The organism is Streptomyces sp. NPDC058872 (genome assembly GCF_042743065.1).
GTDB lineage: Bacteria > Actinomycetota > Actinomycetes > Streptomycetales > Streptomycetaceae > Streptomyces.
Map to the genome: position 1 here is coordinate 1 of NZ_JBHYMK010000009.1, position 53,991 is coordinate 53,991.

The following is a 53,991-nucleotide window of genomic DNA, read 5'->3' on the forward strand; positions in this document are numbered from 1 at the left end:
CCGGTGCCCCCGCGACGGGGGCACCGGGCCTCGGTGCCAGCTACTGGCGCCTCAGTGGGAGTGGCCGTGACCGTGGCCGTGGCCCGCGTCCGCCGGCTCCTCCTCCTTCTTCTCCACCACGAGGGTCTCGGTGGTGAGGAGCAGGGAGGCGATCGAGGCGGCGTTCTCCAGGGCGGAGCGCGTCACCTTCACCGGGTCGATGACGCCGGCCTTGATCAGGTCGCCGTACTCGCCGGTGGCGGCGTTGAAGCCGTTGCCCTTGTCGAGCTCCGCCACCTTGGAGGTGATGACGTAGCCCTCCAGGCCGGCGTTCTCGGCGATCCAGCGCAGCGGCTCGACCGCGGCGCGGCGGACGACCGCGACACCGGTGGCCTCGTCACCGGTCTTGTCGAGGTTGCCCTCCAGGACCTTGACGGCGTGGACGAGCGCGGAGCCACCACCGGAGACGATGCCCTCCTCGACCGCGGCGCGGGTCGCGGAGATGGCGTCCTCCAGACGGTGCTTCTTCTCCTTCAGCTCCACCTCGGTGGCGGCGCCGACCTTGATCACGCACACGCCGCCGGCGAGCTTCGCGAGGCGCTCCTGGAGCTTCTCCCGGTCCCAGTCGGAGTCCGTGGACTCGATCTCGGCCTTGATCTGGTTGACGCGACCCGCGACGTCCTCGGAGTTGCCCCCGCCGTCGACGATGGTGGTGTCGTCCTTGGTGACGGTCACGCGGCGGGCGGTGCCGAGCACGTCGAGACCGGCCTGGTCGAGCTTGAGGCCGACCTCCTCGGCGATGACGGTGGCGCCGGTGAGCGTCGCCATGTCGCCGAGCATCGCCTTGCGGCGGTCACCGAAGCCGGGGGCCTTGACGGCCACGGCGTTGAAGGTGCCACGGATCTTGTTGACGACGAGGGTGGAGAGGGCCTCGCCCTCGACGTCCTCGGCGATGATCAGCAGCGGCTTGCTGGCGCCGGCCTGGATGACCTTCTCCAGGATGGGCAGCAGGTCCTGGATGGAGGAGATCTTGCCCTGGTGGATCAGGATGTAGGGGTCGTCGAGGACGGCCTCCATGCGCTCCTGGTCGGTCACCATGTAGGGGGACAGGTAGCCCTTGTCGAAGGCCATGCCCTCGGTGAAGTCGAGCTCCAGGCCGAAGGTGTTGGACTCCTCGACGGTGATGACGCCGTCCTTGCCGACCTTGTCCATCGCCTCGGCGATGAGCTCGCCGACCTGCTGGTCCTGCGCGGAGAGCGCGGCGACGGCGGCGATGTCGGACTTGTCCTCGATCGGGCGCGCGGTGGCGAGGAGGTCCTCGGAGACGGCCTTGACGGCGGCGTCGATGCCCTTCTTCAGGGCGGCCGGGGAAGCACCGGCGGCGACGTTGCGCAGACCCTCGCGGACCAGGGCCTGGGCGAGCACGGTGGCGGTGGTGGTGCCGTCACCCGCGATGTCGTTGGTCTTGGTCGCCACCTCCTTCACCAGCTGGGCGCCGAGGTTCTCGTACGGGTCCTCGATCTCGACCTCGCGGGCGATCGTGACACCGTCGTTGGTGATGGTGGGGGCGCCGAACTTCTTGTCGATGACGACGTTGCGGCCCTTGGGGCCGATCGTCACCTTGACCGTGTCGGCAAGCTTGTTGACGCCGCGCTCAAGGGCGCGACGGGCGTCCTCGTCGAACTTCAGGATCTTCGCCATGGGAGCGGTTCAGCCCTCTCGGATTCGGGTGGAACGAACCGCGCCCCGGGGCGCCTGGGAAGGGGCCTCGGGGCGCAGCTCAAAGCATCTGCTTCAGGTACTTCGGTACTTCGGAGAATTACTTCTCGACGATCGCGAGGACGTCGCGAGCCGAGAGGACGAGGTACTCCTCGCCGTTGTACTTCACCTCGGTGCCGCCGTACTTGCTGTACAGCACGATGTCGCCGGTCTTGACGTCGAGCGGCAGACGCTCGCCGTTCTCGAAGCGGCCCGGGCCCACGGCCAGGACGACGCCCTCCTGGGGCTTCTCCTTCGCCGTGTCCGGAATGACCAGGCCAGAGGCGGTGGTCTGCTCGGCGTCGAGCGGCTGGACCACGATGCGGTCCTCGAGCGGCTTGATGGCAACCTTGGAGCTGGTGGTCGTCACGATCCGACCTCCCCCTTCGGAGATCTCACGGGGTTAACTGTCTGAGGTGGCGACCAGGTGGATCCGTCGTCGCGGGTGCCGGACCTGCCCGTCGCTGTGTTGGCACTCTCCAGTGGGGAGTGCCAGAGCCGAGACTATGACCGCGATTAGCACTCGGTCAAGCGGAGTGCCAATTCATCGCCCTGTGGCGTGATCGGGGTCCGCTCCCGCAGCCCCCCGCACTCCTTCGCGTCCACCGCCGCCCGCACCTCCCGGGCGGGCGTGGGACGGGTCGTGACCCGCTCCGCCGCCTTCCGGCCGAGCCGCTCGATCGGGTCCACCGAGGAGGCGCAGGCCGGGAGGGCGAAGAGCGCGCCGGTCGCGGCGACTGCGGCGACCCAGCGCCGTCCCCGCGTCCTCACACGTAGTCCTCGAGCTTCGCGACGGCGTAGCCCTTGGCCGTGATCACGTTCATCACCCGACGGATCATGTCCGGCATGCTGCCCTTCCAGTCCTCCTTGCCGCGGAAATGGGTGAGGACGATGTCGCCGGGGTGCAGGTCCCGGTCCCACTCGCGCCATTCCATGTGGTCGGGGAAGGCTTCGGCGGCCCACAGCGGGACCGCCTTGACGCCACAGGACTGCGCGGCGCGGAGGGTGTCCTCGTTGTAGTTGCCGTACGGCGGCCGGAAGAGCGGGGGCCGCGTGCCGAAGCGCTTCTGGATGACGTCCTGCATGCCGCAGATCTCGCGCTTCTGCTCGCTGTACGAGAGGCCGGGCAGATAGCGGTGGTTGAGGGTGTGGTTGTGCAGCGAGACCCCGGCCTCCTGCGACTTCTGCATCTTCGCGAAGTAGGGGTAGTCGTCCTTGACCAGGTAGTTGCTCAGGAAGGCGCTGTAGGGGATGTGCAGTTCGCTCATCATCCGCAGCAGCTGGGGGTCCTTCTCCGCACCGTCGTCGATGGTCAGGAAGACCACCTTCTGCCGGGTCGGCACGGTGGTGAAGACGGGCGGCAGGCCCTTGCCGTCCGTCTCGAAGCCCTTGCGGGTGGTGATCTTCGGCTTGGTCACGGGCGGGGCGGGGGCGTCCAGCGGGGTCGCCGCGAGGCCCCACTTCTTGGCGGCGAGCGCGCGGGCGGCCCGCTGGGCGCGGACCTTCTCGACGTAGGCGGCGAGGGCGCCCGCCGACCCCTGGGCCTGCTGACCGGCGGCGGGGGCGGGGGCGTCGCGCTCGGGTTCGGCGCCCCCGGAGCAGGCCGTGGCGGCCACGGCGAGGGCGGCGACGGCGAGCGCCGCCCCGAGCGTCCGGCGGGGGCGGTGCGCACCATATGTCATCGCGTGGTCCTTTTGTCGTACGAGCTGTATGGCGCCGCATCCTGTCAGCGCACGAGCCCCTTCGAGCCGCGACACCGCCGTACCGCGCCGTTCGTCCCCCGCCCGGCCCACAGCGGCCCAGGGCCCACAATGGGACGGGTGACCGACCTCGCCTCCTTCTCCGCCCTGCTCGCCCCCGAGGGGCAGACGCTCCTCGCCGCCCTGCGCGACTACGACCCCGCCCAGGAGCTGGCGGTCGCCTCCCGGTTGCGCCGCGACCATCCCGCCGAGCTGGTGAGCGCGGCGCTCGGACAGGCCCGGCTGCGACAGCGGGCGGTGGCGAAGTTCGGGGCCGAGGACGCGCACCGGATGTACTTCACGCCCCACGGGGTCGAGCAGTCGACCCGCGCCTCGGTCGGCGCGTACCGGGCCCGCCGGATGCGGGCGCTGGGCGTCGACGGCGTCGCGGACCTGTGCTCCGGCATCGGCGGCGACGCGATCGCCCTCGCCCGCGCCGGCGTCTCCGTCCTCGCCGTCGACCGCGATCCGCTGACCGCCGCGGTGGTCCGGGCCAACGCCGAGGCGCTGGGACTCGACGGGCTGATCGAGGTCCGGTGCGCGGACGTGACCGAGATCGACACGAGCCCGTACGACGCGGTCTTCGTCGACCCGGCGCGACGCGGCGGCCGGGGGCGGATCTTCGACCCCGAGGCGTACTCCCCGCCGCTGTCCTGGGCGATCGGGGCGGCCCGCCGGGCCCCGCGGGCCGCCCTCAAGGTCGCCCCGGGGATTCCCCACGAGGCGGTGCCCGAGGAGGCCGAGGCCGAGTGGATCTCGGACGGCGGGGACGTGAAGGAGGCCGTGCTCTGGTTCGGCACGGAGCCCGGCGCCCGCCGCGCCACCCTGTTGCCGTCCGGCGTCGGGCTCACCGGCCGGGGGCTCCCCGATCCGGAGGTCCGGCCGGTCGGCCGCTACCTCTACGAACCGGACGGCGCCGTCATCCGGGCGCACCTGGTCGCCGAGGTGGCCGAGGAGTTGGGCGGGGGCCTGATCGACGGGACGATCGCCTACGTCACGGCGGACGCGCTCACCCCCACCCCGTACGCCACCGCCTACGAGATCACCGATGTGCTGCCCTTCAACCTCAAGAAGCTGAAGGCCCTGTTGCGGGAGCGCGAGGTCGGCACGCTCACCGTGAAGAAGCGCGGCTCGGCGGTCGAGCCCGAGGAGATCCGGCGCCGGGTGAAGCCGAAGGGGCCCGGGGCGGCGACCGTGCTGCTCACCCGGGTCGCGGGCGCCCCGACGATGCTGATCGGCCGGCCGGCGGACAAGCCGTAGCCCCCTGCCCCGCGGGCCGCCCCGGGAGCGGCTATACGTAGTCCTCCAGCCGGGCGACCGTGAAGCCCTGTTCCTGGATGCGGCGCAGCAGCGTCGCCGTCATCTCGGTCATCGTGCGGCCCTTGAGCTCGGAAGGCCCCCGGAAGTGGGCGAGGATGATGTCACCGGGGCGGAGCTTCCGGTCGGCCCGCTGGTACTGCATGTCCTTGATCTGCATGGACTCGCGCCAGAGCACGATCGCGTCGACCCCGCACTCCCCCGCCGCTGCGCGGGTGGCCTCGTTCCAGTTGCCGTAGGGCGGTCGGAAGAGGCGCGGGGCCGTGCCGTACCGCTCCTTCAGCCCGGTCTGTTGGCCGCATATCTCCCGGCGCTGGGCCTGCGCGGAGAGGGTGCGCAGGTTGGGGTGGGTGAGGGTGTGGTTGGCGAGGCCGTGGCCCTGGGCGACCAGCGGCTCGAAGTACGCGTAGTCGGCGCGGATCGCCGCGTCGGTGAGGAACATCGTGACGGGGACCTTGAGGTCCTCCATCATCCGGACGAAGGCGGGGTCCTTCTCGGCCCCGTCGTCGATCGTGATGAAGACGACCTTCTCGCGGGTGGGGATCTCGCTGATGACCGGCACCGGCCCGCCGGGCTCGCGGACCACCGGCTTGACGGAGGGCGGGGCGGGTGGGGCCGGAAGGGGCTTCAGGCCCCACTTCCGGTACGCGGCGACGGCGGCGGCCCCGCTCCCGGCCCGCCCCGCCTCCCCGTCCGCCGCAGGCTTCCCGGTGGCCACGGGCTTCCCGGTGGCCGCGGCGGACGGGGAGGCGGGCGCGGGGGTCCGGGGGCCCGCGGCGGAGGCCCCTTCCGTCGCACAGCCGGCCAACGCGAGGGCGACGGCGGTCAGGGCGGTCCACAGCGCGAGCTTCTTCTTCACGCGCTGTGGGATGCACGATCACCCCGAAAGGTTGCCCGACCCTCGAACCCCTGCGCCTATTCGACCGATTCGAAGCGCCACCGGTGCACCGGACGGGTGATCAGCTCCGCGTCCGGTTCGGGCAGTTCGGGCAGCTCGGTGTCGAAGGCCTCCGCGTCCCACCAGGTCAGCACGAGGACCCGGTCCTGGGGTGCGCGGAAGACCTCCCGGCGGACCGGCTCACGGGCGAGCACCTGCGCCCGCGCCCACTCCAGGAGCTCGGCACCCCGGCCCCGGGAGGCCCGGGCCTCCCACATGAGCGTGAGCCTCACGAGTACAGGTTCTCCTTGCTGACCTCGTGCACGTGGTCGTGGGAGTGGCCGGGGACGTGCGGGTCGGTCACCGGCAGCGAGGAGTCCGCCGACAGCTCCAGGTCGGAGGCCGGCCGGTTGCGGGCGACCATCTCGGAACCGAGGGCGGCGACCATCGCGCCGTTGTCCGTGCACAGGCCCGGGCGGGGCACCCGCAGCCGGATCCCGGCCCGCTCGCAGCGCTCCTCGGCGAGGGCCCGGAGCCGCGAGTTGGCGGCGACGCCGCCACCGATCATCAGGTGGTCGACGCCTTCGTCCTTGCAGGCCCGGACGGCCTTGCGGGTGAGCACGTCGACGACCGCCTCCTGGAAGGACGCGGCGACGTCCCGCACCGGGACCTCCTCGCCGGCCGCCCGCTTGGCCTCGATCCAGCGGGCCACGGCCGTCTTGAGGCCGGAGAAGGAGAAGTCGTACGCGGGGTCCTTGGCACCGCTCAGACCGCGCGGGAAGGCGATCGCCGCCGGGTCCCCCTCCCTGGCGAGCCGGTCGATGACCGGTCCGCCGGGGAAGCCGAGGTCGAGGACGCGGGCGATCTTGTCGAAGGCCTCACCGGCCGCGTCGTCGATGGTGGCGCCCATCGGCCGCACGTCGGAGGTGATGTCACTGGAGAGCAGCAGCGAGGAGTGCCCGCCGGAGACGAGCAGGGCCATCGTGGGCTCGGGCAGCTTGCCGTGCTCCAGCTGGTCGACGCAGATGTGCGAGGCGAGGTGGTTGACGCCGTACAGCGGCTTGCCGAGGGCGTAGGCGTACGCCTTGGCGGCCGAGACGCCGACGAGGAGCGCACCCGCGAGGCCGGGGCCCGCGGTGACGGCGATGCCGTCGAGGTCCTTCGCGGAGATCCCGGCCGTCTTCAGCGCGCGCTCGATCGTCGGGACCATGGCCTCCAGATGGGCGCGGGAGGCGATCTCGGGCACGACGCCGCCGAAGCGGGCGTGGGTGTCGACGCTGGAGGCGACGGCGTCGGCGAGGAGGGTGGTCCCGTGGACGATGCCGACGCCGGTCTCGTCGCAGGAGGTCTCGATTCCGAGTACCAGCGGTTCGTCAGCAGCCATCAGATCTCAGTCCCAGTTCCTTGAACGGTCAGTCGCATCACGAGCGCGTCCACGTTTCCGGGCTGGTAGTAGCCGCGCCGGAAACCGATGGGCTCGAAGCCGAAGCGCTCGTAGAGCTTCTGGGCCCGGGTGTTGTCCACGCGCACTTCGAGGAGCACTTCGTCGCACTCGAAGGCGGTGGCGTGCTGGAGCAGTTCGGTGAGGAGCCGGGCACCGAGGCCGGTGCCCCACTGGTCGCGGGCGACGGCGATCGTCTGCACGTCGCCGAGCCCGCCGGCCGCGGCGAGCCCGGCGTACCCGACGACCCGGCCGTCGGACGGGTCCTCCGCCACGACGTAGCGGCGGGTGGCCCGCGGGCCCCTGGCATGGGCGAGCTCGGACCAGAACATCCCCGCCGACCAGGCGTCCTCGGGGAACAGGTCGGCTTCGAGGGCGAGCACCGGCTCGATGTCCCACCAGCGCATCTCGCGCAGCACCGCCCCGGTCACGGAGGCGCTCACGTGGGAGTGACCACCTTGTAGTTCTTCGGCACCTGGGCGTCGGGGCGGCGCAGGTACATCGGCAGCGGGTCGAGGAAGCCGTCGCCGCCGGCGGCGAGCCGCTCCGCGGCGAGCCCGGCGAGCGCGGCGGCCGACTGGTGCTCGGGGTCGCGGGCGTCCGGGAAGGCCTCGGGGTACAGCCGGGCGCCGGCACCGACGACGGGAAGCCCGGCGAGCGCGTCGGCGATGTCTGCGGGCCGGTCGACGGACGCGTCGGTCACCCGGGTGCGGGAGTCCTGGTACCGCGCCCAGTAGACCTCCTTGCGGCGGGCGTCCGTCGCGACGGCGAAGGGCCCCTCGATCCCGGAGGCGTACGCGAGGCCGTCGAGGGTGCACAGGCCGTGCACCGGTACGCCGAGCACCGACGAGAAGGTCGCGGCCGTGACGAGGCCGACCCGGAGGCCGGTGTAGGGACCGGGGCCGACGCCGACGACGACGCCGGTGACGGCGTCGAGCGTGAGCCCCGCCTCGGTGAGGACCCGGTCGACGGCGGGCAGCAGCAGCTCCCCGTGGCGACGGGCGTCGACCTGGCTCGACGAGGCGACGACGGCCTCGCCGTCGTGGAGGGCGACGGTGACGGCGGGAGTGGCGGTATCCATGGCGAGCAACAGCACGCGAACAGCCTACGGCTCCCGGGCACGCTGCCCCGACCCTCGGGCGGGCTGCTGCTACCGTCACCCTTCGACACGTACGTACGAGAGGTGGGCACGGTGGCAAGGAGCAGCTCGGGATTCGTGGCCGGGCTCACCGCGGCGGCCGTCGTCGTGGTCGGCGTCCTGGCCTACCAGGCTTCGGCGAACGCACCCGCCGATCTGTCGGTGAAGCCGCGGACTCCGGGCGCGGCCGTTCCCTCGACCTCGCCGAGCGGCGTGCCCCAACCGGTCAAGGACCCCCTGGCCGTCCCGGTGGATTCGGGCAGCGGCGAGCGGGTGGTGTACGCGCTCGCCGACCGCCGGGTGTGGATCGTGGACGGGAAGGGCAAGGCGACCCGCACGTTCACGGTGTGGCCGAGCACGGTCGACCCGCTGCCGGGGGCGTACCGGGTGACCTCGCGCTCGGGCTCGGTGCGCGGTTCGGACGGGGTGCAGATCGAGCACGTGGTGCGGTTCACGACGGCCGAGGACGTGACGGTCGGCTTCAGTGCGGCGGTGGACGGCTCGACGCCCTCCCCGGACCCGGCCCGGAAGACCGGCGGCATTCGCATGAAGCGGGCCGACGGCGACGCGATGTGGCTGTTCGCGGTGATCGGCGCGAAGGTCGTCGTCGTCGCCTGAGGCCTCCCGGAAGGGGGACCCCGCCCCCGGCGGCCCGGTTCCAGACGTACGTCTTCCGGGGGACGGCCCACGGCGAACGCCCTCCCCCGCACGGCCCGCCCGACCGTCGCCCCCGTCCTCGGACCCGGGCTCAGGCCGCTTCGTCCCGCACCGCTTCCTCGTCCTCCTGCGCCCGCTCCGCCTGCTCGGGCGGCGGGGTCGAGAGGGCTCGGGCAGCCGCGCAGGAAGCCAACAGCTCGCTCATCGAGACGTGGCCCCCGCCGGGTTCCGCGCGTTCTGGCGTCGCCATGCATGCCTCCCGTAGGTTAGGTACACCTAACCAGCTCGTGCCTCCATGTGACCACGGCTCGCGGGACCCACGCAACACCTTCCCGACACGTTGTCGGAACCTACGGACCGCCGTCCTAGAGCGCGGCCAGGTCCTCGTCCGCCCAGCGGGTTCCGATCCCGCGCAGCACGACCGTGCGCCGGTCGTCGTCGGTGTCGCCGGTCACCCGGTGGATCAGGAGGTGCAGCCGGTCGTCCGTCAGCTCCTCGACCTTTCCGTCGCCCCATTCGACGACGACCACGGACTCGGGCAGCGAGACGTCCAGGTCGAGGTCCTCCATCTCGTCGAGTCCGCCGCCGAGGCGGTACGCGTCGACGTGCACCAGGGCCGGACCGCCGACCAGGGACGGGTGGACGCGGGCGATGACGAAGGTCGGGGAGGTGACGGCGCCCCGCACGCCGAGCCCCTCGCCGAGGCCGCGGGTCAGGGTGGTCTTCCCGGCACCGAGCTCACCGGTGAGCATGACGAGGTCGCCGGGGCGGAGGATCTTCGCGAGCCGGCGGCCGAGCTCCTGCATCTGCTGCGGGGAGTCGACGGAGAGGGTGGCGCCGGAGACGGGCGGGTGGGCTGCTTCCATACCCGCAAACTTAGTCCCTGTGCAGGGTCCCCCCGGCCGGCACGGCACCGGCCCGCACCAGCAGGTCGGCCAGCCGGTCGGTGACCGCCTCCGGGTGCTCCAGCATCACCAGGTGGCCGGCGTCCGGGACGATGACCAGCTCCGCGTCCGGGAGGAGGCCGGCGATGGCCTCGGTGTGCGAGCTGGGGGTGACCAGGTCGTTGTCCCCGGCGAGCGCGAGCACCGGCAGTTCCTCGAAGGCGGCGAGGGCGGCGGCCTTGTCGTGCTCGGCGAAGGCCGGGTAGAAGGCGGCGACCACGTCGATCGGGGTCGACTCGATCATCCGCTCGGCGAAGCGGGCGACCGCCGGGTCGACGTCCTTCGACGCGAACGAGTACTTCTTGATCAGCCCGGCGAAGAGGTCGGCGGTCGCCCGTCGACCGCGCTCGACCAGCTCCGCCTGGGAGCCGAGCGCCCGCAGGACGCCCGGCAGGACCCGCCGGACGGCGTTGACGCCGGCGAGCGGCAGCCCGTACGACACCTCGCCCAGCTGCCCCGCCGACGTGCCGACGAGGGCGACGCCGACGACCCGGTCGCGGATCAGTTCGGGGTACTGGGCAGCGAGCGCCATCACCGTCATGCCCCCCATCGAGTGGCCGACGAGGACCAGCGGCCCCTCGGGCGCCGCCGCGTCGAGGACGGCCTTGAGGTCGCGGCCGAGTCCGTCGATGGAGACGGGCACCCCGTCGGGCCCCGTCTGGGAGGCGCCCTCCCCGGACCGGCCGTGGCTGCGCTGGTCCCAGTGGACGGTGCGGACGAGACCGCGCAGGGCGGCCCGCTGGAAGTGCCAGGAGTCCTGGTTGAGACAGTAGCCGTGGCTGAAGACGACGGTGACGGGGGCGGGTTCCTTCCGCCCGAACAACCGGCGGCGGCGACCGGCCGACGGCGCGTTCGGCTCGACCTCGTCCACCTCGTAGTACAGGACCGTGCCGTCCTCGGCGCGGGCCCGACCGGGGGCGCCGCGCAGACCGCCGTACGGACCGGCGGCGTCCAGGGCGAGCCGTGCCTTCTGCCGCACCGAACGGCCGACGGTGAGCCGCTCCACGGCGACCCCGGCGGCCGCACCGGCGGCCAGGACGCCTATCGCGGCCCCGGCGAACCCGGCGCGCCGCCAACTGCTCGACTCACCCACGCCGACTCCCCCTACTCGTCCAGGTAGACGCGCGGGACGCGCGCCCCGATCCGGGTGACGATCTCGTACGCGATGGTGTCGGCGGCCACCGCCCAGTCCTCGGCGGTCGGTTCGCCCCGGTCGCCGGGGCCGAAGAGCACGGCCTCGGTGCCCGGTTCCGGGGTGTCCCCGTCCAGGTCGACCACGAACTGGTCCATGGCGACCCGCCCGGCGACGGTGCGGACCCGGTCGCCGACCAGGACGGGGCCGCGCCCGGAGGCATGCCGGGGAACGCCGTCCGCGTACCCCAGCGGGACGAGCCCCAGGGTGGTCTCGTCCGCGGTGACGTAGTGGTGCCCGTAACTCACCCCGTGCCCGGCGGGAACCCGCTTGACCAGCGCGACGCTCGCCTTGAGCGACATGACGGGCCGCAGGCCGAGCTCCGCCGAGGTGCCGAGCTCGGGGCTGGGCGAGACGCCGTACATCGCGATGCCGGGCCGCACCAGGTCGAAGTGGGTCTCGGGCAGGGTCAGGGTGGCCGGCGAGTTCGCGATGTGCCGGACCTCGGGCCGGACGCCCGCCCGCTCGGCGTGGTCGAGCATCGCCCGGAAGACGTCGAGCTGGGCGGCGATCGAGGGGTGGTGCGGCTCGTCGGCGCAGGCGAGGTGCGACCAGAGTCCGGTCACCTTGACGTGGCCGTCGACCTCCGCCTTCAGCGCGGCCCCGACCAGTTCGGGCCAGTCGGCGGGCTGGCAGCCGTTGCGCCCGAGCCCGGTGTCGGCCTTCAGCTGGATGCGTGCGGTCCCCCCGGTCCGACGCGCCGCTTCGACGACCTCCTCCAGCGCCCACATGCCGCTCACCGCCATGTCGAGCCCGGCCTCGATGCCGCGGTCCCAGGGGTCGCCGGGGGTCCAGAGCCAGCACATGACCGGAACGTCCGCGATTCCGGCCGCACGCAGCGCGAGCGCCTCGTGCGGGGTGGCGGTGCCGAGCCAGTCCGCGCCCGCGTCCAGGGCGGCGCGGGCACAGCGCACGGCGCCGTGCCCGTACGCGTCGGCCTTGACCACGGCCATGATCCGGACATGGGGGCCGACGCGGGCGCGCAGCGTGCGGATGTTCGCACGCAGCGCGCCGAGGTCGATCTCGGCGCGTGCCCTGCGGGGCGGAGGTGTCTCAGTCATCGCGCCCAGTCTCTCAGGTGTCAGCTGCCGGGCCGCTTTCCCCAGATGTAGACCCGGTCACCCTTGCGGAGGACGCCCCAGAGCCGCCGTGCGTCACGGTGGCCGAGGTTGACGCAGCCACGGCTGCCGGTGATCGTGGCCAGCTGCCCCCGGACGGCGTGGAAGGCCTGACCGCCGCTGAAGAACTGGGCGTACGGCATGGGGGTGTCGTAGAGGGACGACCAGTGGTCCTCGTGGCGCCAGTAGACGGTGTGCCAGCCCGTCCTGGTCCGCTGCCCCGCCCTTCCGCTGCGGATGTTCACCACCCCGTAGACCACCTTCTTCCCCTTCTGCACCCACATCAGCTCGCGGTCGAGGTCGACGCAGGCCACGGGGTGGGAACGGACGGGGCACCTGCGGGCGGCGTTCGGGTCCCTGCGGGCGGCGAGGAGCTCGGCGCGGGCCCAGGTCACCGGGCCGGCGTGGCCGACGGCCGGCTTGATCTTCTCCCTGACCTGAAAGGCCCTGATGGCCCGGCAGTCGGCGGCGGACTGCCTCCCGTCGACCTTCAGACCCAGCAGCCGCTCCACCTGCCGCTGGTACGCCCCGGCCTTCGCGGTGCAGCTCGCCGCCGATCCGACGGCGCTGCGGGGCAGTTGCCCGACCGGCGCGCCGACCTCCCGCTCCGGATCGGGGACGTCGCCCTCCGGTGGACGCGGGGGCAGCACCCGGCCGGGCGGGGGCAGGGGGTACGGCGCCCGGCCCGCCGCGGCCGTCCCCGACGGGAGGAGGCCCCCGGCGGGCCCGGGCACATCGGCGGCGGCAGCGCCCCCGCCCAGCAGGACGGCCCCCAGGACCATCGACGACAAGGTGAAACGGCATCTCGATCTGATCACCCGCCCACCCAACCCCGACCCCGGGACGCCCACGCGCACCCGCGCACGCGCCGGCCGGCGGGTTCGCCCGAGTGGGGGCGGCGGGAGAAGGTGGAAGCATGACGGCAGGACCTGACGCATGGACGGCGGGGACGGCGTACGAGCAGTACATGGGCCGGTGGAGCCGACCGGCCGCGGACCGGTTCGTGAGGTGGCTGGACGGCCCGGACGGCCTGCGCTGGCTGGACCTGGGCTGCGGCACCGGAGCCCTCACCGCGGCGGTGTCCGCCCACCGGCACCCCGCGCTCGTCCTCGGCCTCGACCGCTCCCCCGCCTTCGTGGCCGACGCACGGGCCGCGGCGCCCGCCCCCGCGCGCTTCCTCGTGGGGGACGCCCAGGAACTGCCGGTACGGGACGGGGGGTGCGACGCGGTCGTCAGCGGACTCGCACTGAACTTCCTCCCCGATCCCGAGGCGGCCCTGGCCGAGGCGACCCGGGCGGTGCGGCCGGGCGGCCTCGTGGGCGCCTTCGTGTGGGACTACGCCGGGGGCATGGAGTTCCTGCGGCGCTTCTGGGACGCGGCGGTCGCGGTGGACCCGGCGGCCGGCGACCTGGACGAGGGCCGGCGCTTCCGCGTCTGCCGCCCGGAACCCCTGCGCGCCCTGTGGACGCGGGCGGGCCTGGTCGACGTGGTGCTCACCGCGATCGACGTCCCCACGGTCTTCGCGGACTTCGACGACCTGTGGACGCCCTTCCTGGGCGGCCAGGGCCCCGCCCCCACCTATGTCACCGGGCTCCCGCCCCGTGCCCGCGCGCGCCTGCGCACCGCCCTCCGGGCGGCCGTCCCCCCGGACGGGAACGGCACGATCCCCCTCACCGCCCGCGCCTGGGCGATCCGGGGCCGCGCCCCGACCCGGTGACCCCGGGCAGCGGGGCTACGGGGCCGTCACGTCCTGCCAGGCGGCCCGCACCGCACCCGCCACGTCCGTCGCGGTCACCGGGCCGCCCCCGCCCGCCACCCGCCGTGCCGCGAGCCCGTGCAGGTACGCCGCGCAGGACGCCGCGTCCACCGCGCGGAGCCCGGCGGCGAGCAGGGAGCCCGCCAGGCCCGAGAGGACGTCACCGCTGCCCGCCGTCGCCAGCCAGGACGTGCCCGTCGGGTTCACCCGCACGGGCCCGACGGGGTCGGCCACCACGGTCGTCGACCCCTTCAGGAGGACCGTCGCCCCGTACCGTGCCGCCAGTTCCCGCACCGCCGAGAGCCGCTCCGCCTCCACGGCCGCCCGCTCCCGCCCGAGGAGCGCCGCCGCCTCACCCGCGTGCGGGGTGAGCAGGGTCGGAGCCGTACGGGAGCGGACGGCATCCGGTGCGAGGCCCCGCAGCCCGTCCGCGTCGACGAGGACGGGCACGTCCGAGGCGAGGACCTCCGCGACGGCGACGGCCGTCCCGGGTCCCTCGCCGAGCCCCGGGCCGACCACCCAGGACTGGACCCGCCCGGCCTTGTCCGGGGGCCCGGGGTGCACCAGGGTCTCGGGATGCGCGGCCATCACGAGGTCGGCCGCATGCCCCACGTACCGCACCGCGCCGGCACCGCCCCGCAGCGCGCCCCCGACGGCGAGGACGGCGGCGCCCGGATAGCGCGCGGAGCCCGCGACCACGCCGACGACGCCCCGCCGGTACTTGTCGCTCTCGGCGCCCGGTGCGGGCAGCAGCCGCGCCACGTCCTCGTGCTGGAGCGCTTCCAGGTCGGGCACCGACGGCAGCACGGCGCCGAGGCCGATGTCGACGAGCCGGACCGCGCCCGCGTACTCCCGCGCGGGATCGACCAGCAGCCCCGGCTTGTAGGTCCCGAAGGTCACCGTCGCGTCGGCCCGCAGCGCCTCCCCCGTGACCTCGCCGGTGTCGGCGTCGACGCCGCTGGGCAGGTCGACGGCGACCACGGCCGCGTCGGAGCCGCGCGCCGCCCGGGCCACGGGGACCGCGTCGGGGCGCAGTCCACCGCGTCCGCCGATGCCGGTGATGCCGTCCAGCACGAGGTCGGCGGCGGCCAGCACGTCGTACGGATCGTCGACGACCCGGCCGCCGGCGGCCCGCAGCGCGGCGAGCCCGCCCTCGTGCGCACGGTGCGCGAGCAGCACCGCCGAGACCCCGGCGCCGCGCCGGGCCAGCCGCGCCCCCGCGTACAGGGCGTCGCCGCCGTTGTCCCCGCCGCCGACGAGGAGGACGACCCTCGCCCCGTACACCCGGCCCCGCCCGAGGAGGGAGCAGCAGGCGGCGGCGAGCCCGGCGGCGGCGCGCTGCATGAGCGCCCCCTCCGGCAGGCCGGCCATCAACGCGGCCTCGGCGGCCCGAACGGTCTCCACACGATGAGCGGTTCGCATGGGATCAACCCTCTGCGATCACCACCGCCGACGCCACTCCCGCGTCATGACTGAGCGAAACGTGCCAGTGCTTGACGCCCAGCTCCGCCGCCCGGGCCGCCACGGTCCCCCGCACCCGCAGCCGGGGCTGTCCGGTGCCCTCGACGTACACCTCGGCGTCCGTCCAGTGCAGCCCGCCGGGCGCACCCAGGGCCTTGGCCAGTGCTTCTTTCGCGGCGAACCGCACCGCGAGGGAGGCCGGTCCGCGCCGTTCACCGCTCGGGAGCAGGATCTCCCGTTCGACGAAGAGGCGCTGGAGCAGCCCCGGCGTCCGCTCGATGGACGCGGCGAAGCGGTCGATCTCCGCCACGTCGATCCCCACCCCAATGATCATTTCCCACTCACTCCACGGTCACGGATTTGGCCAGGTTGCGCGGCTGGTCGACCTCGTTGCCCCGCGCGGTGGCGAGCTCGCAGGCGAAGACCTGGAGCGGCACCGTGGCGACCAGCGGCTGGAGCAGCGTAGGCGTGGCGGGGATGCGGACGAGGTGGTCGGCGTACGGGACGACGGCCTCGTCGCCCTCCTCCGCGATCACGATGGTCCGGGCCCCGCGCGCCCGGATCTCCTGGATGTTGGAGACGATCTTGTCGTGGAGGACGGAGCGGCCCCGCGGCGAGGGCACGACCACGACGACCGGCAGGCCTTCCTCGACGAGCGCGATCGGCCCGTGCTTCAACTCGCCCGCGGCGAAGCCCTCGGCGTGCATGTACGCGAGCTCCTTGAGCTTGAGCGCGCCCTCCAGGGCCACCGGGTGGCCGACGTGCCGGCCCAGGAAGAGGACCGTGTCGTGGTCCGCCAGGGAGCGCGCGAGGGCGCGCACCGGCTCCATCGTCTCCAGGACCCGCTCGACCTCCTCGCCCATCCGGGCGAGCTCGCGGACGACCGCGTCGATCTCGTCGCCCCACTGGGTGCCGCGCACCTGGCCGAGGTAGAGGGCGAGCAGGTAACAGGCGACGAGTTGGGTGAGGAAGGCCTTGGTGGAGGCGACGGCGACCTCGGGCCCGGCGTGGGTGTAGAGGACGGCGTCGGACTCCCGCGGGATCGTCGAGCCGTTGGTGTTGCACACGGCGAGCACCTTGGCGCCCTGCTCCCGGGCGTGCCGGAGCGCCATGAGGGTGTCCATGGTCTCGCCGGACTGGGAGATGGCGATGACCAGGGTGCGCTGGTCGAGGATCGGGTCGCGGTAGCGGAACTCGCTGGCGAGCTCGACCTCGCAGGGGATCCGGGTCCAGTGTTCGATGGCGTACTTGGCGATGAGCCCGGCGTGGAAGGCGGTGCCGCAGGCGATGACGACGACCTTGTCGGCCTCGCGGAGCACGGCGTCGGGGATGCGGACCTCGTCGAGGGTGAGCCGTCCGGAGGCGTCGATCCGCCCGAGGAGGGTGTCGGCGACGGCCTTCGGCTGTTCGGCGATCTCCTTGAGCATGAAGGAGGCGTAGCCGCCCTTCTCGGCCGCGGAGGCGTCCCAGTCGACGCGGTAGGCCCGCACCTCGGCGGGCACCCCGTCGAAGTCGGTGACGGTGACGGCGTCCCTGCTCAGCTCGACGACCTGGTCCTGGCCCAGCTCGATCGCCGAGCGGGTGTGGGCGATGAAGGCGGACACGTCGGAGGCGAGGAAGTTCTCGCCCTCCCCGACGCCGACGACGAGCGGCGAGTTGCGGCGGGCCCCGACGACCACGTCCGGCTGGTCGGCGTGGACGGCCACGAGGGTGAAGGCCCCGTCGAGCCGTCGGCAGACCAGCCGCATGGCCTCCGCGAGGTCCCCGGCGGAGGAGAACTCCTCGGCGAGGAGGTGGGCCACGACCTCGGTGTCGGTCTCGGAGAGCAGCGCGTGGCCGCGCTCGGCCAGCTCCTCCCGGAGGGCGGCGAAGTTCTCGATGATCCCGTTGTGGACGACGGCGACGCGCCCGGCGTTGTCCAGGTGGGGGTGCGCATTGGCGTCGGTCGGCCCGCCGTGGGTGGCCCAGCGGGTGTGTCCGATGCCGACGGAACCGCTGGCCAGCGGCCGGTCGACGAGTTCCTTCTCCAGGTTGACGAGCTTGCCCGCCTTCTTCGCCGCGGCGAGCCCCCCGTCGGAGAGCACCGCGACACCGGCCGAGTCGTAGCCCCGGTATTCGAGCCGCTTGAGGCCCGCGACCACCACATCAAGCGCCGACTGACCGCCGACGTATCCCACGATTCCGCACATGACGGCAGGCTACGCCGGAACCCCTCCCACCGATCGGACCCGGACCGGAGACGGTGCCGCGTCGGTGCGCGTCCGCGTCAACCTCCCCAACGCGTGACCGACCCCACCCCCCACGCTCCCCGGCCACCCGGGACAATGGCGGGGTGATCACTTCGCCGCCGCAGGGCGCCCACGGGAACGGCACCGGCACCGCAGCCGGGAACGCAACCGGCAACGGCGCCGGGAACGGAACCGGAAACGGCCACCGCCGGCCGTCCGAGGCGACCCCCTACGTCGACCTCACCCGCGCCGAGTGGAGCGCCCTGCGCGACAAGACGCCGCTGCCGCTGAGCGCCGACGAGGTCGAGCGGCTCCGAGGCCTCGGGGACGTCATCGACCTCGACGAGGTGCGGGACATCTACCTCCCGCTGTCCCGGCTGCTCAACCTGTACGTGCAGGCCACCAGCGGTCTGCGGGGCGCCCTGAACACCTTCCTCGGCGAGAGCGCGGAGCAGCGCGGCACCCCCTTCGTCATAGGGGTCGCCGGTTCGGTGGCCGTCGGCAAGTCGACGGTCTCCCGGCTCCTGCAGGCGCTCCTCGCCCGCTGGCCGGAGCATCCCCGGGTGGAACTGGTGACCACGGACGCCTTCCTCTATCCGATGGAGGAGCTGAAGGCGCGCGGACTGATGTCCCGCAAGGGCTTCCCCGAGTCGTACGACCGCCGGGCCCTGACCCGCTTCGTCGCGGACATCAAGGCGGGCAAGGACGAGGTCACGGCGCCGGTCTACTCGCACCTGATCTACGACCGGGTACCCGGCGAGCGGCTCGTCGTCCGCCGCCCGGACATCCTCATCGTGGAGGGCCTCAACGTCCTCCAGCCCGCCCTCCCCGGCAAGGACGGCCGCACCCGCGTCGGCCTCGCCGACTACTTCGACTTCTCGGTGTACGTGGACGCCCGGCCCGAGGACATCGAGCGCTGGTACCTGAACCGTTTCCGGAAGCTGCGCGACACCGCGTTCCAGGACCCGTCCTCGTACTTCCGGCGCTACACCCAGGTCTCCGAGGAGGAGGCACTCGACTACGCCCGGACGGTGTGGCGGACCATCAACAAGGTGAACCTGCTGGAGAACGTGGCCCCGACCCGCGGCCGGGCGACCCTCGTCGTCCGCAAGGGCGCCGACCACAAGGTGCAGCGCCTCAGCCTCCGGAAGCTCTGAGCTCCGTACGCTCTCCCCATGCTGCACCTCCGGATCATCGTCCCGCCCGACCGCACCTCCGGGGTGGTCGACCTGATCGAGTCGACGGTGGGGACCGCTCATCTGGTGGTGCTGCCGGGGGCGGCGCGGGACCCCGCGGGCGATCTGGTGCTGTGCGACGTGGCCCGCGAGTCGGTGGACGAACTGCTGCACGGAATGCGCGGGCTGAGGATCGATCAGGACGGCTCGATCTGCGTCGAGGACATCGCCCTGTCGCTGTCGGCGCGGGCGGAGGCGGCCGAGGAGGAGGCGCCCGGCGAAGCCGCCGACGCGGTGATCTGGGAGCAGTTGACGGACGCGACCCACGAGGAGTCGTCGCTCTCCATCACGTTCAGCGCGTTCATGGTCCTGGCGACGATGATCGCCGCCTGCGGCGTCGTCCTGGACAACGCGATCCTGATCGTGGGTGCGATGGCGGTCGGCCCGGAGTTCGGTCCCCTCGCCGGCGTCTGTACGGCGACGGTGCGGCGCGCACCGAAGCTGGCGGCCCGGTCCGGGCTCGCGCTGCTCGTCGGCTTCGCCGCGGCGATCGCGGCGACGACCCTGTTCAGCCTGCTCATGACCGAGCTCGGCATGTTCAGTCAGGAGCAGTTGGACGCGCCCCGCCCGAACACCAGCTTCATCTGGCAGCCGGACCCGTTCTCCTTCGTCGTGGCGCTGCTCGCGGGCACGGCCGGCACCCTCTCCTTGACCTCGGCCAAGTCCGGGGCGCTGGTGGGAGTGGCGATCTCGGTCACCACCATCCCGGCGGCGGCGAACGCGGCGGTGGCCCTCAGCTACGGAGACGTCCGACAGATGGTCGGCTCGTCGATGCAGCTGCTGCTCAACCTCTGCGGCATCGCGCTGGCCGGGACGCTGACCCTGTACGGGCAGAAGATGCTGTGGCGCACCCAGCGCGGGCACTGGCGCCGCGGCCCCCGGCCCTGAGGCGGCGGAGCGACGAGCGAGGGCCTGCCGCCCCCATCGGGTGCGGCAGGCCCTCTCGTGCATGACGGTGCCTCAGGCAGGCTAGCCCAGAGCGGACTTCACGACATCCGCGAGGCGCTGGGCAACCGCACGGGCCTGCTCGATGTCCGCGGCCTCGACCATCACCCGGACCAGCGGCTCGGTGCCGGAGGGGCGCAGCAGGACGCGGCCGGTGGAGCCCAGTTCGCGCTCGGCCTCGGCGACGGCGGCGGCGAGCTCGCCGGAGGTGTGCACCCGCGACTTGTCGACGTCCTTGACGTTGACGAGGATCTGCGGGAGCCGCTGCATGACGCCGGCGAGGTCGGCGAGCGACTTGCCGGTGGCGGCGACGCGGGCGGCCAGCATCAGGCCGGTGAGGGTGCCGTCGCCGGTGGTGGCGTGGTCGAGCACGATGACGTGCCCCGACTGCTCGCCGCCGAGCGCGTAGCCGCTCTCCTTCATGGACTCCAGCACGTAGCGGTCGCCGACCGAGGTCTGGACGAGGTTCAGGCCCTCGCGCTCCATGGCCAGCTTGAAGCCCAGGTTGGACATGACCGTCGCGACGACGGTGTTCCCGCGCAGCGTGCCGGCCTCGCGCATGGCGAGGGAGAGCACGGCGAGGATCTGGTCGCCGTCGACCTCCTCGCCCGAGGCGTCCACGGCGAGGCAGCGGTCGGCGTCGCCGTCGTGGGCGATGCCGAGGTCGGCGCCGTGCTCGACGACGGCGGCCCGGAGCAGGTCGAGGTGGGTGGAGCCGCAGCCGTCGTTGATGTTGAGGCCGTCCGGCTCGGCGCCGATGGTGATGACCCGGGCGCCGGCGCGGGAGAAGGCCTCGGGCGAGACGCGGGCGGCGGCGCCGTGCGCCTCGTCGAGGACGATCGTGAGGCCGTCGAGACGGTTGGGGAGGACCGAGAGCAGGTGGGAGACGTAGGTCTCGAAGCCCTCGTCGTAGTCGCGGACGCGGCCGACGCCGGCACCGGTCGGACGCTGCCACGGGGCGCCGGTGCGGTGCTCCTCGTACACGGCCTCGATCTTGTCCTCCAGGTCGTCGGCGAGCTTGTGACCGCCGCGCGCGAAGAACTTGATGCCGTTGTCGGGCATGGCGTTGTGGCTCGCGGAGAGCATCACACCGAGGTCGGCACCGAGGACCCCGGTCAGGTGGGCCACGGCGGGGGTCGGAAGGACCCCGACCCGGAGCACGTCGACGCCGGCGCTGGCGAGGCCCGCGACGACGGCCGCCTCAAGGAACTCTCCGGAGGCGCGCGGGTCACGCCCGACGACGGCAGTGGGCCGATGGCCCTCGAAGGTGCCCGCCTCGGCGAGCACGTGCGCGGCAGCGACCGACAGGCCGAGCGCCAGCTCCGCCGTCAGGTCCGCGTTGGCCACGCCGCGCACGCCGTCCGTGCCGAAGAGTCGTCCCACAGCTGTCCTCCGAAAATATGTGCCCAAGCTGATGAAAGAAAAAAGGGGGGTTATGAAAAAACGTACGCCCCGACGGCACGGACAGTGCCGTCGGGGCGTACGGAAGCAGACCGAGCAGGCGATTAACGCTTGCTGTACTGCGGAGCCTTGCGGGCCTTCTTGAGACCGGCCTTCTTCCGCTCGACCGCACGGTCGTCACGGGAGAGGAAGCCGGCCTTCTTCAGCGCCGGGCGGTTGTTCTCGACGTCCGCCTCGTTCAGCGCACGGGCCACGCCGAGGCGCAGGGCACCGGCCTGACCGGAGACGCCGCCACCCGCGATGCGGGCGATGACGTCGTAGCGGTTGTCGAGCTCGAGCACCTTGAAGGGCTCGTTGACTTCCTGCTGGTGCACCTTGTTGGGGAAGTAGTCCTCAAGGGTGCGACCGTTGATCTTCCACTTGCCGGTGCCCGGAACGATCCGGACGCGGGCAATGGCGTTCTTGCGACGGCCCAGGCCGGCGGCCGGCTGCGGGTCGCCGAAGCGGGACGCGAGCGACTCGGAGGTGTAGTCACCCTCGACGAGCTCGGTCTCGGTGGTGTACTCCTCAACGCCCTCGAACTCGTCGACGGGGGTCTCGGGGGTGGTCTCGGCCACGATGCTCCTCAGATTCTTTTCGTCTTAGGGGGTGGCCGGACTTACTGCGCGACCTGGGTGATCTCGAACGGGACCGGCTGCTGGGCAGCGTGCGGGTGGTTCTCGCCCGCGTAGACCTTCAGCTTCGAGAGCATCTGACGGCCCAGGGAGTTCTTGGGGATCATGCCCTTGATGGCCTTCTCGACGGCCTTCTCGGGGTTCTTGTCGAGCAGCTCGTCGTAGCGGACGGAGCGCAGACCACCCGGGAAGCCAGAGTGACGGTAGGCCATCTTCTGGGTCTTCTTGTTGCCGGACAGGTGAACCTTGTCGGCGTTGATGATGATGACGAAGTCGCCCATGTCCATGTGGGGGGCGTAGACGGGCTTGTGCTTGCCTCGCAGGAGGTTCGCAGCCGTCGTCGCCAGACGGCCCAGGACGATGTCCTGCGCGTCGATGATGTGCCACTGGCGCGTGACATCGCCGGGCTTGGGGCTGTACGTACGCACGGTCGTAGCCTTCGCTTCTTCGGTATGGGGTCTCCCCGAGCCCAAGGGGCTCAGGAGAAGGTCCTGACAGGGCCACAGGGACGATGCACGACAGCCTTGGCCGTAGCGCGGGGACGCAACCCGTGTACATGCCGCTGGTCATCGGCCCGGTGGACCGGCGTAAGGGCCCCTCGCGTGAGAACGACCAAGCCAATACGCATAACAAACCAGAAGACTACCCGGCACCCCCGCGATGGGTCAAAACGCCGAGGAGATGCCTACCGGGCCCGCTCGACTCGGCGCTCGTCCCACACGGGCTCGTCGGTCTCCCGCACCACTCCGTCCGACCCGAAGACCAGGAAACGGTCGAAGGACTTCGCGAACCACCGGTCGTGGGTCACCGCGAGCACCGTCCCCTCGTACGACTCCAGACCGTCCTGGAGGGCCTCCGCCGACTCCAGGTCCAGGTTGTCCGTGGGCTCGTCGAGCAGCAGCGCGGTCGTCCCCGCGAGCTCCAGGAGCAGGATCTGGAAGCGCGCCTGCTGGCCGCCGGACAGCTTGTCGAAGGACTGGTCGCCCTGCCGCTCCAGCTCGTACCGCCGCAGCATCGACATCGCCGCGCCCCGGTCCTTGGCGTGCTCCGTCCACAAGATGTCCACGAGCGGGCGCCCGACCAGCTCCGGGTGCGCATGGGTCTGGGCGAAGTGCCCCGGCACGACCCGGGCCCCCAGCTTCCAGGTGCCCGTGTGCGCCACCGAACCGTCACCGGCCAGGAGCCGGAGGAAGTGCGACTTGCCGGAGCCGTTGGAGCCGAGGACACCGATCCGTTCGCCGTAGAAGATCTCCAGCGAGAACGGCTTCATCAATCCGGTCAGCTCAAGGTTCTCGCAGGTCAAGGCCCGCACCCCGGTCCGTCCGCCGCGCAAGCGCATCCGGATGTCCTGCTCCCGCGGCGGCTCCGGCGGCGGCCCCGCCTCCTCGAACTTCCGCAGCCGGGTCTGTGCCGCCGCGTACCGGGACGACATCTCGTGGCTGACCGCAGCCGCCTGTCGCAGGTTGACCACCAGCTTCTTCAGCTGGGCGTGCTTCTCCTCCCAGCGCCGCTTCAGCTCCTCGAAGCGGGCGAACCGCTCCCGCCGGGCCTCGTGGAAGGTGTCGAAGCCACCACCGTGCACCCACACGTCCGAGCCGGCCGGGCCGGGTTCGACCGCGACGATCTTCTGCGCGGCCCGGGAGAGCAGCTCCCGGTCGTGGGAGATGAAGAGCACGGTCTTGCGGGTCTCCCGCAGCCGTTCCTCCAGCCACCGCTTGCCGGGCACGTCCAGGTAGTTGTCGGGCTCGTCCAGGAGCAGCACCTCGTCGGGGCCGCGCAACAGCGACTCCAGGACCAGTCGCTTCTGCTCACCGCCGGAGAGCGTCCGGGCCTCCCGGAACTGCGCCTTCTCGTACGGGACGCCGAAGGCCGCCGTCGTGCAGATGTCCCAGAGGGTCTCCGCCTCGTACCCCTGCACCTCGGCCCAGTCGCTGAGGGCCTGCGCGTACGCCATCTGCGCGGCCTCGTCGTCCACCGTCATGATCAGGTGCTCGGCCTCGTCGACCGCCTTCGCGGCCTCCCTGATCCGGGGCTGGGCCACCGAGACCAGCAGGTCTCGGACGGTGGAGCCGTCCCGCACGGAACCGACGAACTGGGGCATCACCCCGAGACCGCCGCTGACCGTGACCGTGCCGCCGTGCGGCTGGAGCTCTCCGGCGATCATCCGGAGCAACGTGGTCTTGCCGGCGCCGTTGGCCCCGACGAGGGCGACGACCGCCCCCTCCCCGACCCGGAAGGAGGCGTCCCCGAGCAGGACCCTCCCGTCGGGGAGGTAGTACTCAAGATGTGCGGCCTCGACGTGTCCCATGGAATGCATTGTCACCGCCCGCATCGGCTCCGCCCAACCGGTTTAGGATGCGCGGCATGAGCTTTGGGGGACCGCAGTGGCCGCAGGAGCCGCAGCAGCAGGGGTACGGGCAGGGGGCGGGGCAGCAGGGGTACGGCCAACAGCCCGGCTACGGACCGCCGCCGGGACACGGACAGCAACCGGGGCAGCAGCCGCAGCCGTCCGGCTTCGAGCAGCAGCGGCCGAACCCGTTCCCGGGGGCACAGGACAGTGGTGCCACCCCGGACTGGGGCGCCCTGGCCGACGCCTCCGCCTCCCGGAACCGCCGCAAGCGCCTCCTGCTGGTCTCCGGCGGGGCCCTGGCCGCCGTGGCCGTCGGCGCGATCGTCGCGACCGCCGTCGTGGCCACCAACAAGAAGAACGACGAGGCCAAGAACGGCCCGCTCCCCACCGGAGCGGTCTCCCCCACCGACCTCCCCAGCCCCGAGCCGACCTTCTCCTCGGTGGCACCACCGCCCCCGCCGGACCCGAAGGACTACATCTCGGACCCGAAGAAGGACAAGGCCCCGCTCACCGCCGAGGGCCTCTTCCCCGGCAAGAAGCTGACCATGGACGACCGCCCCTACCAGAAGGGCGCGACCTCCTCGACGAGCAGCTGCACGGCCGTCACCCAGGGCGGCCTGGGCGGGGTCCTCCAGCAGAACGGCTGCCAGCGGGTGCTCCGCGCCACCTATGTGAAGGACGGCGTGGCGATCACCGTGGGCGTCGCCGTCTTCCCCTCCGAAGCCGCGGCCGGGAGGGCGAAGGACCAGGCCGTCGGCGGCATCGCACCGCTGACCGGCGCCGGCGTGGGTGACTTCTGCCACTCCACGGTCTGCCTGCGCCGCGCGAACGCGATCGGCCGGTACGCGTACTTCACCCAGGCCGGCTTCACCGACGGCACGAAGGTGACCAAGGCCGACACGGCGGTCTTCCGGGCCAGCGACGACCTCGGCACCTTCGCCTTCAACCAGATCTACGCCCGGGGCCGCGCCCAGGCTTCAGCAGCAGCCGGCGCTCCCGGGGAGTGACCTCTTGTTCCGGGCCTCCCGGCTCCGGGCGGCGAGCAGCTCGTCCGCCGGGTAGCCCACCTCTTCCAGGGTGAGGCCGTGCGGCCGGACGACGTGCACGGCCGAGTCCCGGACACCGGCGGCGAGCACCTTCCCGGGCCAGTCCACCGGCCGGTGGCCGTCGCCCACGAAGAGCAGGGCGCCGACGAGCGAGCGGACCATGTTGTGGCAGAAGGCGTCGGCCTTCACGGTCGCCTCCAGCACCCCGTCGTCCCGCCGCTCCCAGCGCAGCACCTGGAGCGTGCGGATGGTGGTGGCGCCCTCGCGCTTCTTGCAGTACGCGGCGAAGTCGTGCTCGCCGATGAGCGCGGTCGCCGCCTCGTTCATGGCGTCCGGGTCGAGGGGCCAGTCGTGCCACAGCACATGGCCCCGGAGCAGCGGGTCGACCCCGCCGGGGTCGTCGGTGACGCGATAGGCGTAGCGGCGCCAGATCGCGGAGAAGCGCGCGTTGAAGCCGGCCGGCGCCTCCGCCACCCGCCACACCCGGACGTCGTGCGGGAGCCGCCCCGCGAGCCGTCGGAGCAGCTTCTCCCGGTGCTCCTCCCACAGGCCCACGGGCAGGTCGACGTGGGCGACCTGGCCGCGTGCGTGGACCCCGGCATCGGTCCGACCCGCGACGGTCAGCTCGTGGGTCTCCTTGGACCGGGTCACGGTCCGCAGGGCGTCCTCGATCTCCCCCTGCACGGTCCGCTGCCCCTGGGCCTGCTTGGCCCAGCCGGAGAAGTCCCTGCCGTCGTAGGAAAGGTCGAGCCTGACCCGTACGAAACCGTCCTGCACCTCATCGCTCACGCGGAGATCCTCTCAAAGACACGGGAACGGGCCCGCACCCCAGGGGGTACGGGCCCGCACACGAGAAACGTCGGAAGAACGCTTACGCGTCCTTCGACTCCTCCTCGGTCGCCTCGACCGCGGCGGCCTCGTCGGCCTCCTTGACGGCGCGCTTGGTGGCGGCCTCGGCCTCGGCAACGGTCGCCTTCTTGGCGATCTCGCCCTCGACCAGCTCGATCACGGCCATCGGGGCGTTGTCGCCACGACGGTTGCCGATCTTGGTGATGCGGGTGTAACCGCCGGGACGCTCCGAGTAGCGCGGGGCGATCTCGGTGAAGAGGGTGTGGACGATGCCCTTGTCGGTGATCGTCTGCAGCACCAGGCGACGGTTGTGGATGTCGCCCTTCTTCGCCTTGGTGATCAGGCGCTCGGCGACCGGACGCAGGCGGCGGGCCTTGGCCTCGGTCGTCGTGATGCGGCCGTGCTCGAAGAGCGACTTCGCCAGGTTGGCGAGGAGCAGCTTCTCGTGCGCGGCGGAGCCGCCGAGGCGGGCGCCCTTGGTGGGACGCGGCATGGTGTTTCTCCTTGTGTTCTGCCCCGGCCGTACCAGGTACCGGGGTCAGTATCCGAGCAGGCGGTTACCTGTCGGAGACCCGCGCCCCGAAGGGGGCGCGGGGAACTGCGCGACCGGCCGGAGCCGGTCCGCAGCGAGAGGGGACCGTCGGGTCCGAGCTCAGTACTGCTCGGTCTCGACGAAGCCCGCGTCCGCGTCGTCGTCGGCGCCGAAGGCGTCCGCGGCGGCGGTCGGGTCGAATCCGGGCGGCGAGTCCTTCAGCGCGAGGCCCATACCGGCCAGCTTCGCCTTGACCTCGTCGATCGACTTCGCACCGAAGTTGCGGATGTCGAGCAGGTCGGCCTCGGAACGGGCGACGAGCTCACCCACGGAGTGGATGCCCTCGCGCTTGAGGCAGTTGTAGGAGCGGACCGTGAGCTCCAGCTCCTCGATCGGCAGCGCCAGGTCGGCGGCGAGGGCGGCGTCCGTCGGGGACGGGCCCATGTCGATGCCCTCGGCGTCGACGTTGAGCTCGCGCGCCAGACCGAACAGCTCGACCAGGGTCTTGCCGGCGGACGCCATGGCGTCGCGCGGGCGCATGGCCTGCTTGGTCTCGACGTCGACGATCAGCTTGTCGAAGTCGGTGCGCTGCTCGACTCGGGTCGCCTCGACCTTGTAGGTGACCTTGAGGACCGGCGAGTAGATGGAGTCGACCGGAATGCGGCCGATCTCCTGGCCCACCTGCTTGTTCTGGACGGCGGAGACGTAGCCGCGACCGCGCTCGACGGTCAGCTCCATCTCCAGCTTGCCCTTGGCGTTGAGGCTCGCCAGGACGAGGTCCGGGTTGTGCACCTCGACACCGGCCGGGGGCGCGATGTCGGCGGCGGTGACCAGACCCGGGCCCTGCTTGCGCAGGTACATCACGACCGGCTCGTCGTGCTCCGAGGAGACGACCAGCTGCTTGATGTTGAGGATGAGGTCGGTGACGTCCTCCTTGACGCCCGGCACGGTGGTGAACTCGTGCAGGACGCCGTCGATGCGGATGCTGGTGACGGCGGCACCCGGGATCGAGGAGAGGAGGGTACGGCGGAGCGAGTTGCCGAGGGTGTAGCCGAAGCCCGGCTCCAGCGGCTCGATGACGAACCGGGAGCGGAACTCGTCGACGACCTCTTCGGTCAGCGACGGACGCTGAGCGATAAGCATGTCTGTGTGTCCTTCAGTCGTGGACGCCCACTATTTGACGCCCGACGGAGTACTGCGTACTGCAAGGGTACGGGCGGTACGCCCCGAAAAGGGGGCGCACCGCCCGAAATCCCTGGTCAAGCAGCCGGTGCGTCAGACGCGGCGGCGCTTGGGGGGACGGCAGCCGTTGTGCGGCGTGGGGGTGACGTCCTGGATCGAGCCGACCTCGAGGCCGGTGGCCTGGAGGGAGCGGATCGCGGTCTCACGGCCGGAGCCGGGACCCTTGACGAAGACGTCGACCTTGCGCATGCCGTGCTCCTGCGCGCGGCGAGCGGCCGACTCGGCGGCCATCTGCGCGGCGAACGGGGTGGACTTGCGCGAGCCCTTGAAGCCGACGTGGCCGGCGGAGGCCCAGGAGATCACGTTGCCCGAGGGGTCCGTGATCGAGACGATCGTGTTGTTGAACGTGCTCTTGATGTGCGCGTGGCCGTGAGCGACGTTCTTCTTTTCCTTGCGGCGCACCTTCTTGGCAGCGCCCTGACGACCCTTGGGGGGCATCTCTTAACTCCTACGGGAGGTGGTCGGTCCTACAGCGAAGACCGCTTGGTCAAGCGTCCGCTGAGGACTACTTCTTGCCCGGCTTCTTCTTGCCGGCGATGGCGCGACGCGGGCCCTTGCGGGTACGAGCGTTCGTGCTGGTGCGCTGGCCGCGGACGGGCAGGCCACGACGGTGGCGCAGACCCTGGTAGCAGCCGATCTCGACCTTGCGGCGGATGTCGGCGGCGATCTCACGGCGGAGGTCACCCTCGGTCCGGAGGTTGGCGTCCACGTACTCGCGGATCTTGACAAGGTCTTCCTCGGCAAGGTCGCGGACGCGGGTGGACGGGTTCACGCCGGTCGCGGCGAGGATCTCCTCGGACCGGGTGCGCCCGATGCCGAAGACGTAGGTGAGTGCGACCACCACACGCTTTTCGCGAGGGATGTCAACACCGGAAACGCGTGCCATTCAATGGCTCCTGTGTTCTCGGGGGTCTGCTGCAGAACCGGTCCCGGCTGCCGTATGAGGTACAGGTCGGGTCCCCGGCCCCCGCCGGAGGTGCCGTCAGCCGTGGATCACGACCCGACGGGCTCTGCATGTGTACGTGTTGCTATGCGTCGCGCGAAGAACTGCGAAGTTGCAGGTCGGTCGGCGTGCGTCAGCCCTGGCGCTGCTTGTGGCGCAGGTTGTCGCAGATGACCATGACCCGGCCGTGACGGCGGATCACCTTGCACTTGTCGCAGATCTTCTTGACGCTCGGCTTGACCTTCATGGGATGTGAGGTTCTCCGGGTCAGTGCCACCACCCGCGCGAAATGGCGGGTGTGGGCAAGATCTACTTGTACCGGTAGACGATCCGGCCACGCGTCAGGTCGTACGGAGAGAGCTCCACGACGACCCGGTCGTCCGGGAGGATTCGGATGTAGTGCATCCGCATCTTGCCGGAGATGTGCGCGAGGACCTTGTGACCGTTCTGGAGCTCCACCTTGAACATGGCGTTCGGGAGGGACTCGATCACGGTGCCCTCGATTTCGATGGCACCTTGCTTCTTGGCCACGCTTCGCCCTTCGAATCGGCTACCTTGATCGACTCCGGCCGCCGCGTGCGGACACACGGGTACACGAGAGCCGACGCGTCAGTCTACGTCAGCCCCTGGGAAAAGACGAATCGGGGAATCTGCCCACCGTAGAAGATCATTACGCGAACTCCGAATCGGCTGCGTGTCCAGGGGCCGGCGCTGCACGCCGGTGGCTACGCCAGCGGGTCCGGCGCCGCCGTGACGCCCAGCTCCGCCAGCTTCGCCTTGCCGCCGTCCACCGCGGTCAGGACCAGGGGCCCCTCCTCGGTGAGGGCCACCGAGTGCTCCCAGTGGGAGGACCAGGTGCCGTCGGTGGTGACGACCGTCCAGTCGTCCTCCAGGACCTCCGTGCGGGGAGTGCCCAGCGACACCATCGGCTCGATGGCCAGGCAGAAGCCGGGGACGAGCTTCGGGCCCTTGCCCCGCTTGCGGGAGACGTAGTTCAGCAGGTGCGGGTCCATGTGCATCTCGGTGCCGATGCCGTGGCCGCCGTAGTCCTCGATGATCCCGTACCGGCCGAGGCTGTGGTCTCCGACCGCCGGCCGCGGCTGGCGCTTGATGTAGGACTCGATCGCCTTCGAGACGTCCACCAAGCGGTTGCCGAGCTTCATGGCCGCGATGCCGGCCCACATCGACTCCTCCGTCACCCGGGAGAGCTCCACCAGCTCCGGTGCGTGTCCGGTGCCCACGAAGGCCGTGTAGGCGGCGTCACCGTGCCAGCCGTCCACGATCGCGCCCGCGTCGATGGAGATGATGTCGCCGTCCTTGAGGACGGTCTTGTCGTCGGGGATGCCGTGGACGACGACCTCGTTCGCCGAGGTGCAGATCGTCGCGGGGAAACCGCCGTACCCGAGGAAGTTCGACTTCGCCCCGTGGTCGGCGATGACCTTCCGCGCCACCTCGTCGAGGTCCCGCGTCGTGGCGCCGGGCACGGCCGCCTCACGCGTCGCCGCGTGGATGGCGGCGACGACCAGCCCCGCCTCGCGCATCTTCGCGATCTGCTCGGGGGTCTTGATCTGCACCATCGTGGCCGCGGCCTTTCCATCGAGTACGGGGAACGGAACAACGATACGGCCGCGGCGCCCGTGAGGGGCACCGCGGCCGTATCGAACGAACCGGGGTTACTTCTTGAGCGCGGCCATCGCCTTGGCGGTGACCTCGTCCACCTTGCCGAGCGCCGAGATCGTCACGACCAGGTTCTGCGCCCGGTAGTAGTCGATGATCGGCTCGGTCTGCGTGTGGTAGACCTCCAGGCGCCGGCGGACCGTCTCCTCGGAGTCGTCGTCGCGCTGGTAGAGCTCGCCGCCGCAGACGTCACAGACGCCCGCGGTCTTCGGCGGGGTGTAGGTCACGTGGAAGACGTGCGCGCTGTCGTTGCGGCAGATGCGGCGACCCGCGATCCGCTTCACGACCTCGTCCTCGGGGACCTCCAGGTCCAGGACCGCGTCCAGCTGCATGTCCTCGGCCTTCAGGACCACGTCCAGGGCCTCGGCCTGCGCCACGTTCCGGGGGAAGCCGTCCAGCAGGAAGCCGTTGGCGGCGTCCGCCTGCTCCATGCGGTCCTTGGCCATCCCGATGGTCACCTCGTCGGGCACGAGGTCGCCGGCGTCCATGAACGCCTTGGCCTTGAGGCCCAGCTCGGTGCCCTGCGAGATGTTGGCACGGAACAGGTCACCCGTGGAGATGTGCGGGATGTCCAGGTTCCTGGCAAGGAACGCGGCCTGCGTACCCTTGCCGGCCCCGGGCGGTCCGACGAGGACGATTCGCATCAGCGGAGGAACCCTTCGTAATTGCGCTGCTGGAGCTGGCTCTCGATCTGCTTCACGGTCTCCAGCCCCACACCCACGATGATCAGGATGCTCGTCCCGCCGAAGGGGAAGTTGGCATTGGCGCCACCGAAGCCTGCCAACGCCATCGTCGGCACAAGAGCGATCAGACCCAAGTACAGCGAGCCCGGCCAAGTGATCCGGTTGAGCACGTAGCTCAGATACTCGGCAGTAGGTCGACCAGCCCGGATACCCGGGATGAAGCCACCATACTTCTTCATGTTGTCGGCGACTTCCTCGGGGTTGAACGAAATCGCCACGTAGAAGAAGGCGAAGAACACGATCAGGAGGAAGTACGCAGCGATGTAGTAGGGGTGGTCACCCTTGACGAAGTGGGCTTCGATCCAGGTCTTCCACCCTGCGGTGGAGTTCGAGAACTGCGCGATCAAGGCCGGGATGTAGAGCAGCGACGACGCGAAGATGACAGGAATCACACCCGCCTGGTTCACCTTCAGCGGGATGTAAGTGGACGTACCGCCGTACGACCTGCGGCCGATCATGCGCTTCGCGTACTGGACCGGGATGCGCCGCTGGGCCTGCTCGACGAAGACCACGAGGGCCACCATCACGAAGCCGATGAGGATGACGGTGCCGAACTCGATCCAGCCCTTGGCGAGCTTGCCGCTCTCCTTGATGGCCCACAGCGCGCCCGGGAAGCCGGCGGCGATCGAGATGAACATCAGGATCGACATGCCGTTGCCGATGCCGCGGTCGGTGATCAGCTCACCGAGCCACATGACGACACAGGTGCCCGCGGTCATCGTGATGACCATGGTGGCGATGGTGAAGATCGACTGGTCCGGCACGACCTGGTCGGCGACGATGCAGCCGCTGAAGAGCGCACCGCTCTTGGCGGTCGCCACCAGACCGGTGCCCTGGAGCACGGCAAGGGCAACCGTCAGGTACCGGGTGTACTGCGTGATCTTGGCGGTGCCCGACTGGCCCTCCTTCTTGAGGGCTTCGAGGCGCGGAATCACGACGGTCAGCAGCTGCAGGATGATGCTCGCCGTGATGTACGGCATGATGCCGAGCGCAAAGATGGTGATCTGCAGCAGCGCCCCGCCACTGAACATGTTGACCAGGCCGAACAAGCTGTTGTTGCCCTCGCTGGCCTGCTTGACACACTGCTGAACTGCCTCGTAGCTGACGCCCGGCACCGGGATGTGGGCCCCGAGGCGGTACAGCACGATGACGGCGAGCGTGAAGAGCAGCTTCTTGCGCAGGTCGGGCGTCTTGAACGCCCGGGCGAACGCGGTGAGCACGGTGCCTCCTGCGACCCCCGCGCTATGCGTCAAGGGTGACGGTCTTGAGGTTCGACGAATAGGTATCGGTCTTCAAATCCGTGCAGACATAGCGCACGGAGTCTAGACAGTGCACGCCACCTTACCGGCGAGCATGCCCCCCTAGGAACGACCAACCGGGGATGCCCCTTTTGAGAGGCATCCCCGGTCGGATGTTCAAGCCATCGAGTCGTCTCAGACGAGCTCGGTGACGCTGCCGCCCGCGGCGGCGATCTTCTCCTTGGCGGAGCCGGAGACGGCGTCAACCGTCACCTGCAGCGCCACGGAAACCTCGCCCTGGCCAAGGACCTTGACGAGCTGGTTGTTGCGAACCGCACCCTTGGCGACCAGGTCGGCCACCGTGACCTCGCCACCCTGCGGGTAGAGCGCGGCCAGCTTGTCCAGGTTCACGACCTGGTACTCGGTGCGGAAGGGGTTCTTGAAGCCCTTCAGCTTCGGGAGGCGCATGTGGAGGGGCATCTGGCCACCCTCGAAGCGCTCCGGAACCTGGTAACGGGCCTTGGTGCCCTTGGTACCACGACCGGCCGTCTTACCCTTCGACGCCTCACCACGACCCACACGGGTCTTGGCGGTCTTGGCGCCGGGGGCGGGACGGAGGTTGTGGGCCTTCAGCGGGTTGTTCTCCGCCATGTCAGTCAACCTCCTCGACCGTCACGAGGTGGCGGACGGTGTGCACCATGCCGCGGAACTCGGGGCGGTCCTCCTTGACAACCACGTCGTTGACCTTCTTGAGGCCGAGCGAACGCAGGGTGTCGCGGTGGTTCTGCTTGCTGCCGATGTACGACTTCGTCTGCGTGACCTTGAGGCGAGCCATTACGCACCCGCCCCAGCACGCGCACGAAGCAGAGCCGCGGGAGCGACGTCCTCGAGGGGCAGACCACGGCGGGCCGCGATCTCCTCGGGACGCTGCAGGCCCTTGAGGGCCTCCACGGTCGCGTGCACGATGTTGATCGCGTTGTCGGAGCCGAGCGACTTCGACAGGATGTCGTGAACGCCGGCGCACTCGAGGACGGCACGCACCGGGCCACCGGCGATAACACCGGTACCGGGGGAAGCCGGCTTGAGCAGGACGACGCCCGCGGCCTTCTCGCCCTGGATCGGGTGAGGGATGGTGCCCTGGATGCGGGGAACCTTGAAGAAGTTCTTCTTCGCTTCCTCGACGCCCTTGGCAATGGCCGCGGGAACTTCCTTGGCCTTGCCGTAACCGACACCTACGGTGCCGTCACCGTCGCCCACCACGACCAGCGCGGTGAAGCTGAAACGACGACCACCCTTGACAACCTTGGCGACGCGGTTGATCGCGACAACGCGCTCAACGTACGCGGTCTTCTCGGCGGCAGCGCCACCGTCGCGACCCTTCCGGTCCCGCCGCTCGCCGCCACCGGCACCGCTGCCGCGGCGCTGGGGTCCAGCCATTGGAATTACCTCTCTCTGTTACGTCCGTTAGTCCCGGAACCGGGGCTTAGAACTTCAGCCCGGCTTCGCGGGCGGCGTCAGCCAGAGCGGCAATGCGCCCGGCGTACCTGTTGCCACCACGGTCGAACACGACGGCCTCGACACCAGCGGCCTTGGCGCGCTCGGCAACCAGGGCGCCGACCTTCTTGGCCTGCGCGGACTTGTCACCCTCGCCACCGCGGATCGACGCGTCCAGGGTCGACGCCGACGCAAGGGTGTGACCCTTGAGGTCGTCGATGACCTGAGCGGTGATGCCGCGGTTGGAACGCGTCACGACGAGGCGCGGACGCTCCGCCGTACCCGACACGTTCTTGCGGATGCGGATGTGGCGGCGCTTCTTGGCGGCGCCCTTGTAGGCGTCGCCCTTGGCGATCTTCACACCGTATGCCATGGCTTACTTACCAGCCTTTCCGACCTTGCGGCGGATGACCTCGCCCGCGTACTTCACGCCCTTGGCCTTGTAGGGGTCGGGCTTGCGAAGCTTGCGGATGTTGGCGGCGACCTCGCCGACCTTCTGCTTGTCGATGCCCTCGACCGAGAACTTGGTCGGCGACTCGACCTTGAACGAGATGCCCTCGGGCGCCTCGACCAGGATCGGGTGGCTGTAGCCGAGCTGGAACTCCAGAGCGGAGCCCTTCGCGGCCACGCGGTAACCGACACCGCTGATCTCGAGCGCCTTGACGTACCCCTGGGTCACACCGGTGATCATGTTGGCCACCAGCGTGCGGGACAGGCCGTGCAGGGCCTTGTTCTGACGCTCGTCGTTCGGACGGGTGACGTTGAGCACGCCATCCTCGCCCTTAACGATCTCGATCGGTGCGGCGACGGTGTGGTTCAGGGTGCCCTTGGAACCCTTCACCGTGACCGTGCGGCCCTCGATGGTGACGTCCACGCCGGCGGGAACCTGGATAGGCAGCTTGCCAATACGCGACATTAGCTATTCCTCCGTTCCCGACTACCAGACGTAGGCGAGGACTTCCCCACCTACGCCCTTCTTGCCTGCCTGCTGGCCGGTCAGGAGACCGTGGGACGTGGAGATGATCGCCACGCCCAGGCCGCCGAGGACCTTCGGCAGGTTGGTGGACTTCGCGTAAACCCGGAGGCCCGGCTTCGAGATCCGCTTGATGCCCGCGATGGAGCGCTCACGGTTCGGACCGAACTTGAGCTCGAGGACGAGGTTCTTGCCGACCTCGGCGTCCTCGACCTTCCAGCCCGTGATGAAGCCCTCCTGCTGGAGGATTTCCGCGATGTGAGACTTGATCTTGCTGTGCGGCATCGTCACGGAGTCGTGGTATGCCGAGTTCGCGTTACGCAGACGAGTCAGCATGTCCGCGATCGGATCAGTCATGGTCATGAATTGGCCTTCGGCCTCTCTCGCCGGGGTTTCCTGTATGCGCCATCCCTCTCCCCACACAGGGGCGGGACGGGTGCGGCGCGGGGACCTACGGCGTAGTAAGTCGGTAGGGCGGCGGACGCCCAACCCCCCTAGCCTAAGCCATGGAGGGATGGGCATCCGTCAGCCCAATACTTACCGAGAGACTCCGGTCATCCCAAGTAGGGGATTACCAGGAGCTCTTGGTCACGCCCGGCAGCTCGCCACGGTGAGCCATCTCACGGAGGCACACGCGGCACAGGCCGAACTTGCGGTACACGGAGTGGGGACGACCACAGCGCTGGCAGCGCGTGTAGCCACGCACGCCGAACTTGGGCTTGCGGGCAGCCTTCGCGATGAGAGCCTTCTTCGCCATCTCGCTTACGCCTCCTTGAACGGGAAGCCGAGGTGACGCAGAAGGGCACGGCCCTCGTCGTCATTGGTCGCCGTGGTCACCACGGTGATGTCCATACCCCGGACACGGTCGATCTTGTCCTGGTCGATCTCGTGGAACATGACCTGCTCCGTGAGACCGAAGGTGTAGTTGCCACGGCCGTCGAACTGCTTGGGGGACAGGCCGCGGAAGTCGCGGATGCGCGGGAGCGCGAGCGACAGGGTGCGGTCCAGGAACTCCCACATGCGGTCGCCACGGAGGGTGACGTGCGCACCGATCGGCTGGCCCTCGCGCAGCTTGAACTGCGCGATGGACTTGCGGGCCTTGGTGACGGCCGGCTTCTGACCGGTGATCGTGGTGAGGTCGCGGATCGCACCGTCGATCAGCTTCGAGTCACGGGCGGCGTCGCCGACACCCATGTTGACCACGATCTTGACGAGGCCGGGAACCTGCATGACGTTCTCGTAGGAGAACTCCTCACGCAGCTTGCCCGCGATCTCCTCGCGGTACTTCGTCTTGAGACGCGGAGTGGTGGTAGCCATCAGATGTCCTCACCCGTCCGCTTGGCAACGCGGATCTTGTTGCCCTCGTCGTCGAAGCGGTAACCGACACGCGTGACGACCTTCTTGCCGTCCTTCTCCACGACCAGCTGGACGTTGGAGACGTGGACCGGAGCCTCGGTCGTGACGATGCCACCGGCCTGCGAGGGGCCGGCCTTGGTGTGCTTCTTGACCCGGTTGACACCCTCGACCAGGACGCGGTTCTCGCGGGGGAAGGCCGTGATGACCTTGCCCTGCTTGCCCTTGTCCTTACCGGTGATGACCTGGACCAGGTCGCCCTTCTTGATCTTCATGCTTACAGCACCTCCGGCGCGAGCGAGATGATCTTCATGAACTTCTTCTCGCGCAGCTCACGGCCGACCGGGCCGAAGATACGGGTGCCACGAGGGTCGCCGTCGTTCTTGAGAATGACAGCGGCGTTCTCGTCGAAGCGGATGTACGAGCCGTCCTGGCGGCGGCGCTCCTTGACGGTGCGAACGATGACCGCCTTGACGACGTCACCCTTCTTCACGTTGCCACCGGGGATCGCGTCCTTGACGGTGGCGACGATGACGTCACCGATGCCCGCGTAGCGGCGACCGGAGCCACCGAGAACACGGATGCAAAGGATCTCCTTGGCACCAGTGTTGTCGGCGACACGCAGTCGCGACTCCTGCTGGATCACGTCTATCTCCTGATTGTCTGCCGGTTCCCGGCCGGGGCTTCGGAGAAGCCCCGGCCGAGCCTGGCGGAACTGACCCGAGGGGCCCCCGGAACTAGTTTCCGGGGCCTCGGGTAATTACTTGGCCTTCTCGAGGATCTCGACGACGCGCCAGTGCTTCGTGGCGGACAGCTTCCGGGTCTCCATCAGGAGGACGCGGTCGCCGATGCCGGCAGCGTTCTGCTCGTCGTGAGCCTTGAGCTTGTTCGTACGGCGGATGACCTTGCCGTACAGCGCGTGCTTGACGCGGTCCTCGACAGCGACGACGACGGTCTTGTCCATCTTGTCGCTGACGACCAGGCCCTCGCGGACCTTGCGAGCGTTGCGCTCGGTCTTCTCAGTCACGTTGCTCTCGCTCATCAGGCGTTCTCCACCGTCTCGATGCCCAGCTCACGCTCACGCATCAGGGTGTAGATCCGGGCGATGTCCTTACGGACGGACTTGAGCCGACCGTGGTTCTCGAGCTGACCGGTCGCCGCCTGGAAGCGGAGGTTGAACAGCTCTTCCTTGGCCTCGCGGAGCTTGTTGAGAAGCTCCTCGTTGCCCAGCTCGCGCAGCTCGGACGCCTTGGTACCGGCCGACATCACAGCTCACCTGCTTCGCGCTTCACGATCTTGCACTTCATCGGCAGCTTGTGGGCCGCACGGGTCAGGGCCTCGCGCGCGATCTTCTCGTTCGGGTAGGACAGTTCGAACATCACCCGACCCGGCTTGACGTTCGCGATCCACCACTCCGGAGAACCCTTACCGGAACCCATGCGGGTCTCGGCGGGCTTCTTCGTCAGCGGACGGTCCGGGTAGATGTTGATCCAGACCTTGCCGCCACGCTTGATGTGGCGGGTCATCGCGATACGAGCCGCCTCGATCTGGCGGTTGGTCACGTACGCCGGCGTGAGGGCCTGAATGCCGTACTCGCCGAACGCAACCTGCGTGCCACCCTTGCTCGCGCCCGAGCGCTTGGGGTGGTGCTGCTTGCGGTGCTTGACCCTACGGGGGATCAGCATGTCGGTCAGGCCTCCGTTCCGGTGCTCTCAGCCGGAGCGGCAGCGGCGGCGGGAGCCTCGGCCTTGGGGGCCTCGGCAGCCGGCGCGGACTGCTGCTGCGGCTTGCGGCCGCGGCCGCCACGCTCGCCACCGCGGCCACCACGGGCCGGGCGGTCGCCAGCGCCGGCACCACGGGCCGGGCGGTTACCCGCACGGGCCGCAGCGTTCTCGGCGCGGACCTCGGCGATGTTCTTGACGTCGCCCTTGTAGATCCAGACCTTCACGCCGATGCGGCCGAAGGTCGTCTTGGCCTCGAAGAAGCCGTAGTCGACGTTCGCGCGGAGCGTGTGCAGGGGCACGCGGCCCTCGCGGTAGAACTCCGAGCGGGACATCTCGGCGCCGCCGAGACGACCGCCGCACTGGATCTTGATGCCCTTGGCGCCGGCCTTCATCGTGCCCTGCATGCTCTTGCGCATGGCACGACGGAAGGAAACGCGGGAGGAGAGCTGCTCGGCAACGGCCTGGGCGACCAGCTGGGCGTCCATCTCGGGGTTCTTGACCTCGAGGATGTTCAGCTGGACCTGCTTGCCCGTGAGCTTCTCGAGGTCGCCGCGGATGCGGTCGGCCTCGGCGCCACGGCGGCCGATGACGATGCCGGGACGCGCGGTGTGGATGTCCACCCGCACGCGGTCACGGGTGCGCTCGATCTCAACCTTCGAGATGCCGGCGCGCTCCATGCCGGACGTCATCATCCGACGGATGGCGACGTCTTCCTTGACGTAGTCCTTGTACAGCTTGTCGGCGTACCAGCGGGACTTGAAGTCCGTGGTGATGCCGAGCCGGAACCCATGCGGGTTAACCTTCTGGCCCATTACCGGGTTCCTTCCTTGCTGCTGACGACCACGGTGATGTGGCTGGTCCGCTTACGGATCCGGTAGGCACGGCCCTGGGCACGCGGACGGAACCGCTTCAGGGTCGGGCCCTCATCCACGTACGCCTCGCTGATGTACAGCGAAGAGGCGTCACTGTGGTCGTAGTTGTGCGCGGCGTTGGCAATGGCGCTGTCCAGCACCTTGCCGACCGGCACGCTCGCGGCCTGCGGGGCGAAACGCAGGACCGCCTGAGCCTCCGTGGCGTCCATGCCACGGATAAGGTCCACCACGCGGCGGGCCTTCATGGGCGTGACGCGGATGTACCGCGCCTGGGCCCTGGCTTCCATGGTTGTCCTTCCAGTGTCTGTCATGGTCATTCCACCCCGCTACTAGCGGCGCTTCGACTTCCGGTCGTCCTTCACGTGACCCCGGAAGGTGCGCGTCGGCGAGAACTCGCCGAGCTTGTGGCCGACCATCGACTCGGTGACAAACACCGGAATGTGGGTCTTGCCGTTGTGCACCGCGATCGTGTGGCCGAGCATGGCCGGGATGATCATCGAGCGACGGGACCAGGTCTTGATGACGTTCTTGGTACCGGCTTCGTTCTGGGCGTCCACCTTCTTGACGAGGTGGCCGTCGACGAAGGGTCCCTTCTTGAGACTGCGCGGCATCTAAACCCGCTCCTAGCGCTTCTTGTTCGTCTTGCGGCGGCGGACGATGTACTTGTTCGAAGCCTTCTTGGGCGAACGCGTACGACCCTCCTTCTGACCCCACGGGGAGACCGGGTGGCGACCACCGGAGGTCTTGCCCTCACCACCACCGTGCGGGTGGTCGACCGGGTTCATCGCCACACCGCGGACGGTCGGGCGAACGCCAAGCCAGCGCTTGCGGCCGGCCTTGCCCCAGTTGATGTTCGACTGCTCGGCGTTGCCGACCTCGCCGATGGTGGCGCGGCAGCGGGCGTCGACGAGACGGATCTCACCGGACGGCATGCGGAGGTGGGCCATGGTGCCCTCCTTCGCCAGCAGCTGCACGGAGGCACCGGCCGAGCGGGCGAACTTGGCGCCGCCACCGGGACGGAGCTCGATCGCGTGGATCGTGGTACCGACCGGGATGTTGCGGAGCGCCAGGTTGTTGCCGGGCTTGATGTCCGCGCCGGGGCCGTTCTCGACGCGGTCGCCCTGGGTCAGACCCTTGGGGGCGATGATGTAGCGCTTCTCGCCGTCCACGTAGTGGAGGAGCGCGATGCGCGCGGTGCGGTTGGGGTCGTACTCGATGTGAGCGACCTTGGCCGGCACGCCGTCCTTGTCGTGACGACGGAAGTCGATCACGCGGTAGGCGCGCTTGTGGCCACCGCCCTGGTGACGGACGGTCACACGACCGGTGTTGTTACGGCCGCCCTTGCTGTGCAGGGGGCGGACCAGCGACTTCTCCGGCGTGGACCGCGTGATCTCGACGAAGTCGGCTACGGAGGAGCCACGGCGGCCCGGCGTAGTCGGCTTGTACTTGCGGATTCCCATTTCTCAGTCCTCGTCCGATTCCGGACGACTCGACCGCCGTCAGGCGGTCGGGCCGCCGAAGATGTCGATACGGTTGCCCTCGGCAAGGGTCACGATGGCGCGCTTGGTGTTGGCGCGCTTGCCGAAACCGGTGCGGGTGCGCTTGCGCTTGCCCTGCCGGTTGATCGTGTTGACCCCGGTGACCTTGACCGAGAAGACCGCCTCGACGGCCTGCTTGATCTGGGTCTTGTTGGCGCCCGGCGCGACGATGAACGTGTACTTGTTCTCGTCGAGCAGCGCGTAGCTCTTCTCGGAGACAACCGGCTTGACGAGGACGTCGCGCGGGTCCGTGAAGGTCTTGCTCGTGATCGTGGCCTCGGACATCAGGCCTCGCTCCCTTCGGTCTCAACGGCCTTGGGGCCAGACACGAAGGACTCGAGGGCGGCCTGGGTGAAGACCACGTCGTCGGAGACGATCACGTCGTACGTGTTGAGCTGGCCCGGCTCCAGGATGTGCACCTGGGGCAGGTTACGGGCGGACAGCCACGCGGCCTCGTCGGAGCGCTCGACGACCAGGAGCAGGTTCTTGCGCTCCGAGATCTTGCCGAACAGCGTCTTCGCGGCCTTGGTGGAGACCTCGCCCTCGACCACGCCGGTGACGACGTGGATGCGGGAGTGGTTCGCCCGGTCCGAGAGGGCACCGCGGAGGGCGGCGGCCTTCATCTTCTTCGGGGTCCGCTGCGAGTAGTCACGCGGCACGGGGCCGTGCACGACGCCACCACCGGCGAACTGCGGGGCGCGGGTCGAACCCTGACGGGCGCGGCCGGTGCCCTTCTGGCGGTAAGGCTTCTTGCCACCACCGCGGACTTCGCCACGGGTCTTGGTCTTGTGCGTGCCCTGACGGGCCGCGGCCAGCTGCGCGACGACGACCTGGTGGATCAGCGGGATGCTGACCTTGGCGCCGAAGATCTCCTCGGGGAGCTCGACGGTCCCGGCCTTGTCGCCTGCCGGCGAAAGGATGTCAATGGTGCTCATCGGTTCCTCAAACCCCCTTGGCCGCGGTGCGGACCAGGACGAGGCCACCGTTGGGGCCGGGGACGGCGCCCTTGATGAGCAGCAGACCCTTCTCGGCGTCAACGGCGTGGACGGTCAGGTTCTGGGTGGTCACACGCTCGTTGCCCATGCGACCGGCCATGCGCATGCCCTTGAAGACACGGCCCGGGGTGGCGCAGCCACCGATCGAACCGGGCTTGCGGTGCACGCGGTGGGCACCGTGCGAAGCCTTGCCACCACGGAAGTTGTGGCGCTTCATCGCACCGGCGAAGCCCTTGCCCTTGCTCTTGCCGGTGACGTCGACCTTCACGCCGGCCTCGAAGACCTCGGCGGTGATCTCCTGGCCGAGCGTGTACTCGGAGGCGTCAGCGGTGCGGAGCTCCACCAGGTGGCGGCGCGGGGTGACGTCGGCCTTGGCGAAGTGACCCTTGAGGGGCTTGTTCACCTTGCGCGGGTCGATCTCGCCGAAGGCGATCTGGACCGACTCGTAGCCGTCGACGTCGTTCGTACGGACCTGGGTCACGACATTCGGACCGGCCTTGACGACGGTCACCGGGACGACCCGGTTGTTCTCGTCCCAGACCTGCGTCATGCCGAGCTTCTCGCCCAGGATGCCCTTGATGTTCTTAGCCATCTCGCGCGTCACCTCAGAGCTTGATCTCGATGTCGACGCCCGCCGGCAGGTCGAGACGCATGAGCGAGTCAACCGTCTTCGGCGTGGGGTCGAGGATGTCGATGAGGCGCTTGTGCGTGCGCATCTCGAAGTGCTCGCGCGAGTCCTTGTACTTGTGCGGCGACTTGATGACGCAGTACACGTTCTTCTCAGTGGGCAGCGGCACCGGGCCCGCGACCGACGCACCAGTGCGAGTCACCGTCTCGACGATCTTCTTCGCCGAGGAGTCGATGACCTCGTGGTCGTAGGCCTTGAGCCGGATGCGGATCTTCTGTCCCGCCATGGCTACTAGTAGTCCTTTGTCTCGTATAACGCTCTGGAACCCGGTCGGTTTGCGATCCTCCTCCGACCCACGCGGTCGGGCGTGTCGCGCTCCCTCTACGCAGAAATCCCTAGGGATCTCCCAACCAAGGGGGCGCGGTCGCCATGACCGCAGGCCGGGGGTTGAACACCCACCGGGCGCCTGGCCGGCACCCCGCTGACGCTTCCCAGAAGATTCCCGTACGTCCGCCCCTGATGAGGGGCGACGAGTACTGTGGGACTCGCTTCCGGTCCTCCCGACGGGAGGCGCGCAGCATCGGCACTCAACCGAGCAACCCCGACAGTCTGCCATACGGGGCCTTCCGGCCGCCAATCGGGGTCCAAGACTGTACCCCACGTCACGTACGACCATGCGCCGGGGCGCGCATTCGCGAACCGCACGCCCCTCGTCCGCCCCGTCGCCGACGCACCCCCACCACCCCGGGCACCGGGCCCGCTCGGCCGGGTGCCGCCGCTCGGGCCCGGTGGGCGCGGTGGGCCCGGTGTGCCCGGTGTGCGCATCACCGCCACCGCCCGCGCCGCCCCGTCGAAGGCCGGACGGAGCGCCTGTCGCACCCGGCGAACCGGGCCCCGGATGCGCGAGAAGGCCCCGCACCGAGGGTGCGGGGCCTTCCCCTACTGCTCAGCGGCTCCTAGGAGCCACCAGGTCGGTTCAAGATCAGGCGTTGATCTTGGTGACCTGGCCGGCGCCGACGGTCCGGCCACCCTCACGGATGGCGAACTTGAGGCCCTCCTCCATGGCGACGGGCTGGATCAGCTCGACGGTCATGGAGGTGTTGTCGCCCGGCATGACCATCTCGGTGCCCTCGGGGAGGGTCACGACGCCGGTCACGTCCGTGGTACGGAAGTAGAACTGCGGGCGGTAGTTGTTGAAGAACGGGGTGTGACGGCCACCCTCGTCCTTCGACAGGATGTAGGCCTGGGCCTCGAAGCTGGTGTGCGGCGTGACCGAACCCGGCTTGATGATGACCTGGCCGCGCTCGACGTCCTCGCGCTTGATGCCACGGAGGAGCAGACCGACGTTCTCACCGGCCTGGCCCTCGTCGAGCAGCTTGCGGAACATCTCGATGCCGGTGACCGTGGTGGTGGTCTTCTCGGTCTTGATGCCGATGATGTCGACGGTCTCGTTGACCTTGAGGACACCACGCTCGATGCGACCGGTGACGACGGTGCCACGACCGGTGATCGTGAAGACGTCCTCGATCGGCATCAGGAACGGCTTGTCGACGTCACGCTCGGGCTGCGGGATGGCCTCGTCCACGGCCTTCATCAGACCGAGGAGCTTCTCACCCCACTCCTTGTCGCCCTCGAGGGCCTTGAGCGCGGAGACGCGGACGACCGGCAGGTCGTCGCCCGGGAACTCGTACTCGGAGAGGAGCTCACGGACCTCGAGCTCGACGAGCTCCAGGATCTCCTCGTCGTCCACCATGTCGGCCTTGTTCAGGGCGACGACGATGTACGGAACGCCGACCTGGCGGGCCAGGAGCACGTGCTCCTTGGTCTGCGGCATCGGGCCGTCGGTGGCGGCGACCACGAGGATGGCGCCGTCCATCTGCGCCGCACCCGTGATCATGTTCTTGATGTAGTCCGCGTGACCGGGGCAGTCGACGTGGGCGTAGTGACGCGACTCGGTCTGGTACTCGACGTGCGCGATCGAGATGGTGATACCGCGCTGGCGCTCCTCGGGAGCCTTGTCGATCTGGTCGAACGCCGAGGCCTCGTTGAGCTCCGGGTACGCGTCGTGCAGCACCTTGGTAATGGCGGCCGTGAGGGTCGTCTTACCGTGGTCAATGTGACCGATGGTGCCGATGTTGACGTGCGGCTTAGTCCGCTCGAACTTCGCCTTCGCCACTGGGGTCCTCCTGGAGTGGTTCTGAACGCCTTGCTTCATCGGCGCCAGGTGATCTTTGCTGGGATGCCAGTACACCGGGGCCCGATTCCTCGGGTTTCGGGGGCCGGGCCCCGGTGACTGGTGTCAAGCCTAAAGCGTGAACTCGGGAGAGTTACTCGCCCTTGGCCTTCGCGATGATCTCCTCGGCGACGTTCCGCGGAACCTCGGCGTAGGAGTCGAACTGCATCGAGTAGCTTGCGCGACCCGAGGTCTTGCTGCGGAGGTCTCCGACGTAGCCGAACATCTCCGAGAGCGGCACGAGGCCCTTCACGACGCGGGCGCCGCTGCGCTCCTCCATGGCCTGGATCTGGCCACGGCGGGAGTTGATGTCACCGATGACCTCGCCCATGTAGTCCTCGGGCGTGACGACCTCAACGGCCATCATCGGCTCAAGGATGACGGGAGAAGCCTTGCGCGCGGCCTCCTTGAAGGCCTGCGAACCGGCGATCTTGAACGCGAGCTCGGAGGAGTCGACCTCGTGGTAGGCACCGTCGAGAAGGATGACGCGAACGCCGGTCATCTCGTAGCCGGCCAGGATGCCGAACTGCATGGCCTCCTGCGCACCCGCGTCGACCGAAGGGATGTACTCCTTCGGGATGCGGCCACCGGTGACCTTGTTCACGAACTCGTAGGAGGCGTCGCCACCCTCGATGGGCTCGATCGCGATCTGCACCTTGGCGAACTGACCGGTACCACCGGTCTGCTTCTTGTGGGTGAAGTCCACGCGCTCGACGGCCTTGCGGATCGTCTCGCGGTACGCGACCTGCGGCTTGCCGACGTTCGCCTCGACCTTGAACTCGCGACGCATGCGGTCGACGAGGATGTCGAGGTGGAGCTCGCCCATGCCACCGATGATGGTCTGGCCGGTCTCCTCGTCCGAGTGGACCTGGAAGGAGGGGTCCTCCTCCGCGAGACGCTGGATGGCGACACCCAGCTTCTCCTGGTCACCCTTGGACTTGGGCTCGATGGCGACCTGGATGACCGGCGCCGGGAAGTCCATGGACTCCAGGATGACCGGGTTCTTGTCGTCGCACAGCGTCTCACCGGTGGTGGTCTGCTTCAGGCCCATGACGGCGACGATGTCGCCGGCGCCCACCGAGTCGATCTCCTCACGCTTGTTGGCGTGCATGCGGTAGATCTTGCCGATGCGCTCCTTCTTGCCCTTGACGGAGTTCAGCACCGCGGTGCCGGCCTCCAGGCGACCGGAGTAGATCCGGACGAAGGTGAGCTTGCCGAGGTGCGGGTCGCTCGCGATCTTGAACGCGAGGGCCGACAGCGGCTCGTCGTCGGACGGCTTGCGCTTGACGACGACCTCGGGGTCCTTGACGTCGTGGCCCTCGATGGCCTCGACGTCCAGGGGCGAGGGGAGGTAACGGACGACGGCGTCGAGCAGGGGCTGGACGCCCTTGTTCTTGAACGCGGTGCCACAGAAGACGGGGGTGACCGTCTTCTCGCCGTTGCCCTTGCCGGAAGCGATGGTGATACGACGGACAGCCGCGTACAGCTGCTCCTCGGTGGGCTCGACGCCCTCGAGGAAGAGCTCCATGAGCTCCTCGTCGTTCTCCGCGACGGTCTCGACGAGCTTGCCGCGGTACTCCTCGGCCAGCTCGAGCTTGTCCGCCGGGATGTCGACGACGTCGTACATCTCACCCTTGCTGGCCTCGGCGGACCAGACAAGCGCCTTCATGCGGACCAGGTCGATGACGCCCTGGAAGTCCATCTCGGCGCCGATCGGGAGCTGCATGACGATCGGGACGGCGCCGAGGCGGTCCACGATCATGTCGACGCAGCGGAGGAACTCGGCGCCCGTGCGGTCGAGCTTGTTGACGAAGCAGATGCGCGGGACGCCGTAGCGGTCCGCCTGACGCCAGACAGTCTCGGACTGGGGCTCGACACCGGCCACACCGTCGAACACGGTGACAGCACCGTCGAGCACGCGCAGCGAACGCTCCACCTCGACGGTGAAGTCGACGTGGCCCGGCGTGTCGATGATGTTGATCGTGTGATCGACATTCTCGAGCGGCCAGTGGCAGGTCGTCGCGGCAGACGTGATCGTGATGCCGCGCTCCTGCTCCTGCTCCATCCAGTCCATCGTGGCAGCGCCGTCGTGGACTTCACCGATCTTGTACGAGACGCCGGTGTAGAACAGGATCCGCTCGGTGGTGGTCGTCTTGCCCGCGTCGATGTGGGCCATGATGCCGATGTTGCGCACCTTGGCCAGGTCAAGCGAAGTGGTAGCCATATCGGCTCAGTCTTCTCTCGGTCTCGATGTGGGTTGCGACTACCAGCGGTAGTGCGCGAAGGCCTTGTTGGACTCGGCCATCTTGTGCGTGTCCTCGCGCTTCTTGACCGCAGCGCCGAGGCCGTTCGAGGCGTCCAGCAGCTCGTTCATGAGGCGCTCGGTCATGGTCTTCTCGCGACGGGCGCGGGAGTAACCGACGAGCCAGCGGAGGGCCAGCGTGGACGCGCGGCCCGGCTTGACCTCGATCGGCACCTGGTAGGTGGCGCCACCGACACGACGGGACTTGACCTCGAGGGCCGGCTTGACGTTCTCGAGAGCGCGCTTCAGCGTGATGACCGGGTCCTGGCCGGTCTTCTCGCGAAGACCCTCCATGGCGCCGTACACGATGCGCTCGGCGGTGGAACGCTTGCCGTCCAGCAGGATCTTGTTGATCAGCGAGGTGACAAGAGGAGAGCTGTAGACCGGGTCGATGATGACCGGGCGCTTCGGGGCGGGGCCCTTACGAGGCATTCTTACTTCTCCTTCTTGGCGCCGTAGCGGCTGCGAGCCTGCTTACGGTTCTTGACGCCCTGCGTGTCGAGGGAACCGCGGATGATCTTGTAGCGAACACCCGGCAGGTCCTTCACACGGCCACCGCGCACGAGCACGATGGAGTGCTCCTGCAGGTTGTGACCCTCACCCGGGATGTAGGCCGTGACCTCGATGCCCGAGGTCAGACGCACACGCGCGACCTTACGGAGGGCCGAGTTCGGCTTCTTCGGGGTGGTCGTGAACACACGCGTGCAGACGCCACGACGCTGAGGGGAACCCTCAAGTGCGGGCGTCTTGTTCTTCTCGACCTTGTCCTGCCGGCCCTTACGGACCAGCTGCTGGATCGTAGGCACTACTTCTCCGGTTTCTGTGTGCCGTCGTCAAACTAACCTGGAACATTCACCGACCCACGCGGTCGGGTGTGTCGAATCTCGCGCGCTCCTGCCAGAAGCAGTGAAGAGCGCGGATCGCGGTGGCCGATGCATGACCCGTCGTGCGGTTGAGGACACGCACGGGAGCCAAGGCACACCCCAGGCACAAGGCATGAGCGTACCTACCGTACGGACTCCGGTCAAAACAAATGCCCACGCGCGCGGGCGCCCGGCCGATGTGCGAGGACGCGGAGCCGGACGGGGGTGCGCGCGGCACCCCCACGGGGGCGGCGGGGACGGTCGCGCGGCAGGGAACGCAAGGGGGCGGGCACACCGCCTCACCTCGCCGTTCGGCCGATCCGACCCCGACCGCAGAGGGGTCGACGGGAACGTGCCGCGCTCCCGGGGTCCCCTCGGGTCCCGTCCGCCGCACCCTGCACCACGACCGGTCGCACGGACCGCTCCCCCGTGTCGACGGATGCCGGGCCCCGGCAACGAACGGGGTCCCGCGCCTTCTGGGGCAGCTCCTGTCACCGGGTCCCGCCTGCAGGGACACTGCGCGTCAGTACCAGCCGTCCAGCCGACGAAGAAGCGGAGGCCCACCATGGCCACGGACGACCGCGCCCTGCCCACGCCCGGCAGGACCACCCCGACCGATCTCGGCGTCGAAGTCCGTCTCACCCTCCTCGAGTACGGCACGATCGCCGCCGAGTACGCACCCGTCGCCGCCCACCCGGACACACCGCGGGCCGTCGTGGACGACTACGCCGTCGTGGTCGACGCCCTCGCCCTGGCCCACCGGGTTCCGGACTCCGACGTCCCGGCGGTCCTCGCCGTCGGCACCAAGGCCCTGATCCGTGTCCACCGGGCCCTGCTCGGCCCGCCGTCGCCGAGGAGGAACACGTGACCCGCCCCGCCGACACCACCAGCCTGGTCCGAAGGCACCTGGCGGTCCTGGCGGTCCTCGCGTCGATCGCCCTGATGGTGAGCTGGACCGCCGCCGCACCGTACGCGTACACCGCTCTGGTCGGCTGCGCGGTCGCCCTGCCCCTCCGGCTGCGCGGGCGGCCCGCCCTCCGCGCCCCCGCCCCGGGCTCCATGCCGACGCCTCAGGTGCCACAGCCGTCGGACGGGTCGGGCGCCGAGTCGGCGATCACGGAGTACGGCGAGCGGCTCGCCCGGCAGCCGCTGGACACCGGCGTCCCCACCGCCGAGCGGCAGGACTGGCGTGCGGCGCTCGACGCCTACGACGACGCCAAGCGGGCCGAGCCCGGTCGCGTGCTGCAGATCCTGGCGGGCGGGCACACCGCCCTGGACCGGCTGGCCCTCGCCGCGGACCGGCGTCGACGGCAGGCCGAAGCAGAGGCCGGCGCCGGAGCAGAGGCCGGCGCCGGAGCAGCAGCCCGCACGGCCGCCCCGGACGCCGCGCCGCCACCGGTCCGCTACGGCCCCCCGCCCGTCGACCCCGCCCTGTGGAGCCACGGCAGCGGTCCGGCCACCTTCCGCCTTCCCAAGGCCCACGGCTGGAAGGGCTCCTACCTCCTGGCCTTCGAGGGCGACTCCCCCGACGGCTTCCTCGTGCACGCCCGCACCGGCACCGCCCGCAGGACCCGGAGCGTCCAACTGGCCTACCGCGAGGCCGGCCCGGGCGCCGTCCGGGTGCCCGTTTCCACCTCCGCCGACGACGCCCTCACCCTCGACATCGTCACCGAGGGCCCCTGGCGGGCCGCCCTGCTGACCGCCGACGCCGCGCGCACCCTGCACGGAGCGGTGTTCGGCGACTCCTCCGAGGTCCTGCTCAACCGGTTCGGCCACCGCTCCGCCGTCTTCGCGCACCACGGCGACGGCCCGTTCGTCCTGCGTGAGCCGAGGGCCAGTGACGTCACCACCGGCCGCACCATCGCCGAGGGCAGGGGGGCCGCCCAGCTCAGGCTCGGCCTGTCCGACGTCCAGACCCTGTACGTGGAGTCCGACGGCAAGTGGACGCTCACCACCCCCTGACGGCACCGGAGAACCCCGAAGGGCGGTCACCCCGTGGTGTACGGGGTGACCGCCCTTCGGCGTCAAACGACTCGCTTACTGGTTGTACGGACCGTAGTCGTAGTCCTCCAGCGGAACGGCCTGGCCGGAGCCCGAGCCGAACGGCGAGTAGTCGATGTCGTCGTAGCCGACGGCCGAGTACATCGCGGCCTTGGCCTCCTCGGTCGGCTCGACCCGGATGTTGCGGTAGCGGGACAGACCCGTACCGGCCGGGATGAGCTTACCGATGATGACGTTCTCCTTGAGGCCGATGAGGCTGTCGGACTTGGCGTTGATCGCCGCGTCCGTCAGCACTCGGGTCGTCTCCTGGAAGGAGGCGGCCGACAGCCAGGACTCCGTCGCCAGCGAGGCCTTGGTGATACCCATCAGCTGCGGACGGCCGGAGGCGGGGTGTCCGCCCTCGGTGACCACACGACGGTTCTCGGTCTCGAACTTCGACCGCTCGACCAGCTCGCCCGGCAGCAGCTCCGCGTCGCCGGACTCGATGATCGTCACGCGGCGCAGCATCTGCCGGATGATGATCTCGATGTGCTTGTCGTGGATCGACACGCCCTGCGAGTTGTAGACCTTCTGGACCTCGCCGACCAGGTGGACCTGGACCGCGCGCTGACCGAGGATCCGGAGCACGTCGTGCGGGTTGGTGGCACCCACGGTGAGCTTCTGGCCCACCTCGACGTGGTCGCCCTCGCCCACCAGCAGACGGGCACGCTTCGAGATCGGGAACGCCGTCTCGTCGCTGCCGTCGTCCGGGGTGACGACGATCTTCTTGGTCTTCTCGGTCTCCTCGATGCGGACGCGGCCGGCCGCCTCGGAGATCGGGGCGACACCCTTGGGCTGGCGCGCCTCGAAGAGCTCGACGACACGGGGCAGACCCTGGGTGATGTCGTCACCGGCCACACCACCGGTGTGGAAGGTACGCATCGTCAGCTGGGTGCCGGGCTCACCGATGGACTGGGCGGCGATGATGCCGACCGCCTCACCGATGTCGACCAGCTTGCCGGTGGCGAGCGAACGGCCGTAGCAGAAGGCACAGGTGCCGACGGCGGACTCACAGGTCAGGACCGAGCGGGTCTTGACCTCCTCGACGCCCGCGTTGACCAGGGCGTCGATGAGCACGTCACCCAGGTCGACGTTGGCCGGCGCGATGACCTTGCCGTCGACGACGACGTCCTCGGCGAGCATCCGCGCGTACACGGAGGTCTCGACGTCGTCCGTCTTCCGCAGGACACCGGCCTCGTCCTTGGCCGCGATCCGCAGCTTCAGACCGCGCTCGGTGCCACAGTCCTCCTCGCGGATGATCACGTCCTGCGAGACGTCCACCAGACGACGGGTCAGGTAACCCGAGTCGGCGGTACGCAGGGCGGTGTCGGCGAGACCCTTACGGGCACCGTGCGTCGAGATGAAGTACTCGAGGACGGAGAGGCCCTCGCGGAAGGACGCCTTGATGGGACGCGGGATGGTCTCGTTCTTCGCGTTCGACACCAGACCACGCATACCGGCGATCTGCCGCATCTGCATCATGTTTCCTCGGGCACCCGAGTCAACCATCATGAAGATGGGGTTCGTCTTGGGGAAGTTCGCGTTCATCGCCTCGGCGACCTCGGTGGTCGCCTTGGTCCAGATCGTGATGAGCTCCTGCGTGCGCTCTTCCTTGGTGATCAGACCGCGCTCGTACTGCTTCTGGACCTTCTCGTCCTGCGCCTCGTAGCCGGCGACGATCTCCTTCTTCGCCTCGGGAACGACGACGTCGGAGATGGCCACGGTGACACCGGAACGGGTCGCCCAGTAGAAGCCGGCCGCCTTCAGGTTGTCGAGCGTCGCCGCCACGATGACCTTGGGGTAGCGCTCGGCGAGGTCGTTGACGATCTCGGAGAGCTGCTTCTTGCCGACGGAGTAGTCGACGAACGGGTAGTCCTCGGGCAGCAGCTCGTTGAAGAGCGCACGGCCCAGGGTGGTGCGCAGGCGGAACGAGTCCCCCTGCTGCCACTCGGGCTCGTCCTCCTCGCGCGCCGGCGGGGTCCAGCCGCGCGGCGGGATGGTGCCCACCGGGAAGCGGATGTCGATCGGCGACTGCAGCGCGAGCTCGCCGGCGTCGAACGCCATGATCGCCTCGGCCGTGGAGCCGAACGCGCGGCCCTCGCCCTTGGTGTCACGGAGGTCGCCGTCGGTGGTCAGGAAGAACAGACCGAGGACCATGTCCTGGGTCGGCATCGTGACCGGGCGGCCGTCGGCCGGCTTGAGGATGTTGTTCGAGGACAGCATCAGGATGCGGGCCTCGGCCTGCGCCTCCGCGGAGAGCGGCAGGTGGACGGCCATCTGGTCACCGTCGAAGTCCGCGTTGAACGCGGTGCAGACGAGCGGGTGGATCTGGATGGCCTTGCCCTCGACCAGCTGCGGCTCGAAGGCCTGGATGCCGAGGCGGTGCAGCGTGGGCGCACGGTTCAGCAGGACCGGGTGCTCGGCGATGACCTCTTCGAGGACGTCGTACACGACGGTCCGGCCGCGCTCGACCATCCGCTTCGCCGACTTGATGTTCTGCGCGTGGTTCAGGTCGACCAGGCGCTTCATCACGAACGGCTTGAAGAGCTCCAGCGCCATGGCCTTCGGCAGACCGCACTGGTGCAGCTTGAGCTGCGGGCCGACGACGATGACGGAACGCGCGGAGTAGTCCACGCGCTTGCCGAGCAGGTTCTGACGGAATCGACCCTGCTTGCCCTTCAGCATGTCGCTGAGGGACTTCAGCGGACGGTTGCCGGGGCCCGTGACCGGGCGACCGCGACGGCCGTTGTCGAAGAGGGCGTCGACCGCCTCCTGGAGCATCCGCTTCTCGTTGTTCACGATGATCTCGGGGGCACCGAGGTCGAGCAGGCGCTTCAGACGGTTGTTGCGGTTGATCACACGGCGGTACAGGTCGTTCAGGTCGGAGGTCGCGAAGCGGCCACCGTCCAGCTGCACCATCGGACGCAGGTCCGGCGGGATCACCGGCACGCAGTCGAGAACCATGCCCTTGGGGCTGTTCGCGGTCTGCAGGAACGCGGAGACGACCTTGAGGCGCTTGAGCGCACGGGTCTTCTTCTGGCCCTTGCCGGTACGGATGATCTCGCGGAGGCGCTCGGCCTCCTCCTCCAGGTCGAAGGACTCCAGGCGCTTCTGCAGCGCCGCGGCACCCATCGAGCCGTCGAAGTACGTGCCGAAGCGGTCACGCAGCTCGCGGTAGAGGAGCTCGTCGCCCTCCAGGTCCTGGACCTTGAGGTTCTTGAAGCGGGACCAGACCTCGTCCAGACGGTCGATCTCGCGCTGCGCGCGGTCGCGCAGCTGCTTCATCTCGCGCTCGGCGCCCTCGCGCACCTTGCGACGCACGTCGGCCTTGGCGCCCTCGGCCTCCAGCTCGGCGAGGTCGTTCTCGAGCTTCTTGGCGCGGGCCTCCAGGTCGGAGTCGCGACGGTTCTCGATCTGCTGGCGCTCGACGGAGACGTGCGCCTCCAGCGAGGGCAGGTCGCGGGTGCGACGCTCGTCATCGACGTACGTGATCATGTACGCCGCGAAGTAGATGACCTTCTCCAGGTCCTTCGGGGCGAGGTCGAGCAGGTAGCCGAGGCGCGACGGGACGCCCTTGAAGTACCAGATGTGGGTGACCGGGGCGGCGAGCTCGATGTGGCCCATCCGCTCGCGACGCACCTTGGCGCGGGTGACCTCGACGCCACACCGCTCGCAGATGATGCCCTTGAAGCGGACGCGCTTGTACTTGCCGCAGTAGCACTCCCAGTCCCGGGTCGGACCGAAGATCTTCTCGCAGAAGAGTCCGTCCTTCTCGGGCTTCAGGGTGCGGTAGTTGATGGTCTCCGGCTTCTTGACCTCGCCGTGGCTCCACTGACGGATGTCGTCAGCGGTGGCCAGACCGATCCGGAGCTCGTCGAAGAAGTTGACGTCGAGCACTATGCGTCAATCCCTCTCAGGGTTGTAAGGCTGTGGGTCTGATACGGGGGTCTTGGGGCCGGCGGGGGGACCGTCATCGGTCCCCCCGGCCGGACTCCCGTCAGACCTCTTCGACGCTGCTCGGCTCGCGCCGGGACAGGTCGATGCCGAGCTCCTCCGCTGCGCGGAAGACGTCCTCGTCGGTGTCGCGCATCTCGATGGACATGCCGTCCGAGGACAGCACCTCCACGTTGAGGCACAGGGACTGCATCTCCTTGATGAGCACCTTGAAGGACTCGGGGATGCCGGGCTCAGGGATGTTCTCGCCCTTGACGATGGCCTCGTAGACCTTCACGCGGCCGGTCACGTCGTCGGACTTGATCGTCAGCAGCTCCTGGAGGGCGTACGCGGCGCCGTAAGCCTCCAGCGCCCACACCTCCATCTCACCGAAGCGCTGGCCACCGAACTGGGCCTTACCACCCAGCGGCTGCTGGGTGATCATCGAGTACGGGCCGGTCGAACGCGCGTGCAGCTTGTCGTCGACCAGGTGGTGCAGCTTGAGGATGTACATGTACCCGACCGAGATCGGGTCCGGGAACGGCTCGCCGGAGCGGCCGTCG

Annotated in this window: 66 protein-coding genes (1 of these 66 only partly in view); 8 read left to right on the forward strand and 58 right to left on the reverse strand. The window is 69.7% G+C overall.

What is annotated here, in order from left to right:
- Positions 1-51: 51 nt before the first annotated feature.
- The 4 genes from groL to ACFW22_RS07470 form a co-directional block, all read right to left on the reverse strand.
- Complete coding sequence (gene groL, locus ACFW22_RS07455) at positions 52-1,680, reverse strand: chaperonin GroEL (RefSeq protein WP_384883612.1); 1,629 nt, start codon at positions 1,678-1,680, stop codon at positions 52-54.
- A 118-nt stretch (positions 1,681-1,798) separates the two neighbouring features.
- Positions 1,799-2,107: a co-chaperone GroES gene (gene groES / locus ACFW22_RS07460; protein WP_017239619.1), complete on the reverse strand. Its 309-nt coding sequence runs from the start codon at positions 2,105-2,107 to the stop codon at positions 1,799-1,801.
- A gap of 146 nt (positions 2,108-2,253) precedes the next feature.
- Positions 2,254-2,508, reverse strand: a complete 255-nt coding sequence (locus tag ACFW22_RS07465) for a hypothetical protein (RefSeq protein ID WP_386400290.1) — start codon at positions 2,506-2,508, stop codon at positions 2,254-2,256.
- Complete coding sequence (locus ACFW22_RS07470; protein WP_386400292.1) at positions 2,505-3,419, reverse strand: polysaccharide deacetylase family protein; 915 nt, start codon at positions 3,417-3,419, stop codon at positions 2,505-2,507. The genes ACFW22_RS07465 and ACFW22_RS07470 overlap by 4 nt, the downstream gene beginning before the upstream one ends.
- Positions 3,420-3,548: 129 nt before the next feature.
- On the opposite strand from ACFW22_RS07470, the gene ACFW22_RS07475 reads away from it, so the two are divergent.
- Positions 3,549-4,736 carry an SAM-dependent methyltransferase gene (locus ACFW22_RS07475; protein ID WP_386400295.1) on the forward strand — a complete coding sequence of 396 codons (1,188 nt, stop codon included), beginning with the start codon at positions 3,549-3,551 and terminating at the stop codon, positions 4,734-4,736.
- A gap of 31 nt (positions 4,737-4,767) precedes the next feature.
- On the opposite strand, the gene ACFW22_RS07480 is transcribed toward ACFW22_RS07475, so the two are convergent.
- From ACFW22_RS07480 to tsaB, 5 genes are read right to left on the reverse strand one after another with little or no spacing between them, the layout of a single operon-like run.
- Complete coding sequence (locus tag ACFW22_RS07480) at positions 4,768-5,652, reverse strand: polysaccharide deacetylase family protein (protein WP_386400297.1); 885 nt, start codon at positions 5,650-5,652, stop codon at positions 4,768-4,770.
- Between the two features lie 56 nt (positions 5,653-5,708).
- Complete coding sequence (locus ACFW22_RS07485) at positions 5,709-5,963, reverse strand: hypothetical protein (RefSeq protein WP_386400299.1); 255 nt, start codon at positions 5,961-5,963, stop codon at positions 5,709-5,711.
- Positions 5,960-7,054, reverse strand: a complete 1,095-nt coding sequence (gene tsaD / locus ACFW22_RS07490; protein WP_386400301.1) for a tRNA (adenosine(37)-N6)-threonylcarbamoyltransferase complex transferase subunit TsaD — start codon at positions 7,052-7,054, stop codon at positions 5,960-5,962. Before tsaD ends, ACFW22_RS07485 begins: the two co-directional genes overlap by 4 nt.
- Positions 7,054-7,518: a ribosomal protein S18-alanine N-acetyltransferase gene (gene rimI / locus ACFW22_RS07495; protein ID WP_386400558.1), complete on the reverse strand. Its 465-nt coding sequence runs from the start codon at positions 7,516-7,518 to the stop codon at positions 7,054-7,056. Before rimI ends, tsaD begins: the two co-directional genes overlap by 1 nt.
- 32 nt (positions 7,519-7,550) lie before the next feature.
- The gene (gene tsaB, locus ACFW22_RS07500; RefSeq protein WP_386400304.1) at positions 7,551-8,207 is read right to left on the reverse strand and encodes a tRNA (adenosine(37)-N6)-threonylcarbamoyltransferase complex dimerization subunit type 1 TsaB; all 657 of its coding nucleotides are present in this window, start codon (positions 8,205-8,207) and stop codon (positions 7,551-7,553) included.
- Positions 8,208-8,303: 96 nt separating this feature from the next.
- Here tsaB and ACFW22_RS07505 point away from each other — a divergent pair, with 96 nt between their 5' ends.
- Entirely contained in the window at positions 8,304-8,867 is a 564-nt protein-coding gene (locus ACFW22_RS07505) for a hypothetical protein (protein WP_386400306.1), read from the forward strand.
- 130 nt (positions 8,868-8,997) lie between these two features.
- Here ACFW22_RS07505 and ACFW22_RS07510 read toward each other — a convergent pair whose 3' ends face one another.
- From ACFW22_RS07510 to ACFW22_RS07530, 5 genes are all read right to left on the reverse strand, one after another.
- On the reverse strand, positions 8,998-9,156 hold the full coding sequence (locus tag ACFW22_RS07510; RefSeq protein ID WP_386400308.1) for a hypothetical protein: 159 nt from the start codon (positions 9,154-9,156) through the stop codon (positions 8,998-9,000).
- 115 nt (positions 9,157-9,271) lie between these two features.
- Positions 9,272-9,772 (reverse strand): tRNA (adenosine(37)-N6)-threonylcarbamoyltransferase complex ATPase subunit type 1 TsaE, encoded by a 501-nt coding sequence (tsaE, locus tag ACFW22_RS07515; RefSeq protein WP_386400310.1) that lies wholly within the window; start codon positions 9,770-9,772, stop codon positions 9,272-9,274.
- 10 nt (positions 9,773-9,782) lie between these two features.
- Entirely contained in the window at positions 9,783-10,943 is a 1,161-nt protein-coding gene (locus ACFW22_RS07520) for an alpha/beta fold hydrolase (protein ID WP_386400312.1), read from the reverse strand.
- A gap of 11 nt (positions 10,944-10,954) precedes the next feature.
- On the reverse strand, positions 10,955-12,103 hold the full coding sequence (gene alr / locus ACFW22_RS07525; protein WP_386400314.1) for an alanine racemase: 1,149 nt from the start codon (positions 12,101-12,103) through the stop codon (positions 10,955-10,957).
- Between the two features lie 20 nt (positions 12,104-12,123).
- Positions 12,124-12,942, reverse strand: a complete 819-nt coding sequence (locus ACFW22_RS07530) for a L,D-transpeptidase family protein (RefSeq protein WP_386400316.1) — start codon at positions 12,940-12,942, stop codon at positions 12,124-12,126.
- A 134-nt stretch (positions 12,943-13,076) separates the two neighbouring features.
- Here ACFW22_RS07530 and ACFW22_RS07535 point away from each other — a divergent pair, with 134 nt between their 5' ends.
- Positions 13,077-13,877, forward strand: coding sequence for a class I SAM-dependent methyltransferase (locus ACFW22_RS07535; protein WP_386400318.1), 801 nt, complete (start codon positions 13,077-13,079; stop codon positions 13,875-13,877).
- Between the two features lie 15 nt (positions 13,878-13,892).
- Here ACFW22_RS07535 and ACFW22_RS07540 read toward each other — a convergent pair whose 3' ends face one another.
- From ACFW22_RS07540 to glmS, 3 genes are read right to left on the reverse strand one after another with little or no spacing between them, the layout of a single operon-like run.
- Positions 13,893-15,338, reverse strand: coding sequence for an NAD(P)H-hydrate dehydratase (locus ACFW22_RS07540; protein WP_386400320.1), 1,446 nt, complete (start codon positions 15,336-15,338; stop codon positions 13,893-13,895).
- 4 nt (positions 15,339-15,342) lie between these two features.
- Positions 15,343-15,711 (reverse strand): holo-ACP synthase, encoded by a 369-nt coding sequence (locus ACFW22_RS07545; protein WP_386400322.1) that lies wholly within the window; start codon positions 15,709-15,711, stop codon positions 15,343-15,345.
- 7 nt (positions 15,712-15,718) lie between these two features.
- Positions 15,719-17,566 (reverse strand): glutamine--fructose-6-phosphate transaminase (isomerizing), encoded by a 1,848-nt coding sequence (glmS, locus tag ACFW22_RS07550; protein WP_386400324.1) that lies wholly within the window; start codon positions 17,564-17,566, stop codon positions 15,719-15,721.
- A gap of 143 nt (positions 17,567-17,709) precedes the next feature.
- Between glmS and coaA the strand changes: the two genes are divergently transcribed.
- Complete coding sequence (gene coaA, locus ACFW22_RS07555; RefSeq protein WP_386400326.1) at positions 17,710-18,762, forward strand: type I pantothenate kinase; 1,053 nt, start codon at positions 17,710-17,712, stop codon at positions 18,760-18,762.
- Positions 18,763-18,780: 18 nt separating this feature from the next.
- Positions 18,781-19,728 carry a DUF389 domain-containing protein gene (locus ACFW22_RS07560; RefSeq protein WP_386400328.1) on the forward strand — a complete coding sequence of 316 codons (948 nt, stop codon included), beginning with the start codon at positions 18,781-18,783 and terminating at the stop codon, positions 19,726-19,728.
- A gap of 81 nt (positions 19,729-19,809) precedes the next feature.
- Here ACFW22_RS07560 and glmM read toward each other — a convergent pair whose 3' ends face one another.
- The 4 genes from glmM to ACFW22_RS07580 form a co-directional block, all read right to left on the reverse strand.
- Positions 19,810-21,168, reverse strand: a complete 1,359-nt coding sequence (gene glmM / locus ACFW22_RS07565) for a phosphoglucosamine mutase (protein ID WP_386400330.1) — start codon at positions 21,166-21,168, stop codon at positions 19,810-19,812.
- A 122-nt stretch (positions 21,169-21,290) separates the two neighbouring features.
- Complete coding sequence (gene rpsI, locus ACFW22_RS07570; RefSeq protein WP_188269149.1) at positions 21,291-21,803, reverse strand: 30S ribosomal protein S9; 513 nt, start codon at positions 21,801-21,803, stop codon at positions 21,291-21,293.
- Positions 21,804-21,844: 41 nt separating this feature from the next.
- Positions 21,845-22,288: a 50S ribosomal protein L13 gene (gene rplM, locus ACFW22_RS07575; RefSeq protein WP_041130788.1), complete on the reverse strand. Its 444-nt coding sequence runs from the start codon at positions 22,286-22,288 to the stop codon at positions 21,845-21,847.
- 257 nt (positions 22,289-22,545) lie between these two features.
- On the reverse strand, positions 22,546-24,168 hold the full coding sequence (locus ACFW22_RS07580) for an ABC-F family ATP-binding cassette domain-containing protein (RefSeq protein WP_386400333.1): 1,623 nt from the start codon (positions 24,166-24,168) through the stop codon (positions 22,546-22,548).
- A 56-nt stretch (positions 24,169-24,224) separates the two neighbouring features.
- Between ACFW22_RS07580 and ACFW22_RS07585 the strand changes: the two genes are divergently transcribed.
- Positions 24,225-25,217 carry a hypothetical protein gene (locus tag ACFW22_RS07585; RefSeq protein WP_386400336.1) on the forward strand — a complete coding sequence of 331 codons (993 nt, stop codon included), beginning with the start codon at positions 24,225-24,227 and terminating at the stop codon, positions 25,215-25,217.
- Here ACFW22_RS07585 and truA read toward each other — a convergent pair.
- The 35 genes from truA to rpsL form a co-directional block, all read right to left on the reverse strand.
- Positions 25,188-26,045 (reverse strand): tRNA pseudouridine(38-40) synthase TruA, encoded by an 858-nt coding sequence (gene truA / locus ACFW22_RS07590; RefSeq protein ID WP_386400338.1) that lies wholly within the window; start codon positions 26,043-26,045, stop codon positions 25,188-25,190. The genes ACFW22_RS07585 and truA overlap by 30 nt on opposite strands.
- Before the next feature lie 82 nt (positions 26,046-26,127).
- Positions 26,128-26,598 (reverse strand): 50S ribosomal protein L17, encoded by a 471-nt coding sequence (gene rplQ, locus ACFW22_RS07595; protein ID WP_384421355.1) that lies wholly within the window; start codon positions 26,596-26,598, stop codon positions 26,128-26,130.
- Between the two features lie 159 nt (positions 26,599-26,757).
- On the reverse strand, positions 26,758-27,780 hold the full coding sequence (locus ACFW22_RS07600; RefSeq protein WP_384880936.1) for a DNA-directed RNA polymerase subunit alpha: 1,023 nt from the start codon (positions 27,778-27,780) through the stop codon (positions 26,758-26,760).
- 132 nt (positions 27,781-27,912) lie between these two features.
- Positions 27,913-28,317 (reverse strand): 30S ribosomal protein S11, encoded by a 405-nt coding sequence (gene rpsK / locus ACFW22_RS07605; protein WP_003956432.1) that lies wholly within the window; start codon positions 28,315-28,317, stop codon positions 27,913-27,915.
- A 67-nt stretch (positions 28,318-28,384) separates the two neighbouring features.
- On the reverse strand, positions 28,385-28,765 hold the full coding sequence (gene rpsM / locus ACFW22_RS07610) for a 30S ribosomal protein S13 (RefSeq protein ID WP_030209021.1): 381 nt from the start codon (positions 28,763-28,765) through the stop codon (positions 28,385-28,387).
- Between the two features lie 190 nt (positions 28,766-28,955).
- The gene (gene rpmJ, locus ACFW22_RS07615) at positions 28,956-29,069 is read right to left on the reverse strand and encodes a 50S ribosomal protein L36 (RefSeq protein WP_003956441.1); all 114 of its coding nucleotides are present in this window, start codon (positions 29,067-29,069) and stop codon (positions 28,956-28,958) included.
- A 62-nt stretch (positions 29,070-29,131) separates the two neighbouring features.
- Complete coding sequence (gene infA, locus ACFW22_RS07620) at positions 29,132-29,353, reverse strand: translation initiation factor IF-1 (protein ID WP_003956442.1); 222 nt, start codon at positions 29,351-29,353, stop codon at positions 29,132-29,134.
- A 194-nt stretch (positions 29,354-29,547) separates the two neighbouring features.
- Positions 29,548-30,399 (reverse strand): type I methionyl aminopeptidase, encoded by an 852-nt coding sequence (gene map / locus ACFW22_RS07625; protein WP_384880938.1) that lies wholly within the window; start codon positions 30,397-30,399, stop codon positions 29,548-29,550.
- A gap of 96 nt (positions 30,400-30,495) precedes the next feature.
- Complete coding sequence (locus tag ACFW22_RS07630) at positions 30,496-31,143, reverse strand: adenylate kinase (RefSeq protein ID WP_386400342.1); 648 nt, start codon at positions 31,141-31,143, stop codon at positions 30,496-30,498.
- Positions 31,143-32,462 (reverse strand): preprotein translocase subunit SecY, encoded by a 1,320-nt coding sequence (gene secY / locus ACFW22_RS07635; protein WP_386400344.1) that lies wholly within the window; start codon positions 32,460-32,462, stop codon positions 31,143-31,145. The genes ACFW22_RS07630 and secY overlap by 1 nt, the downstream gene beginning before the upstream one ends.
- Before the next feature lie 213 nt (positions 32,463-32,675).
- Positions 32,676-33,131 (reverse strand): 50S ribosomal protein L15, encoded by a 456-nt coding sequence (rplO, locus tag ACFW22_RS07640; RefSeq protein WP_386400346.1) that lies wholly within the window; start codon positions 33,129-33,131, stop codon positions 32,676-32,678.
- Between the two features lies 1 nt (position 33,132).
- On the reverse strand, positions 33,133-33,315 hold the full coding sequence (rpmD, locus tag ACFW22_RS07645; protein ID WP_015035589.1) for a 50S ribosomal protein L30: 183 nt from the start codon (positions 33,313-33,315) through the stop codon (positions 33,133-33,135).
- Positions 33,315-33,917, reverse strand: a complete 603-nt coding sequence (rpsE, locus tag ACFW22_RS07650) for a 30S ribosomal protein S5 (RefSeq protein ID WP_015035588.1) — start codon at positions 33,915-33,917, stop codon at positions 33,315-33,317. The genes rpmD and rpsE overlap by 1 nt, the downstream gene beginning before the upstream one ends.
- Before the next feature lie 46 nt (positions 33,918-33,963).
- Positions 33,964-34,347, reverse strand: coding sequence for a 50S ribosomal protein L18 (gene rplR, locus ACFW22_RS07655; protein WP_386400348.1), 384 nt, complete (start codon positions 34,345-34,347; stop codon positions 33,964-33,966).
- A gap of 3 nt (positions 34,348-34,350) precedes the next feature.
- Complete coding sequence (gene rplF, locus ACFW22_RS07660; RefSeq protein ID WP_386400350.1) at positions 34,351-34,890, reverse strand: 50S ribosomal protein L6; 540 nt, start codon at positions 34,888-34,890, stop codon at positions 34,351-34,353.
- Between the two features lie 21 nt (positions 34,891-34,911).
- Complete coding sequence (gene rpsH, locus ACFW22_RS07665) at positions 34,912-35,310, reverse strand: 30S ribosomal protein S8 (protein WP_015035585.1); 399 nt, start codon at positions 35,308-35,310, stop codon at positions 34,912-34,914.
- A gap of 208 nt (positions 35,311-35,518) precedes the next feature.
- Positions 35,519-35,704 carry a type Z 30S ribosomal protein S14 gene (locus ACFW22_RS07670; RefSeq protein WP_003948630.1) on the reverse strand — a complete coding sequence of 62 codons (186 nt, stop codon included), beginning with the start codon at positions 35,702-35,704 and terminating at the stop codon, positions 35,519-35,521.
- Positions 35,705-35,709: 5 nt separating this feature from the next.
- Positions 35,710-36,267, reverse strand: a complete 558-nt coding sequence (gene rplE, locus ACFW22_RS07675) for a 50S ribosomal protein L5 (protein ID WP_086024646.1) — start codon at positions 36,265-36,267, stop codon at positions 35,710-35,712.
- Positions 36,264-36,575, reverse strand: coding sequence for a 50S ribosomal protein L24 (gene rplX, locus ACFW22_RS07680; RefSeq protein ID WP_015035583.1), 312 nt, complete (start codon positions 36,573-36,575; stop codon positions 36,264-36,266). The genes rplE and rplX overlap by 4 nt, the downstream gene beginning before the upstream one ends.
- A gap of 2 nt (positions 36,576-36,577) precedes the next feature.
- Positions 36,578-36,946 carry a 50S ribosomal protein L14 gene (rplN, locus tag ACFW22_RS07685; RefSeq protein WP_003956455.1) on the reverse strand — a complete coding sequence of 123 codons (369 nt, stop codon included), beginning with the start codon at positions 36,944-36,946 and terminating at the stop codon, positions 36,578-36,580.
- Positions 36,947-37,060: 114 nt separating this feature from the next.
- The gene (rpsQ, locus tag ACFW22_RS07690; protein WP_030208995.1) at positions 37,061-37,342 is read right to left on the reverse strand and encodes a 30S ribosomal protein S17; all 282 of its coding nucleotides are present in this window, start codon (positions 37,340-37,342) and stop codon (positions 37,061-37,063) included.
- A complete protein-coding gene (gene rpmC, locus ACFW22_RS07695; protein WP_017239580.1) occupies positions 37,342-37,566 on the reverse strand; it encodes a 50S ribosomal protein L29 in 225 nt (74 codons plus the stop codon). The genes rpsQ and rpmC overlap by 1 nt, the downstream gene beginning before the upstream one ends.
- On the reverse strand, positions 37,566-37,985 hold the full coding sequence (rplP, locus tag ACFW22_RS07700) for a 50S ribosomal protein L16 (RefSeq protein WP_017239579.1): 420 nt from the start codon (positions 37,983-37,985) through the stop codon (positions 37,566-37,568). Before rplP ends, rpmC begins: the two co-directional genes overlap by 1 nt.
- Before the next feature lie 5 nt (positions 37,986-37,990).
- Positions 37,991-38,836, reverse strand: a complete 846-nt coding sequence (rpsC, locus tag ACFW22_RS07705) for a 30S ribosomal protein S3 (RefSeq protein ID WP_384880955.1) — start codon at positions 38,834-38,836, stop codon at positions 37,991-37,993.
- Positions 38,836-39,183, reverse strand: a complete 348-nt coding sequence (gene rplV, locus ACFW22_RS07710) for a 50S ribosomal protein L22 (protein ID WP_030208989.1) — start codon at positions 39,181-39,183, stop codon at positions 38,836-38,838. Before rplV ends, rpsC begins: the two co-directional genes overlap by 1 nt.
- Before the next feature lie 42 nt (positions 39,184-39,225).
- Positions 39,226-39,507, reverse strand: coding sequence for a 30S ribosomal protein S19 (rpsS, locus tag ACFW22_RS07715; RefSeq protein WP_015035577.1), 282 nt, complete (start codon positions 39,505-39,507; stop codon positions 39,226-39,228).
- A 12-nt stretch (positions 39,508-39,519) separates the two neighbouring features.
- Positions 39,520-40,356, reverse strand: coding sequence for a 50S ribosomal protein L2 (gene rplB, locus ACFW22_RS07720; protein WP_030208986.1), 837 nt, complete (start codon positions 40,354-40,356; stop codon positions 39,520-39,522).
- 39 nt (positions 40,357-40,395) lie between these two features.
- Positions 40,396-40,719 carry a 50S ribosomal protein L23 gene (rplW, locus tag ACFW22_RS07725; RefSeq protein WP_265864044.1) on the reverse strand — a complete coding sequence of 108 codons (324 nt, stop codon included), beginning with the start codon at positions 40,717-40,719 and terminating at the stop codon, positions 40,396-40,398.
- A complete protein-coding gene (gene rplD, locus ACFW22_RS07730; protein ID WP_384880957.1) occupies positions 40,719-41,369 on the reverse strand; it encodes a 50S ribosomal protein L4 in 651 nt (216 codons plus the stop codon). Before rplD ends, rplW begins: the two co-directional genes overlap by 1 nt.
- Before the next feature lie 7 nt (positions 41,370-41,376).
- A complete protein-coding gene (gene rplC / locus ACFW22_RS07735) occupies positions 41,377-42,021 on the reverse strand; it encodes a 50S ribosomal protein L3 (protein WP_030687820.1) in 645 nt (214 codons plus the stop codon).
- A gap of 13 nt (positions 42,022-42,034) precedes the next feature.
- On the reverse strand, positions 42,035-42,343 hold the full coding sequence (rpsJ, locus tag ACFW22_RS07740; protein WP_003948644.1) for a 30S ribosomal protein S10: 309 nt from the start codon (positions 42,341-42,343) through the stop codon (positions 42,035-42,037).
- 696 nt (positions 42,344-43,039) lie between these two features.
- Positions 43,040-44,233, reverse strand: coding sequence for an elongation factor Tu (tuf, locus tag ACFW22_RS07745; protein ID WP_386400355.1), 1,194 nt, complete (start codon positions 44,231-44,233; stop codon positions 43,040-43,042).
- 151 nt (positions 44,234-44,384) lie between these two features.
- Positions 44,385-46,514, reverse strand: a complete 2,130-nt coding sequence (gene fusA, locus ACFW22_RS07750) for an elongation factor G (protein WP_386400357.1) — start codon at positions 46,512-46,514, stop codon at positions 44,385-44,387.
- A gap of 39 nt (positions 46,515-46,553) precedes the next feature.
- The gene (rpsG, locus tag ACFW22_RS07755; protein WP_015035567.1) at positions 46,554-47,024 is read right to left on the reverse strand and encodes a 30S ribosomal protein S7; all 471 of its coding nucleotides are present in this window, start codon (positions 47,022-47,024) and stop codon (positions 46,554-46,556) included.
- Positions 47,025-47,026: 2 nt separating this feature from the next.
- Positions 47,027-47,398 (reverse strand): 30S ribosomal protein S12, encoded by a 372-nt coding sequence (gene rpsL, locus ACFW22_RS07760; RefSeq protein WP_003948652.1) that lies wholly within the window; start codon positions 47,396-47,398, stop codon positions 47,027-47,029.
- Between the two features lie 622 nt (positions 47,399-48,020).
- On the opposite strand from rpsL, the gene ACFW22_RS07765 reads away from it, so the two are divergent.
- Both ACFW22_RS07765 and ACFW22_RS07770 read left to right on the forward strand, forming a co-directional pair.
- On the forward strand, positions 48,021-48,323 hold the full coding sequence (locus ACFW22_RS07765) for a hypothetical protein (protein WP_386400359.1): 303 nt from the start codon (positions 48,021-48,023) through the stop codon (positions 48,321-48,323).
- Positions 48,320-49,417, forward strand: coding sequence for a hypothetical protein (locus tag ACFW22_RS07770; RefSeq protein ID WP_386400361.1), 1,098 nt, complete (start codon positions 48,320-48,322; stop codon positions 49,415-49,417). Before ACFW22_RS07765 ends, ACFW22_RS07770 begins: the two co-directional genes overlap by 4 nt.
- Before the next feature lie 75 nt (positions 49,418-49,492).
- Here the strand turns inward: ACFW22_RS07770 and ACFW22_RS07775 are convergent, their stop codons facing one another.
- The gene (locus ACFW22_RS07775) at positions 49,493-53,392 is read right to left on the reverse strand and encodes a DNA-directed RNA polymerase subunit beta' (protein ID WP_386400363.1); all 3,900 of its coding nucleotides are present in this window, start codon (positions 53,390-53,392) and stop codon (positions 49,493-49,495) included.
- Positions 53,393-53,492: 100 nt separating this feature from the next.
- Positions 53,493-53,991: the 3' portion of a DNA-directed RNA polymerase subunit beta gene (gene rpoB / locus ACFW22_RS07780; RefSeq protein WP_386400365.1), read on the reverse strand. It continues 2,984 nt past the right edge of the window; the window shows 499 of its 3,483 coding nt (coding positions 2,985-3,483); the start codon falls outside the window, past its right edge — the gene reads right to left on this strand; the stop codon is at positions 53,493-53,495.

Coding starts and splice junctions, on each gene's coding strand:
- map (WP_384880938.1), bottom strand. CDS start 30,399: ATGGTGCAGATCAAGACCCCCGAGCAGATCGCGAAGATGCGCGAGGCG.
- alr (WP_386400314.1), bottom strand. CDS start 12,103: ATGACTGAGACACCTCCGCCCCGCAGGGCACGCGCCGAGATCGACCTC.
- fusA (WP_386400357.1), bottom strand. CDS start 46,514: ATGGCTACCACTTCGCTTGACCTGGCCAAGGTGCGCAACATCGGCATC.
- ACFW22_RS07630 (WP_386400342.1), bottom strand. CDS start 31,143: ATGCGAATCGTCCTCGTCGGACCGCCCGGGGCCGGCAAGGGTACGCAG.
- ACFW22_RS07510 (WP_386400308.1), bottom strand. CDS start 9,156: ATGGCGACGCCAGAACGCGCGGAACCCGGCGGGGGCCACGTCTCGATG.
- ACFW22_RS07670 (WP_003948630.1), bottom strand. CDS start 35,704: ATGGCGAAGAAGGCTCTCATCGCGAAGGCTGCCCGCAAGCCCAAGTTC.
- rplX (WP_015035583.1), bottom strand. CDS start 36,575: ATGAAGATCAAGAAGGGCGACCTGGTCCAGGTCATCACCGGTAAGGAC.
- rplP (WP_017239579.1), bottom strand. CDS start 37,985: ATGCTGATCCCCCGTAGGGTCAAGCACCGCAAGCAGCACCACCCCAAG.
- rpsG (WP_015035567.1), bottom strand. CDS start 47,024: ATGCCTCGTAAGGGCCCCGCCCCGAAGCGCCCGGTCATCATCGACCCG.
- ACFW22_RS07530 (WP_386400316.1), bottom strand. CDS start 12,942: ATGGTCCTGGGGGCCGTCCTGCTGGGCGGGGGCGCTGCCGCCGCCGAT.
- rplO (WP_386400346.1), bottom strand. CDS start 33,131: ATGGCGGAGAACAACCCGCTGAAGGCCCACAACCTCCGTCCCGCCCCC.
- rpmJ (WP_003956441.1), bottom strand. CDS start 29,069: ATGAAGGTCAAGCCGAGCGTCAAGAAGATCTGCGACAAGTGCAAGGTG.
- rplV (WP_030208989.1), bottom strand. CDS start 39,183: ATGGAAGCCAGGGCCCAGGCGCGGTACATCCGCGTCACGCCCATGAAG.
- tsaE (WP_386400310.1), bottom strand. CDS start 9,772: ATGGAAGCAGCCCACCCGCCCGTCTCCGGCGCCACCCTCTCCGTCGAC.
- ACFW22_RS07475 (WP_386400295.1), top strand. CDS start 3,549: ATGGGACGGGTGACCGACCTCGCCTCCTTCTCCGCCCTGCTCGCCCCC.
- ACFW22_RS07540 (WP_386400320.1), bottom strand. CDS start 15,338: ATGCGAACCGCTCATCGTGTGGAGACCGTTCGGGCCGCCGAGGCCGCG.
- rplQ (WP_384421355.1), bottom strand. CDS start 26,598: ATGCCGCGTCCCACCAAGGGCGCCCGCCTCGGCGGCTCCGCCGCGCAC.
- ACFW22_RS07545 (WP_386400322.1), bottom strand. CDS start 15,711: ATGATCATTGGGGTGGGGATCGACGTGGCGGAGATCGACCGCTTCGCC.
- tsaD (WP_386400301.1), bottom strand. CDS start 7,054: ATGGCTGCTGACGAACCGCTGGTACTCGGAATCGAGACCTCCTGCGAC.
- rplF (WP_386400350.1), bottom strand. CDS start 34,890: ATGTCGCGTATTGGCAAGCTGCCTATCCAGGTTCCCGCCGGCGTGGAC.
- groL (WP_384883612.1), bottom strand. CDS start 1,680: ATGGCGAAGATCCTGAAGTTCGACGAGGACGCCCGTCGCGCCCTTGAG.
- rpsS (WP_015035577.1), bottom strand. CDS start 39,507: ATGCCGCGCAGTCTCAAGAAGGGACCCTTCGTCGACGGCCACCTCGTC.
- ACFW22_RS07585 (WP_386400336.1), top strand. CDS start 24,225: ATGAGCTTTGGGGGACCGCAGTGGCCGCAGGAGCCGCAGCAGCAGGGG.
- rpsH (WP_015035585.1), bottom strand. CDS start 35,310: ATGACCATGACTGATCCGATCGCGGACATGCTGACTCGTCTGCGTAAC.
- rimI (WP_386400558.1), bottom strand. CDS start 7,518: ATGCGCTGGTGGGACATCGAGCCGGTGCTCGCCCTCGAAGCCGACCTG.
- rpsC (WP_384880955.1), bottom strand. CDS start 38,836: ATGGGCCAGAAGGTTAACCCGCATGGGTTCCGGCTCGGCATCACCACG.
- rpsQ (WP_030208995.1), bottom strand. CDS start 37,342: ATGAGCGAGAGCAACGTGACTGAGAAGACCGAGCGCAACGCTCGCAAG.
- glmS (WP_386400324.1), bottom strand. CDS start 17,566: ATGTGCGGAATCGTGGGATACGTCGGCGGTCAGTCGGCGCTTGATGTG.
- rplW (WP_265864044.1), bottom strand. CDS start 40,719: ATGTCCGAGGCCACGATCACGAGCAAGACCTTCACGGACCCGCGCGAC.
- rpsK (WP_003956432.1), bottom strand. CDS start 28,317: ATGCCCCCCAAGGGTCGTCAGGGCGCTGCCAAGAAGGTGCGCCGCAAG.
- rplD (WP_384880957.1), bottom strand. CDS start 41,369: ATGAGCACCATTGACATCCTTTCGCCGGCAGGCGACAAGGCCGGGACC.
- rplR (WP_386400348.1), bottom strand. CDS start 34,347: ATGGCATACGGTGTGAAGATCGCCAAGGGCGACGCCTACAAGGGCGCC.
- ACFW22_RS07600 (WP_384880936.1), bottom strand. CDS start 27,780: ATGCTTATCGCTCAGCGTCCGTCGCTGACCGAAGAGGTCGTCGACGAG.
- rpsJ (WP_003948644.1), bottom strand. CDS start 42,343: ATGGCGGGACAGAAGATCCGCATCCGGCTCAAGGCCTACGACCACGAG.
- rplB (WP_030208986.1), bottom strand. CDS start 40,356: ATGGGAATCCGCAAGTACAAGCCGACTACGCCGGGCCGCCGTGGCTCC.
- ACFW22_RS07535 (WP_386400318.1), top strand. CDS start 13,077: ATGACGGCAGGACCTGACGCATGGACGGCGGGGACGGCGTACGAGCAG.
- rpsM (WP_030209021.1), bottom strand. CDS start 28,765: ATGGCACGCGTTTCCGGTGTTGACATCCCTCGCGAAAAGCGTGTGGTG.
- ACFW22_RS07560 (WP_386400328.1), top strand. CDS start 18,781: ATGCTGCACCTCCGGATCATCGTCCCGCCCGACCGCACCTCCGGGGTG.
- ACFW22_RS07765 (WP_386400359.1), top strand. CDS start 48,021: ATGGCCACGGACGACCGCGCCCTGCCCACGCCCGGCAGGACCACCCCG.
- rpsE (WP_015035588.1), bottom strand. CDS start 33,917: ATGGCTGGACCCCAGCGCCGCGGCAGCGGTGCCGGTGGCGGCGAGCGG.
- rpmD (WP_015035589.1), bottom strand. CDS start 33,315: ATGGCTCGCCTCAAGGTCACGCAGACGAAGTCGTACATCGGCAGCAAG.
- ACFW22_RS07580 (WP_386400333.1), bottom strand. CDS start 24,168: ATGGGACACGTCGAGGCCGCACATCTTGAGTACTACCTCCCCGACGGG.
- rplC (WP_030687820.1), bottom strand. CDS start 42,021: ATGGCTAAGAACATCAAGGGCATCCTGGGCGAGAAGCTCGGCATGACG.
- ACFW22_RS07470 (WP_386400292.1), bottom strand. CDS start 3,419: ATGACATATGGTGCGCACCGCCCCCGCCGGACGCTCGGGGCGGCGCTC.
- rpmC (WP_017239580.1), bottom strand. CDS start 37,566: ATGTCGGCCGGTACCAAGGCGTCCGAGCTGCGCGAGCTGGGCAACGAG.